The organism is Duganella caerulea (genome assembly GCF_040362985.1).
Classification (GTDB): Bacteria; Pseudomonadota; Gammaproteobacteria; order Burkholderiales; family Burkholderiaceae_D; genus Rugamonas; species Rugamonas vulcania.
In genome coordinates this window covers 171685-226953 of sequence record NZ_BPWJ01000009.1, presented here as the reverse complement: position 1 = coordinate 226953, position 55269 = coordinate 171685, and the positions used below count along the sequence as shown (strand labels likewise).

General features: G+C 60.5%; 63 protein-coding genes and 1 pseudogene (2 of these 64 cut by a window edge). 43 read left to right on the top strand and 21 right to left on the bottom strand.

The window, feature by feature from the left end:
* The 12 genes from ACUJB0_RS25220 to ACUJB0_RS25165 all read right to left on the bottom strand — a co-directional run.
* Positions 1-266 carry the 5' portion of a GspE/PulE family protein gene (locus ACUJB0_RS25220; protein WP_444847624.1) on the bottom strand. It extends 1375 nt beyond the left edge of the window, so the window shows 266 of its 1641 coding nt (coding positions 1-266); its start codon is at positions 264-266; the stop codon falls past the left edge of the window.
* Between the two features lie 11 nt (positions 267-277).
* On the bottom strand, positions 278-1462 hold the full coding sequence (locus ACUJB0_RS25215; protein WP_444847623.1) for a type II secretion system F family protein: 1185 nt from the start codon (positions 1460-1462) through the stop codon (positions 278-280).
* A gap of 3 nt (positions 1463-1465) precedes the next feature.
* A complete protein-coding gene (gene gspG, locus ACUJB0_RS25210; RefSeq protein WP_444847622.1) occupies positions 1466-1894 on the bottom strand; it encodes a type II secretion system major pseudopilin GspG in 429 nt (142 codons plus the stop codon).
* 8 nt (positions 1895-1902) lie between these two features.
* Positions 1903-2355, bottom strand: a complete 453-nt coding sequence (locus ACUJB0_RS25205; protein WP_444847621.1) for a type II secretion system protein — start codon at positions 2353-2355, stop codon at positions 1903-1905.
* A 1-nt stretch (position 2356) separates the two neighbouring features.
* A complete protein-coding gene (locus ACUJB0_RS25200) occupies positions 2357-2743 on the bottom strand; it encodes a type II secretion system protein (RefSeq protein ID WP_444847620.1) in 387 nt (128 codons plus the stop codon).
* A complete protein-coding gene (locus tag ACUJB0_RS25195) occupies positions 2730-3209 on the bottom strand; it encodes a type II secretion system protein (RefSeq protein ID WP_444847619.1) in 480 nt (159 codons plus the stop codon). The genes ACUJB0_RS25200 and ACUJB0_RS25195 overlap by 14 nt, the downstream gene beginning before the upstream one ends.
* Positions 3206-5497 (bottom strand): secretin GspD/PilQ domain-containing protein, encoded by a 2292-nt coding sequence (locus ACUJB0_RS25190; protein WP_444847618.1) that lies wholly within the window; start codon positions 5495-5497, stop codon positions 3206-3208. The genes ACUJB0_RS25195 and ACUJB0_RS25190 overlap by 4 nt, the downstream gene beginning before the upstream one ends.
* Entirely contained in the window at positions 5498-6022 is a 525-nt protein-coding gene (locus ACUJB0_RS25185) for a hypothetical protein (RefSeq protein ID WP_444847617.1), read from the bottom strand.
* Positions 6015-6569: a GspMb/PilO family protein gene (locus ACUJB0_RS25180; RefSeq protein WP_444847616.1), complete on the bottom strand. Its 555-nt coding sequence runs from the start codon at positions 6567-6569 to the stop codon at positions 6015-6017. Before ACUJB0_RS25180 ends, ACUJB0_RS25185 begins: the two co-directional genes overlap by 8 nt.
* Positions 6570-6778: 209 nt before the next feature.
* Positions 6779-6982 carry a helix-turn-helix transcriptional regulator gene (locus ACUJB0_RS25175; protein ID WP_444847615.1) on the bottom strand — a complete coding sequence of 68 codons (204 nt, stop codon included), beginning with the start codon at positions 6980-6982 and terminating at the stop codon, positions 6779-6781.
* 158 nt (positions 6983-7140) lie between these two features.
* Positions 7141-8259: a hypothetical protein gene (locus ACUJB0_RS25170; RefSeq protein ID WP_444847614.1), complete on the bottom strand. Its 1119-nt coding sequence runs from the start codon at positions 8257-8259 to the stop codon at positions 7141-7143.
* Positions 8260-8696: 437 nt separating this feature from the next.
* Positions 8697-9473, bottom strand: a complete 777-nt coding sequence (locus ACUJB0_RS25165) for a DUF1845 domain-containing protein (RefSeq protein WP_444847613.1) — start codon at positions 9471-9473, stop codon at positions 8697-8699.
* 508 nt (positions 9474-9981) lie between these two features.
* Here ACUJB0_RS25165 and ACUJB0_RS25160 point away from each other — a divergent pair.
* The 3 genes from ACUJB0_RS25160 to ACUJB0_RS25150 all read left to right on the top strand — a co-directional run bounded on the left by ACUJB0_RS25160 (position 9982) and on the right by ACUJB0_RS25150 (position 12739).
* Entirely contained in the window at positions 9982-10539 is a 558-nt protein-coding gene (locus ACUJB0_RS25160) for a hypothetical protein (protein ID WP_444847612.1), read from the top strand.
* A gap of 18 nt (positions 10540-10557) precedes the next feature.
* Positions 10558-11556 carry a DUF7146 domain-containing protein gene (locus tag ACUJB0_RS25155; protein ID WP_444847611.1) on the top strand — a complete coding sequence of 333 codons (999 nt, stop codon included), beginning with the start codon at positions 10558-10560 and terminating at the stop codon, positions 11554-11556.
* Positions 11557-11671: 115 nt separating this feature from the next.
* Complete coding sequence (locus tag ACUJB0_RS25150; RefSeq protein WP_444847610.1) at positions 11672-12739, top strand: DUF932 domain-containing protein; 1068 nt, start codon at positions 11672-11674, stop codon at positions 12737-12739.
* A gap of 50 nt (positions 12740-12789) precedes the next feature.
* On the opposite strand, the gene ACUJB0_RS25145 is transcribed toward ACUJB0_RS25150, so the two are convergent.
* The gene (locus ACUJB0_RS25145) at positions 12790-13491 is read right to left on the bottom strand and encodes a S24 family peptidase (RefSeq protein ID WP_444847609.1); all 702 of its coding nucleotides are present in this window, start codon (positions 13489-13491) and stop codon (positions 12790-12792) included.
* A 305-nt stretch (positions 13492-13796) separates the two neighbouring features.
* Here ACUJB0_RS25145 and ACUJB0_RS25140 point away from each other — a divergent pair, with 305 nt between their 5' ends.
* The 26 genes from ACUJB0_RS25140 to ACUJB0_RS25015 all read left to right on the top strand — a co-directional run bounded on the left by ACUJB0_RS25140 (position 13797) and on the right by ACUJB0_RS25015 (position 38378).
* Positions 13797-14135 (top strand): hypothetical protein, encoded by a 339-nt coding sequence (locus tag ACUJB0_RS25140; protein WP_444847608.1) that lies wholly within the window; start codon positions 13797-13799, stop codon positions 14133-14135.
* Between the two features lie 10 nt (positions 14136-14145).
* Positions 14146-14805, top strand: coding sequence for a FlhC family transcriptional regulator (locus tag ACUJB0_RS25135; RefSeq protein ID WP_444847607.1), 660 nt, complete (start codon positions 14146-14148; stop codon positions 14803-14805).
* A gap of 34 nt (positions 14806-14839) precedes the next feature.
* The gene (gene mobH, locus ACUJB0_RS25130) at positions 14840-16528 is read left to right on the top strand and encodes a MobH family relaxase (RefSeq protein ID WP_444847606.1); all 1689 of its coding nucleotides are present in this window, start codon (positions 14840-14842) and stop codon (positions 16526-16528) included.
* Between the two features lie 6 nt (positions 16529-16534).
* A complete protein-coding gene (traD, locus tag ACUJB0_RS25125) occupies positions 16535-18433 on the top strand; it encodes a conjugative transfer system coupling protein TraD (RefSeq protein ID WP_444847605.1) in 1899 nt (632 codons plus the stop codon).
* Positions 18430-19053, top strand: coding sequence for an IncC plasmid conjugative DNA transfer DtrJ family protein (locus ACUJB0_RS25120; RefSeq protein WP_444847604.1), 624 nt, complete (start codon positions 18430-18432; stop codon positions 19051-19053). The genes traD and ACUJB0_RS25120 overlap by 4 nt, the downstream gene beginning before the upstream one ends.
* Positions 19054-19169: 116 nt before the next feature.
* Positions 19170-19667, top strand: a complete 498-nt coding sequence (locus ACUJB0_RS25115; RefSeq protein WP_444847603.1) for a hypothetical protein — start codon at positions 19170-19172, stop codon at positions 19665-19667.
* A gap of 121 nt (positions 19668-19788) precedes the next feature.
* Entirely contained in the window at positions 19789-20322 is a 534-nt protein-coding gene (locus tag ACUJB0_RS25110) for a lytic transglycosylase domain-containing protein (RefSeq protein ID WP_444847602.1), read from the top strand.
* Complete coding sequence (locus ACUJB0_RS25105) at positions 20319-20975, top strand: OmpA family protein (protein ID WP_444847601.1); 657 nt, start codon at positions 20319-20321, stop codon at positions 20973-20975. Before ACUJB0_RS25110 ends, ACUJB0_RS25105 begins: the two co-directional genes overlap by 4 nt.
* 188 nt (positions 20976-21163) lie before the next feature.
* Positions 21164-21523, top strand: a complete 360-nt coding sequence (locus tag ACUJB0_RS25100; RefSeq protein WP_444847600.1) for a hypothetical protein — start codon at positions 21164-21166, stop codon at positions 21521-21523.
* Positions 21524-21544: 21 nt separating this feature from the next.
* Positions 21545-21847 (top strand): type IV conjugative transfer system protein TraL, encoded by a 303-nt coding sequence (gene traL / locus ACUJB0_RS25095; RefSeq protein WP_444847599.1) that lies wholly within the window; start codon positions 21545-21547, stop codon positions 21845-21847.
* Between the two features lie 13 nt (positions 21848-21860).
* Positions 21861-22466 carry a type IV conjugative transfer system protein TraE gene (gene traE, locus ACUJB0_RS25090; RefSeq protein ID WP_444847598.1) on the top strand — a complete coding sequence of 202 codons (606 nt, stop codon included), beginning with the start codon at positions 21861-21863 and terminating at the stop codon, positions 22464-22466.
* Complete coding sequence (locus tag ACUJB0_RS25085; RefSeq protein ID WP_444847597.1) at positions 22417-23220, top strand: type-F conjugative transfer system secretin TraK; 804 nt, start codon at positions 22417-22419, stop codon at positions 23218-23220. Before traE ends, ACUJB0_RS25085 begins: the two co-directional genes overlap by 50 nt.
* Complete coding sequence (locus ACUJB0_RS25080) at positions 23217-24545, top strand: TraB/TrbI/VirB10 family type IV secretion system protein (RefSeq protein ID WP_444847596.1); 1329 nt, start codon at positions 23217-23219, stop codon at positions 24543-24545. The genes ACUJB0_RS25085 and ACUJB0_RS25080 overlap by 4 nt, the downstream gene beginning before the upstream one ends.
* On the top strand, positions 24532-25296 hold the full coding sequence (locus ACUJB0_RS25075) for a DsbC family protein (RefSeq protein WP_444847595.1): 765 nt from the start codon (positions 24532-24534) through the stop codon (positions 25294-25296). Before ACUJB0_RS25080 ends, ACUJB0_RS25075 begins: the two co-directional genes overlap by 14 nt.
* 3 nt (positions 25297-25299) lie before the next feature.
* Positions 25300-25860, top strand: coding sequence for a TraV family lipoprotein (locus tag ACUJB0_RS25070; RefSeq protein ID WP_444847594.1), 561 nt, complete (start codon positions 25300-25302; stop codon positions 25858-25860).
* Between the two features lie 15 nt (positions 25861-25875).
* Positions 25876-28449: a type IV secretion system protein TraC gene (traC, locus tag ACUJB0_RS25065; RefSeq protein ID WP_444847593.1), complete on the top strand. Its 2574-nt coding sequence runs from the start codon at positions 25876-25878 to the stop codon at positions 28447-28449.
* Positions 28446-28799, top strand: coding sequence for a hypothetical protein (locus ACUJB0_RS25060; protein ID WP_444847592.1), 354 nt, complete (start codon positions 28446-28448; stop codon positions 28797-28799). The genes traC and ACUJB0_RS25060 overlap by 4 nt, the downstream gene beginning before the upstream one ends.
* Positions 28796-29317, top strand: coding sequence for a conjugative transfer signal peptidase TraF (traF, locus tag ACUJB0_RS25055; RefSeq protein WP_444847591.1), 522 nt, complete (start codon positions 28796-28798; stop codon positions 29315-29317). The genes ACUJB0_RS25060 and traF overlap by 4 nt, the downstream gene beginning before the upstream one ends.
* Before the next feature lie 26 nt (positions 29318-29343).
* Positions 29344-30000 (top strand): type-F conjugative transfer system protein TraW, encoded by a 657-nt coding sequence (gene traW / locus ACUJB0_RS25050; protein ID WP_444847590.1) that lies wholly within the window; start codon positions 29344-29346, stop codon positions 29998-30000.
* The gene (gene traU / locus ACUJB0_RS25045; protein WP_161085002.1) at positions 29997-31007 is read left to right on the top strand and encodes a conjugal transfer pilus assembly protein TraU; all 1011 of its coding nucleotides are present in this window, start codon (positions 29997-29999) and stop codon (positions 31005-31007) included. Before traW ends, traU begins: the two co-directional genes overlap by 4 nt.
* Complete coding sequence (gene trbC / locus ACUJB0_RS25040; protein ID WP_444847589.1) at positions 30994-31632, top strand: type-F conjugative transfer system pilin assembly protein TrbC; 639 nt, start codon at positions 30994-30996, stop codon at positions 31630-31632. The genes traU and trbC overlap by 14 nt, the downstream gene beginning before the upstream one ends.
* Position 31633: 1 nt before the next feature.
* The gene (gene traN / locus ACUJB0_RS25035; protein WP_444847588.1) at positions 31634-32944 is read left to right on the top strand and encodes a conjugal transfer protein TraN; all 1311 of its coding nucleotides are present in this window, start codon (positions 31634-31636) and stop codon (positions 32942-32944) included.
* A complete protein-coding gene (locus tag ACUJB0_RS25030) occupies positions 32938-33309 on the top strand; it encodes a hypothetical protein (RefSeq protein WP_444847587.1) in 372 nt (123 codons plus the stop codon). Before traN ends, ACUJB0_RS25030 begins: the two co-directional genes overlap by 7 nt.
* Entirely contained in the window at positions 33306-34100 is a 795-nt protein-coding gene (locus ACUJB0_RS25025; protein WP_444847586.1) for a conjugal transfer protein TraF, read from the top strand. The genes ACUJB0_RS25030 and ACUJB0_RS25025 overlap by 4 nt, the downstream gene beginning before the upstream one ends.
* A 9-nt stretch (positions 34101-34109) precedes the next feature.
* Positions 34110-35525: a conjugal transfer protein TraH gene (locus tag ACUJB0_RS25020; RefSeq protein WP_444847585.1), complete on the top strand. Its 1416-nt coding sequence runs from the start codon at positions 34110-34112 to the stop codon at positions 35523-35525.
* Positions 35526-35546: 21 nt separating this feature from the next.
* A complete protein-coding gene (locus ACUJB0_RS25015) occupies positions 35547-38378 on the top strand; it encodes a conjugal transfer protein TraG N-terminal domain-containing protein (RefSeq protein ID WP_444847584.1) in 2832 nt (943 codons plus the stop codon).
* 6 nt (positions 38379-38384) lie between these two features.
* Here the strand turns inward: ACUJB0_RS25015 and ACUJB0_RS25010 are convergent, their stop codons facing one another.
* The gene (locus ACUJB0_RS25010) at positions 38385-38666 is read right to left on the bottom strand and encodes a hypothetical protein (protein WP_444847583.1); all 282 of its coding nucleotides are present in this window, start codon (positions 38664-38666) and stop codon (positions 38385-38387) included.
* Between the two features lie 66 nt (positions 38667-38732).
* Between ACUJB0_RS25010 and ACUJB0_RS25005 the strand changes: the two genes are divergently transcribed.
* Both ACUJB0_RS25005 and ACUJB0_RS25000 read left to right on the top strand, forming a co-directional pair.
* Positions 38733-39317 (top strand): hypothetical protein, encoded by a 585-nt coding sequence (locus ACUJB0_RS25005; protein WP_444847582.1) that lies wholly within the window; start codon positions 38733-38735, stop codon positions 39315-39317.
* Positions 39318-39356: 39 nt separating this feature from the next.
* Positions 39357-40373, top strand: a complete 1017-nt coding sequence (locus tag ACUJB0_RS25000) for a S49 family peptidase (protein WP_444847581.1) — start codon at positions 39357-39359, stop codon at positions 40371-40373.
* 181 nt (positions 40374-40554) lie between these two features.
* Here ACUJB0_RS25000 and ACUJB0_RS24995 read toward each other — a convergent pair whose 3' ends face one another.
* Complete coding sequence (locus ACUJB0_RS24995) at positions 40555-41253, bottom strand: hypothetical protein (RefSeq protein WP_444847580.1); 699 nt, start codon at positions 41251-41253, stop codon at positions 40555-40557.
* Between the two features lie 128 nt (positions 41254-41381).
* Here ACUJB0_RS24995 and ACUJB0_RS24990 point away from each other — a divergent pair, with 128 nt between their 5' ends.
* Entirely contained in the window at positions 41382-42062 is a 681-nt protein-coding gene (locus ACUJB0_RS24990; RefSeq protein WP_444847579.1) for an SOS response-associated peptidase, read from the top strand.
* 11 nt (positions 42063-42073) lie between these two features.
* Positions 42074-42469, top strand: a complete 396-nt coding sequence (locus tag ACUJB0_RS24985) for a hypothetical protein (RefSeq protein ID WP_444847578.1) — start codon at positions 42074-42076, stop codon at positions 42467-42469.
* Here the strand turns inward: ACUJB0_RS24985 and ACUJB0_RS24980 are convergent.
* The 4 genes from ACUJB0_RS24980 to ACUJB0_RS24965 all read right to left on the bottom strand — a co-directional run bounded on the left by ACUJB0_RS24980 (position 42456) and on the right by ACUJB0_RS24965 (position 44842).
* Positions 42456-43064 (bottom strand): PD-(D/E)XK nuclease family protein, encoded by a 609-nt coding sequence (locus tag ACUJB0_RS24980; RefSeq protein ID WP_444847577.1) that lies wholly within the window; start codon positions 43062-43064, stop codon positions 42456-42458. The two genes, ACUJB0_RS24985 and ACUJB0_RS24980, sit on opposite strands and share 14 nt — an antisense overlap.
* Positions 43019-43423, bottom strand: coding sequence for a CFI-box-CTERM domain-containing protein (locus ACUJB0_RS24975; protein WP_444847699.1), 405 nt, complete (start codon positions 43421-43423; stop codon positions 43019-43021). Before ACUJB0_RS24975 ends, ACUJB0_RS24980 begins: the two co-directional genes overlap by 46 nt.
* A 70-nt stretch (positions 43424-43493) precedes the next feature.
* Positions 43494-43760, bottom strand: coding sequence for a hypothetical protein (locus ACUJB0_RS24970; RefSeq protein ID WP_444847576.1), 267 nt, complete (start codon positions 43758-43760; stop codon positions 43494-43496).
* Complete coding sequence (locus ACUJB0_RS24965; protein WP_444847575.1) at positions 43757-44842, bottom strand: PRTRC system protein D; 1086 nt, start codon at positions 44840-44842, stop codon at positions 43757-43759. The genes ACUJB0_RS24970 and ACUJB0_RS24965 overlap by 4 nt, the downstream gene beginning before the upstream one ends.
* A 1306-nt stretch (positions 44843-46148) precedes the next feature.
* On the opposite strand from ACUJB0_RS24965, the gene ACUJB0_RS24960 reads away from it, so the two are divergent.
* The 10 genes from ACUJB0_RS24960 (at position 46149) to ACUJB0_RS24915 (ending at position 53659) form a co-directional block, all read left to right on the top strand.
* Complete coding sequence (locus tag ACUJB0_RS24960) at positions 46149-47249, top strand: integrase domain-containing protein (RefSeq protein ID WP_444847574.1); 1101 nt, start codon at positions 46149-46151, stop codon at positions 47247-47249.
* A 1-nt stretch (position 47250) separates the two neighbouring features.
* Complete coding sequence (locus ACUJB0_RS24955) at positions 47251-47820, top strand: restriction endonuclease (RefSeq protein ID WP_444847573.1); 570 nt, start codon at positions 47251-47253, stop codon at positions 47818-47820.
* A gap of 484 nt (positions 47821-48304) precedes the next feature.
* Positions 48305-48592 (top strand): hypothetical protein, encoded by a 288-nt coding sequence (locus ACUJB0_RS24950; protein WP_444847572.1) that lies wholly within the window; start codon positions 48305-48307, stop codon positions 48590-48592.
* Positions 48589-48801 carry a hypothetical protein gene (locus ACUJB0_RS24945; RefSeq protein WP_444847571.1) on the top strand — a complete coding sequence of 71 codons (213 nt, stop codon included), beginning with the start codon at positions 48589-48591 and terminating at the stop codon, positions 48799-48801. The genes ACUJB0_RS24950 and ACUJB0_RS24945 overlap by 4 nt, the downstream gene beginning before the upstream one ends.
* 304 nt (positions 48802-49105) lie before the next feature.
* The gene (locus ACUJB0_RS24940; RefSeq protein WP_444847570.1) at positions 49106-49597 is read left to right on the top strand and encodes a hypothetical protein; all 492 of its coding nucleotides are present in this window, start codon (positions 49106-49108) and stop codon (positions 49595-49597) included.
* Between the two features lie 95 nt (positions 49598-49692).
* On the top strand, positions 49693-50025 hold the full coding sequence (locus ACUJB0_RS24935) for a hypothetical protein (RefSeq protein ID WP_444847569.1): 333 nt from the start codon (positions 49693-49695) through the stop codon (positions 50023-50025).
* Positions 50022-50357, top strand: coding sequence for a hypothetical protein (locus tag ACUJB0_RS24930; RefSeq protein WP_444847568.1), 336 nt, complete (start codon positions 50022-50024; stop codon positions 50355-50357). The genes ACUJB0_RS24935 and ACUJB0_RS24930 overlap by 4 nt, the downstream gene beginning before the upstream one ends.
* On the top strand, positions 50357-50710 hold the full coding sequence (locus tag ACUJB0_RS24925; protein ID WP_444847567.1) for a hypothetical protein: 354 nt from the start codon (positions 50357-50359) through the stop codon (positions 50708-50710). The genes ACUJB0_RS24930 and ACUJB0_RS24925 overlap by 1 nt, the downstream gene beginning before the upstream one ends.
* Before the next feature lie 316 nt (positions 50711-51026).
* Positions 51027-52295, top strand: coding sequence for a hypothetical protein (locus ACUJB0_RS24920; protein ID WP_444847566.1), 1269 nt, complete (start codon positions 51027-51029; stop codon positions 52293-52295).
* Positions 52296-52612: 317 nt separating this feature from the next.
* Positions 52613-53659 carry a hypothetical protein gene (locus ACUJB0_RS24915; protein WP_444847565.1) on the top strand — a complete coding sequence of 349 codons (1047 nt, stop codon included), beginning with the start codon at positions 52613-52615 and terminating at the stop codon, positions 53657-53659.
* Positions 53660-53678: 19 nt separating this feature from the next.
* Here the strand turns inward: ACUJB0_RS24915 and ACUJB0_RS24910 are convergent.
* Positions 53679-54045: pseudogene (locus tag ACUJB0_RS24910) on the bottom strand (PDDEXK nuclease domain-containing protein); the annotation flags it as partial.
* 224 nt (positions 54046-54269) lie between these two features.
* Positions 54270-55269 carry the 3' portion of a sbcc family protein gene (locus tag ACUJB0_RS24905; protein WP_444847564.1) on the bottom strand. Its footprint extends 1463 nt past the window's final position, so only the last 1000 of its 2463 coding nucleotides appear in the window; its start codon lies beyond the right edge, outside the window; its stop codon occupies positions 54270-54272.

The following is a 55269-nucleotide window of genomic DNA, read 5'->3' as shown; positions in this document are numbered from 1 at the left end:
TGCGGCAGGCCAAGCGCGGCGACCCGGCGGCCCTGCCCGTCCTCGCCTATCAAGGCGTGGCGCCGGACCATCTCGCCGTATTCGGCCACGGTGAACAGCGGTTGCAGTTGTTGCAGCGCGCCGTCGTCGAGCACCGGATAAGCCAGCAGCCGGGCCGCCTGCGCCAACGCGGCATCCACCGGCAAGTCGCACCGGGCCGCCAACCGCGCCAACCACAAGGCGGGCGCGGCACCATCCTGCGCAGCGGCAATCTGCTGCATGGTCATGTTGTGTATGCTCATACGATATTGGCCAAGTCAAAGATGGGGCTGTACAGCATTAACACGATCGCGCCGACCACCAAGCCGATGCCCAGCATCAGCACTGGCTCTATCAGCCGGCCGGCTGTGTCGATCCAGCGCGCCGTCTCCTGATCGTAGAAGTCGGCGATGCGTTCCATCATGTCATCCAGATTGCCGGACGACTCGCCGGCCACCAGCAGGCGTACCGCTACTTCTGTGCTCAAGCCGCATTCGCGCATGGCATGCGACATGGTCATGCCTTCGCTGACCAGGCGCGCGGCGTGGTCCACGTCGTCGTGCATCGCCGCCGGCAACGAGGCGCGCGTCATACGCATGGCGGCCAGCACGCTTAGGCCGCTGTGCAGCAGCATGGCCAGCGTACGGTACAAGCGGCCCAATTGCAGCACGCGTATGCGCTCACCTATCCACGGCGAGGCCACCAGGCGGCGATAGGCCGCGCGACGCATCGCCGGATGCAGCACGCCGATCGAAACGGCCAGGAGCATTGCGCCCACAGTCAACCAGGCCAGCAGCGTGTTATCGTTGACGAAAGCACCCCACCATTGCGCAAAACCAGCCTTGCCGTTGCGCATGGTGCCCGCATCCTCATACACGGAGGCAAAGCGCGGCAGCACATACAGCATCAGGAAAGTGATCACCAGCGCGCCCACGCCCAGCAAGATGGCCGGATACGTTGCGGCGGCCGTGAGTTTGCCGCGGATCTGGTCGACCTGCTGCTGGTATTGCATGTAGCGGTCGATCGACGCCCGCACCGTGCCGGTAGTTTCGCTGGAGCGCACCATGGCCACATACAACACGGGAAAGATTGACGGCAGACGGGCCATGGCATCGGACAACTGATTGCCCTGGCGTAGCTCGCGCAGCAGCACCTCGTACACCGCCTTGCTGCCGGGCTTGCGATCGTTCTGGCACAGCACATCGATCGCGTCTACCACGGTTTGCCCCGCCGCCAACAGCGAATGCATTTGCTGGTTAAATACCGATAAGTTGAATTCCCGGCGCGGCGTGCGCGCGGCCAGCAGCGTGCCGCCGGAGCGCAAGGCGATCACGCGGCCGCCGCGGCCGGCGATTAGCTGCCGTGCCTCGGCCTCGCCGGCCGCGTCGACCGTGACGTCTTCGATGGTGCGGCTGGCCGTCAGAATTTTTGCGTGGAATTGCACCGCTCAGTTCCAGCTGACGACATCGGCGTTCTCGTCCGCCCCACCCTGCTGGCCGTCGGCGCCATAGGACATGATGTCGTATTCGCGGCCAGCGTCGCCGGGCGAACGGTAAATATAGGCATGATTCCACGGATCGGCGGGGATGCCCTTCTTCAGATAGGCGCCGTGCCAGTTCGGCTCATTCGCCGGCTGGACAAACAGCGCCGCTAACCCCGCATCCGTGAGCGGATAGTGGCCGGTATCGATGCGAAACTGGTCCAGGCCTTTTTCGAAGGACTCGATCTGAGCCTTGGCGATTTGGGTCTTCGAACGGCCGATCTGACCGAAGTACTTCGGCGCCACGAACGCGGCTAACAAGCCGATGATGACGATCACGACCAGCAATTCCAACAATGTAAAGCCGCGCGCGGCGCGGATACGAACCTTGTGCATCCTGTCTCCTAATGAGGTTGATAAACGAATTGCCAATCGCTGTAATGCGCCGCGCCGGCGAAGCCGGCCAGGTCGGCGGAAAAGCCGTCCTGCTTCAACGGCTTGAGCGTCGAGCGTGAGCGCACGCCGATCACCCTGCCCGCCTCGTTATGCACCAACTCCCACTGCCCATCCTCTGTCATCGGGTCGCGGTACAACCTGCGCAGCGGGCGCCGCGGCACGGTGAACCGGCCGTCGTACAGCAGGTCGCTCAGCTGTTGCGGGTAGGTCTGAGCCGTACCGGGCGCATTGACGTAGTAATCGCGGATGGCGTCACGGTAGGCCAGACCCCGCCACAAAAGCTCGGCTTCCTTGTCGCGCCGTTCGGCCGTCAACGTCGTTTCTAACGCACGCACCGACACGATGGACAATATGGCGACCAGGAACATCACCACCACGTAGCTGAATCCCCGTTCGCGCATGTCACCAGTCCTTCAGCCATGTGCCGTCACGCGCCGTGTTCGGGGCGCCGCTGTGCACATCGGCCACGACGCCTTGCGCCGGGTCGGCGGCAACCACCGGTACCCAGCTCTTCGCGCTCTGCGTAAACGGGTCGACCGGTACCTTGCGCAAGTAGTGCTCCGTCACCAGTTCGTCCAGCGTTGCCGGATAGCGGTTACGGTCGGAATAAAACTTGTCGATGGAGTCGCGCATCAAATACAGATCTTCGCGCAGCACATCCTCCTTGGCCTTGTCCATATTGCCGAAGTAGCGCGGCGCAGCCAGCGCCACCAGCATGCCCAGAATGGCCAGCGTCACCAGCAGTTCGATCATCGTAAACCCCCGGCAGTGCCGTTCACCATTCCGCATAGGGCACCCCGTTCAAGCCGCTTTCATTCGACAGGGAATATACGTCAAACACGTCGACACCCGCCTGCGGCGCATCGGGGGGTGAGTCGTAACGGCGCTGCCCCCAGGTATCGGCCGCCGCCGCCTTGCGGTCGGCAAAAAACGGATCGCGCGGCAAGCGGCGCAGGAAATACTGCCTGGGCCCTGTCTTGTTCAGCGCGTCCGGCACTCCCGTCACTAGAGAGGTCAGCGACGGCGGATAGCCGGAGTCCCCCGTCTTCAGTTCGATATGGCCGCCCGCTGCGGCCAGTTTGTAGGCGTCGATACCGCGCCGGATGTCGCGCAGCGCCTGGCGCAGTTCGCGCTCCTTTTCGCGCCGCATGGTCGTCTGAACCACCGGTACCGCCACCGAGGCGAGGATGCCGATTATCGCGGCGGACGCCAGCAACTCGATCAGGCTGAAGCCCCCCGACTTTCGCAGGTTCATGGCGTGACCGTCATCTTGTGCGTGGCAGGCAACGCCGGCCGCCCCACCGATGTCTGCGCCCCGATCGGCATGAAAGCCATCACGCTGACCGCCGCATCCACCGCTGGACTGCGCGCTTTCAATTTCAGCGTCAGCAGCGGTTTGGCGCCGCTGGCGGCAGCCCCGCCGGCATCGAAGCCGAACGAAACGCGGCCGCTGGCTGCATCCACCGACTTGCTCATCGCCCCCTTTCCATCCTTGCTGAAGAAACCGGCATCATCGACGCTGACGAAGTCGAATTCCGCCGCGTTATAGCCCACTTGTGCGGAAGCGCCACGCAACGGGGCCGCGCTGTCGAGGTTCAGCGTCAGCTCCACCGTCTCACCATTTTTCACGCTCGCGGGGCCAACCCAGCCCAGCTGTGGCGCATTGGGTGCGGTGGCGGGCGTCCCACCGGCGGACGAGGCTGGCGCGTTCGACGCGGGTGCCGGGCCGGCGGACTGGCCCTTGTCGTCCAGCGAGCGCAACAACAACGGGCGATCGCGCAAGGTGGCCTCGGTACCGGACCAGAAACTCTCCGCCGCAGGGCCTTGGCGTTGGATATTGCGCACCAGGTGAGGCGTGATCGACAGCACGATCTCGGTTTTCTGGCGGCTGTCATTCTGGCTGCCAAACAAACGGCCCAGCACCGGGAAATCGCCGAGCAGCGGCACGCGGTTGCCGGACGAACGGTCCTCGTCGCTGATCAGCCCCGCCAGCACCTGTGTTTCACCATCCTTCAGGCGCAGCGCACTGGTAACGTTGCGCGTGCCGATCTGGTAGGCCTGCGAGCCGTTGTTGGTCTTGACCGACGAAACCAGGGAGCTGACTTCCAGGCTCAGCTTCAGACCGATCTCGTCGCGCAGATGGATGTCCGGCTCGACTTCCAGTTTCAACCCTACATCCAGATATTGAATATTTTCGGTGACGAATGTATTGGTGCTGGTGGTGGTGACCACTGGGACTTTATCGCCGATCATGATCTTGGCTTTTTCATGATCGCGCACCCGGATGCGGGGATTGGCCAACAAATTGGCGTCGCCATCGGTCTTTTGCAGGTTGATGGTGGCCGACGGCACGCTGATGCCCAATCTGTCCGAAGTCAGGTTGCGCAGATCGCTCAGCTTCATCGCCGAGGTGGAGGTGCCGCTGCCATTGCCGGGAATCGAAGTTGTCGTGCCCAGCGGCGTCAGCGTCAGCTGGCTGTTCCACTGTATCCCCGCATTGAGCAATCGTGAGCGGTTAATTTCCAGCACCTCGACCACCAGCATGACCTCCGGCTCCTCCAGATCCTGCAGGCGTATCAGTTTCTCGGCGAGCCCGATGGTTTCAGGCGTCTCCCGCAGGACCAGCATATTCGACCTGTCCTCGACATAGATATCCTTCAGTTTGAGTACCGTCTTCAGCATTGAGGCGGTTTGCTTGGCTTCGACATTGGCCAGATAGAATGCGCGCACCATCAAGTCCTGATACTCACGCTGCTTGGCCTGGGTGCTCGGATAAATCAGCACGCTGCTGGCATTCAGAATCTTCTTTTCCAACTGGCTGGTGGAGAGGATGACGTCAATGGCGTCGTCCAGCGACGTCTGTTTCAGAAATACCGTGGTGCGTTGCTCGGGCTTCACCTCGCGGTCGAAAATGAAATTGATGCCGGTGGTGCGTGACAGGGCGTCGAACACCATTTTGATGCTGGCGTCGCGGAATTCCAGGTTGACGGGCTTACGATAGATGGCGCCCAGTCGCGGCACGGTGACCACCTGCGCCGACTGCTGCGCCTCCAGTTCCGCCTTCAGCGCAAGTGCCGGTCCGTATCCAGGCACGCGCCGCAGGGCTGCGGCCGCGAGTTCGACCGCGCGGACGGCATCTCCTTCCTTGAGAGTTTTGCGCGCGGCGGCCAACTCGTCGTCGGCACGGTGCGTCTCTTCCAAGCGCGCCAGGCCGGCCTGAGCACGCTGATTGTCCGGATCGTATTGCAGGACAGTGCGATAGGCGGCGCCGGCCTTGACCGTCTCGCCCGCAGCCGCAGCTGTTGCGGCCGATGCTAGCAGTTTGTTACCGGCATCTTCGCGCGCGCGCAGCCAGTCACGGCGATAGGCCAAATCCCCCGGCGACAATTCCGCAGCTTTCGCCAATTCCGCCACTGCGGCTGTGTAATCCTGGCGCGCGAAAGCCTCCATACCATCATAATGATGGAGTTGCGCCGCGCAGCCGCCGAGCGCAGCCAGCAGCGTAACGGAGGCCAAACGGTAAAACCTGCCCTGCAATGTCATCTATTTGTCCTGTACGGGAAGGGGCAACAGTTGTCGCAGCCCCGAAGTAGTGTCTTCAAACTCCATCTGTGCTGCGCCGATAAGGACGACCTTATAGTGGCCATCCAGCAAATCCCCCTGCCGTGCCGGCACGAGTTGATCTCCTTGCCCCAAATAAATCACACGGTCGTCCCCATCGCTCATGCGCCCGAGGAAGCGGAAGGGCAGCGGCGCGGGGCCAGGCGGTGGGGTTGCCTCCGCCAGTATCACAGGCGCCACCGTCCTGGCCTGAGTCGACGGGGGAGGTAGTGGCGGCGCAGTCCATCCACGCGGTGCGAAAGGATTGTCTTCGGTGGCAAGCCAGTCCCGGGGCGGTTCAGCGCCATTGACCACTGGCTTGTTTTCTCTTTTTTCTTGCATGCTTAATGGCCGCTCTGGCGTGGCGCGCCGCGCCGGCGCCTCGTCCACCGGCAAGAAAATAGCGGTAATCGTAGCTGCCAGGGCTGAAAGCAGGACAGCCCAACGGACCTGCTGCGACTTATCCATTGTTCGTCTTACGGAAAAAAGCCGAGAAGGTCAATTGGCAAATCAACGTAACCGTCGCCACATCGTCACGACGGCAGCGCAGCGTATCCAGCGTCACATTGGGCTGCGCGCTGCTCAGTGCCGCAATGAATTTGCGCAATTCGGGGTAGCCAGCCTTGGTCTCCAAGGCGATTCGGTACCGTTGATACGGTTGGGCCGTGCTGCTTTCAAGCACGTACACCAGTTCATCGGCAGGAAGGCCGACATCCAAGGCGATGGAGTGGAATTCGGCGGTAAAAGTTGCACTATCGAAGACGGGAAGATTGGCCTCGACCACAACTGGCTGCGTTGCCAAGGGAGGCGCAACTCGCTCGCGGGATTTTAAGCCTTGAATTTCTCCTCGCGCAACGGAAATGCGCTCGGAATAATACCCCAAAGCCATTGCCGCAGCAGCCAGACAAGTGGTGGAGCAGAAAAGTACGGAAATCGCCGCTGGTTGCCATCGCCACAGTCGCAATAGATAAAAACCGCAGGCATCAAAAATCCAAAGGTGGTTGCGTGGAGCCACAATTATTGCTTAAAAATAAGTTTTCAGGAAGGCTTACATTATATTGAGTGGCTTGCCATGCAATCTAACCAATTGTCACGACTAATCCGCATAAATAGAATCGAAAATTAACGCAGGGCCTCTCGAATTCGACAGTTAATCAAGAAAGTGTCGTCAGCGCACGAGCGGCAACTTGAGGTTCCCTTTTGGAAGGCGGCTGCGGCCCTCGGTTACCTTGCCGCCATCCGTGCCCTGAGCCATGCCTCGATTTCGCAGCGCACCCATCCCGACGCTCGCGCCGAGAGCTTGACTTGCTTCGGGAACTCTCCCTTGCGGATCGCTTTGTAGATCGCGGCCCGCGACTTGCCGCAGACCGCCGTGACTTCGGGCAGTCGCATGATGCTGAGTTCCTGAACCGGTGATTGAACGTCCATTGCAACCTCATTACGAAAGAGTGATTGCCGCCGGTCCGGGGCGGAAAAAGACAGACCTGCAGGATGGCCGCGCCCTCCGTGAATCGGACAGGCTGCGAAGCTATGCTTCGCGGCCTGTCCGACCAACAATAGCGAACACCAGTCGCCATTCAAGTGCTTCACGCCGACGCGAATTCCGCACCCGTATCAGGAACCATGTCGACGGCACTTGCACCGACCAGTTTGAGCACGGCGCCGTCCTCGAGCCGCCAAACACCCGCCGATTCCAGTACCGCGTTCCACAACGCCGCTAGCGTGATGACCACCGAACGCCCTTCGCCGCACTGTCCCGCCTTGCCCGTGATGACGGCGGTTGAAACCGGGTCGGCCGCCACGACATATTCGGACATGAAATCAGAAACCGGGAGCCCGATCCATGCGCAGGGAACGAACCCCGGGGCCAGTGCAAGCACCGCTTGGCGCAGTGCGGGCAGCGCCTCAAATAGGCCCGCCGAGAATGCAGTCCTGGCCGGCAGAGACTCGATGACTTCCTGCCCTGCGAGGTCGTACCGAACCTGAAGGTCACGCAGACGGCATCCTTCGACAAACACCAGTTCCGCCAAGATCAGTTGCATGAAGACGTCGGGCGCCGCAGCGAGGGCTTGGTAACGCGAACGCACGTAGGCCTCACGCACGCGGTGCTCCACCCAGGGCCAATATTCGCTGACATGCACCGGTCCTGTTTTCGGACGCCAAACCGAACGCGGATGCAGGGGATGCTCCTCTGTATCGTTTATGTTGTTGGCAACCACAAAACGGGGCGCCCATTCCCAGTTGATCGATTCCGTCACGGCGGCATGGCATAACGTCATCGTTGGCTCTTCCGCCTTCATCGAGCGAATGGTCGTCCACACGTCCAGCGGCGCTTGTCCTTCGGTGAAGTGCTCGAGAAGCGCCTCGGCCAAATGGCTGCGACAGACTTCGTACGTGGAAACGCCGCCATTCGTCAAACAATGGCTGACGTACCAAGCGCCAAACGGCTCGCAGACATTCTGCTCGACGGTGCCGCGCGGCCGACAACGCAAGCCATCGGCGGCGAGGATGGCTCTTTCCAGGCGTACCGCGAGGAGCACCAGCCTGGCCACATCGTCAACCAGTCTGCGCTCGTGCGGGCTATCGGCCACGAGCGCGGGGAAGTCGGGACATGCACGCATGCCCTTGTCGATAAACGCAGAAAACACCGCCATCGACATGAAAAACTCATCCGGGTCCGCCGGAATAGGGAAAATGGTAGTCATTTCGATCTCCTTAAAAAATGGTGGCTGCCGTTCGCTGCGCCGGGCAGGAGCGGCACACGCGTGCATCCTCCTAGCGGGCCAACGCCGAGAAGGCATATGGCCAGCTTGACGAACGCAGTGCGCGGAAACAGGGCCTATTCGGCCCGAGAGGAAAGAATGCTGGCTTGAGAACTAAATCGCCGGTATGCCAGCTACCGTGGGAATGCGCTTTCAACTCGCGGCGCATGCGACCGCGACGTGAAAGCACAAACACGAGGAGAACTCACGTGCGCAAGGTGCCGCACGATGCGGCTCCAGAATCGAAGGCTTGCCAAAAACCGCAGGGCCAGCTGCTGCTCAGTACAATCTAATACCTGCTTGTGCGATGACCAAACACCGAACGCTCGCCACCGGATGGGTTTTTACGCCAAAGCCACCGGCCGCGAACACCACCGTTTCTAAGCTCCGGCTAAAACCACGACGTCAGCGACTGTAGGCACGTCCGGTTCGACGACAGACAGTGGCGACCTGCCCGCGTGCGGTAACGTCGGGTCGCGCGCCGGCGCTGGCGCCCCATCTCCACGATCATCGGCCAAGGCATCCATAGTTTCTGTCTTGCGTGGCGTGGCGTTGATGCGCTTGTGCAGAGCAAACCTTGCCTCGCGGATGCTGCTGCCGATGGCGCGGACCGTGCGCTTCGCTCTGGCCTTGCGGGCGGTCATTTCCCCGTTGGGCATCGCCTCGTCGATCACCAGCGTTTCGAGAATCTGCATCAGCTGATCGACCTTGCCGATCAATTCAAGATAGTGACGGCCAAGCTTTGAGTGCACACGCGCGTCGATGACCAGGGGCGCGATATCGTAAGTGGCGAGATCGACGATGCCATTGCGTTGGCACAGCTGCTCGGCGTGTACCAGCGCCTCGTCGAGCACATTCCCGCTCTTCTCGATCATCTCATCGAGCTTGGCCACCACCTGCTCCACTTCACCGGCTGGCAGATTGATCGGCGCGATCACCACGATGAAATGCATGTTCAGCGCAGCCGAATTGAAAAACCGTAGAAAGAGCCGCTTGGCTTCCGGGCTGTGCAGCGTGGTGCGGATCTTTCGACTTGCCGACTCGACACGCCGGAAGTCCGCCTTGACCTCCCGCGCGAGCAACCTGACGTTGGTTTCGCCGTTGTCGTCATGAGTAGTGGAGAGACCGCTCTCCGGGGCGTTGCTGTGGTCAGTCATGTCATCCTCTCGCATGGTCGGCACTCCCCTCATATCTTCCAGCGGATCGCGCGCCAAGGCGACCTGAAATGAAGGGTGCCACGCTGCCTCATTTCCCATCAGCGCGCCACAACCCGGTCGAGCCCATGCGCGAGGGGAAGATGTTCGGAAAGCACAGTGAGCTCAGATATGGCGGACTGTAAAACCGGGCATTGACAATCTGCGTTTGCGCGTCTACTTTGATACCAGCAGCAGCTCGCCCTGCACGAATCGGCAAGCCCTTGATCCTCAACATCCGCGCAGCGACGCCAACGCATCGCTTCCCTGTCGTCCGCACGTGAGAATTTTCCTGCGGCGCGTTTTCCACGCGCCGCAAGAAGCATTTTCACGACGGTAGCTGGCAATCCGTCTTCCCGGCACGCCCGGGCACCAAGCCAGCCAATTCAACCCCGCCTTCGCGGTTTCACTTCAACCCTGCTTGGGACACGGCCCAGGTGGGCTGTCGTTCCGCCATTCGTGGGAGATCAACATGGAAACAAGTAGCTCATGGCATGAAGAATTTCAGAAAGAAGCGGCAGATCGCAATTGGCTGATGCCACTCGACGGCGATCGATGCGCCGCACATGCGGCGGATGTCCTCGGAAAACTGGGACCAGCCCAATTTGCGTCCGACTGGTCGGAAGAGGAGATTGTCCGGCTGCACTGGCGCCTGCTGGAACGGATCAAGCTGCTGCGCGATGTGAAAACGCCGCTGGAAGAAAAAATCGAAGTGCTGCGCTGGCTGTTTACCGACACGGAAAGGGACCTTCAGCCATTTTCGTTTGTCAGTTGCGTGCGCGTGGTGGGACTCAGCCCTCTGTCGCCGCTGTCATGCTATGTCGGGGTAGCCGACGCGGACCAAGTGCGGGACTGGATCCGGTGCCGCCTGAAGTGTTGGCTTCTCGAATCACTTACTGCCTATCCGATGTGGGTGCGTGAAGCCATCGTCGAGCAACCGGAGTGGATCGCGCTGCGGTTGGAGCGAAATCCCCAGTGGCTCAACGAGCAGATCCGGCGAAACCGCGCTGAGGGCGACCTGTTCGCGTAACGGCCATGGAGAACTACCATGGACCGAGACGAATACGAAAGTCGCTTCCGCGCAATGCGGGAACGCGCCCACGGCCGATGGAGCGAGATTTTGCGCCAGTCCGGTGTCGACAGCAATATCCTGAACCGTCGGAACCAGCCCTGCCCGATCAACGGCTGCGGCGGCACCGACCGATTCCAGTACACCGACAAATTCGGAGAGGGAAACTACATCTGTCGCCATTGCGGTGCCGGTGGCGGCTTCAAGCTGCTGCGGGCGGTGACCGGTTGGAATGCCGGCGATGCCCTGCGCCATATCGAGTGTTGCCTCGGCACGCTAAAGCCGCGACGCCCTGATCAACGGGCGCCGCAACTGAACCGGATGCGCGCACTTGCGAGTCGCATCTGGTCGGAGGCGTTGCCGATTGCGCCCCATGACAACGCGCATCGCTATCTGGCCGGACGCAAGCTTGACCTGGAGACCTATCCGGAGACGCTCAGGTGTCATCCCGCGCTGGGCTACTACGAGTCGACCGGCAATGGACGCTCGCGTCGCGTATGCGCCTATCCGGCGCTGCTGGCGAGGATCGATGACCAGGCGGGAGAACTGGTTTCCCTCCATCGCACATACCTTGACCATGGCGCGAAAGCTCCTGTGCCTGATCCGAAAAAAACGCTGTCGGGAGGCATCAATGGTGCCGCCATCCGGTTGGCGCCGGCGGCCGAGACGCTGAACGTGTGCGAAGGGTTGGAAAACGCCTTGGCCATTTTCAAGCGCGGCGAACGGGAGGCAGTGTGGTCCGGCATTTCAGCCGGCAATCTGCAACGGCTCTGGATCCCTCCGTGCGTGCGCGCCCTGCGCATCTACGCCGACAACGATGCCGACGGCGATTTCGCCGGCCAGGTCGCCGCCTTCGCGCTGGCCCGCGCTTCGCGCAGACGCGGCATGGACGTCAAGGTGTTCGTACCGAACAAAGCCGGCAGCGACTGGGCCGATGTCTGGTTTGCCCGCTCCGACCACCTGATCCGGGTGGCATGAACCCATTTTGTATCACGCCAGCCGCCAGGTCACAGGCGACTGGCGTCCGACCGCCGGTCCCAATCATGCAAGCCCGGACCGGCATTTCCATGTTTATTGACACTAGGAGAATGTGATGAAATCAGGACGCAACCTGCGTGACCTGGCGATCGAACTACGCCGCCAGATGCACGCCAAACAAGACCTGCTCGCACCGTCAAAGCTGCTACTGTGCGAAACGGCAGAAAGCGGCGCATGCGCTTTAACGCTTGCGATCGAAGGCGAACGCCGCTCCTACCGGGTGCGCGAGATTGCCCTCCACCAGATGGCCGAGAAACTGAAGATCCCGTTCGGCTACTTCGAACGGATGCGCAAGGAGCAGCCCGGTCTTTTCGACAGCAATGTCAACACCTGGCTGCAGGTGAACGGCGCGGAGAACCGTTTGATTCGAACGCTTGACGGCCGCGTGCGCGCATTCCTTTCCGACCGCTACCGGCGCCTGGACAACTACGATGTCGCGGAATTCGTGCTGCCCATTCTTGAGCGTCTGCCCGGCGCAGAGTTGGTGTCAGCCGAGCTCACCGAATCCCGCATGTATCTCAAGTATGTAAGCCGCCAGGTGCGCCGCGAAATCGCACCCGGCGACGTGGTGTGCGCCGGCGTTGTGGTCAGCAATTCGGAAGTCGGATGGGGCCACCTGACCGTTGAGCCCTTGCTGTTCCGGCTGGTATGCAGCAACGGCTTGATTGCCAACGAGCTTGTTCTGCGCAAGAAACACCTCGGGCGCACGCTCCAGATCCAGGATGAAGCCGTTGAACTGTATAAAGAAGACACCCTGCAAGCCGACGACAAGGCGATCCTGCTGAAAGTCCGCGACATGGTAGAGGCGGCAGTGTCCGAGGTGACGTTCCGGCTGATCACGGAGAAACTTCAACGGACGCTGGGCATCAAGCTCACAGGAGACCCCGTCAAGTCCGTGGAGGTGCTGACCAACCGGTTTGCATTGTCCGAGGATGAACGGTCCGGGGTGCTGCGCGGTCTGATCGAAGGCAGCGATTTGTCCGGATACGGCCTGGTGAACGCCGTGACAGGGTATTCGCAGCACGTTCAGGACTACGACCGCGCAACGGAACTGGAAGGCATCGGCGGAAAATTGCTGGCGCTGAGCACGCATGAATGGAGGGAGATCGCAGAACCGGCATAGCGCCAACCCTATCGCGCACAGAGTTTCTGTGCGCGATAGGGCGCGCCCTGCTAGAAGCGTTTGAGATCGAACGCCATGCAAACCTTGCCGAGGATCTGCAGCGCAGGTCCGGCCGCTGCAGCAGTATCCAAGATGCTCTCCCGATAGCGCTCATTGGCACAACGCAGCGAGAATGTTTGATCCGCCCTCATTTCAAGCAGGCGGACCATCGAAGTGCCTTGTAGCGTCAGAAAGTAGATGCCGTTCCCCATGAATTGCGAGACATTCGAATCTACCAGGAAAGGCATGCCGTCGCCGATCAACGGTGCCATGTCGTCGCCCTGCATCAGGTAGACGTCGTACCCCTGCGCCAGCCTGTCCATGTGAAAATCAAGTTGCCCCATCCAGTTCGCCGACGGCGCACTGGGCAACCAGCGGCGCAACGCCGGCTTGACACGCTCGCGTGGAAACGGGCGTCGCGCGCGAACCAGACCCAGTATCCAGTTGGCGTCGATCTCCAGTCTCAGACAGAGAATCGCCAGCGAGCGCAGATCCGGAAGGCCGGGCGACTTCTGCGACAGCCAGCGCATCACGGATTGCGGCGCGCGGCCGGTCTCCGCGCTGAGGAAGCGCACACGCCCTCCGGCAGGGATGCCGCTGCTGTCGAGTTCGGCGAGCAAGCGCTCCCGCAGTCCCGGCTTGAGGTCAGGTTCGCCATCGTCAACGATGGTCGCGTTGCTGGCCTCTCGTCCCATCTGGTCTTGCTGGCCCATCTCCTGTCCTCCGCCGATCCGATCACACAACAAGTGCTAATCCGTGGTCACCGAGATTGCAGCATTCTCGCCCCTTTGTCTGCAAGATATACACGAAGCCGCAGTACAAATAAATTCAACAATTCGCAAAGCTGTTAGCAATTGCTGTTGACGGGTTCTGACGCCATGACATAGGCTAACTTAACGCACCAAACGACGTAAGCACCACGATCAAAGCATACGCGCTCAATGCGTTACCCGCCACACCAGTTCCACCGCGCAGTTCACTTACCCGGCGTGACCGGCAGGAATTTCAGGAGCAATACATGGATAAACTCGTACACTTTTCCGACGTGCAGTATGTGAATTTCAATTTGCTGATGGCGATACACGCCAATGTGCAGCGCGACCCCATCGCTGCGGCGTACCAGTTTCACCTTTCCCCTCAGCAGCTCGACAAGCTCGCCGTCGTTTCTTTGGGCGAACTGGAGTCACTGGCCGCCAGCATGCGCAATGAATGTCTGTTCGCGCCACGGGCCAATCTGGAGCAACTGCTCGAAGCGCCGCCGGGACTGACGATCGCGCTCTCTGCGGTCAGCAGCGCCCCCCAGGACAAAGGGAGCAATACATTGGTAGAGCGGCGCGCATGTCGGGCCGCGCAATAGGAGTACAGTCATGGCCCGCGCCTACATCGAGCGGCATATCCACACGCTGACCCTGGCGCATGCTTGCTTCCAACTCGGCGCCAGAATGCGAACCACCTCCCACATCACCGGCATGTCGCACGCAGAACTGTGCAAATTTTATCTGCCCGGCGAGAACGCATTTCACGCTGGGCGGCTACCGGCCTCGCCGGATTGGCTGATGGCGAAGACAAACTGCCTCGACCGCGCCGAGCTCTCGGTGTTCGCCGCCATCCTCCAGCGCGTCCTGGCACAGGGCATCGCTCCTGGCGACGCGCTGATTGGCGCCTACAGGCTCTATGCGGGCAGTTGCGCCGTCCAGCCACGCGTGTCGTTCGACCGGGCATTCGATGTGGCCTGTCACCTGAAGGGCATCTGGACGCACCGGACCGCCAGTATCGCACTGTACGCGTGTCCCCGCTGCGGCTCATACAATCTGTCGAGCATAGGCGACGAGAAACTGCTCAATCGCGGATGTGTTTTTTGCCGGTTACTAGCGCGTTACGAAAAGGACCCACGGGTCCGCGCGGGCTTTCCCAAGCGGCGCAGGCCCGGGTCGTCTTCGCGCGCCGGCGGACTTCCCCGCATGCTCGCTGGCGCGTACGGAAGCGAATCCACGACCGCGATATCGAGTCTGCGGCCGGAGATTTGACAGGCACAATCGACGAGACAATTCGGAGACCACGATGCATTTCTCATTCCTTCGCAGGGTGGCCAAGGACGGTGACCAAGGCCAACCGATGAGCGCCCCTGGGCGCACATCGGCTGGCATGGCGGCACCGCCAAGCGACAAGGAAGGTGCCCCGTTCTATCCCCAGTCGCGTGCAGACCTGCTGGAAGCGGGCGAGGAGATCATCAGACGCATCCGGCTGTGTTACGGACGGGAGCCGCAGCAGTTTGAACGGGATATCACGGCCATCGTCGAGCGTTATGCGGACTTCGTCAACGCCCTGCCAGCGACGGCCAGCAATTACTACAGCTATTCCGGCGGCCTGTTCCGGCTCGGACTGGATACCGCCTTCTTTGCGCTGCAGGCGACCGATGCGCAGATCTTCGAAGGAAGGGGATCCATCACACGGCGGCGCCACCTTGAGCCGCGATGGCGCCATGCCACCTTCATCGCCGGTCTCTGTACAGCGCTGCAGCCGGCACTCAACGCCATCACGGTGACGGCACAGAATGGCGATTACTGGCCCAGCTATTTACAGCCGCTGTCGACGTGGCTGCAACGCCGCCCCGGCGACCAGTTCCATCTAATCTGGCGCACGCCTTCGACCATGGACGGGCTACAGAACCTGTATGCCTTGCCTCACATTATTCCGCCATCGACGATGGAATACCTGGCAGAACGCAACGACGTGATCCTGCCCAACATGCTGGCTACGCTGGCGCGCTTGCCGATCTCGACGCCGCCCGCGACCATGGCCGCGCTGGTGCGGCGTGCAGCCGCGCTCGCGATCGCGAAGGATCTGCGACGCATGGCGTCGGTCCAGGGCTACATATTGCAGGGGGACCATCTCGGCCGGCTCTTGATTGATATCATGCATGATCTGGTGCACACCATCGCCAGCTGGATCCCCAATTCCGAGAAGTCGCGGGTATGGCATGGGCAGGATGGCACCTTCGTAATCTGGCCGGGCGGCTATCAGGACATCGCCACGCATGCGGATCACGAACGCCTCCAGGGCCTGCCACAAGAGGCGGAGAGCGCGGCCTCGGCGCTGGAACATGCCGGCATGATCACGCGGGGTCCGGAAGGCCCGCTATGGTCGCTACAGCCGCCCGGTACAAAAGCGGCGGTGAGCGGCGTCAAACTCGCCGTCCCGGAACTGGTGCTCGGCATCCAACTGGCCACTTGCACGCCGTTGCCACCTCTGTGTGTCCTGCCCCATCCCACAAATAAACCGGAGCCAAGATCTGCGCCCGCTACCCCGCCTGCACCGCAGGGGACGACGACTGCTCCCTCGCAGTTGGAATTGCGCCTCACCGAACAGCTGCCGGCCCAACCCTGCGCAACGCCTCCGGACACGCCGGATGTCCAATCAACGATCGCGCCATCGTTGGTCAATTGCGTGCGCCTACCGGCCGATGTCGCAGACGCATTGCGGCGTGCAATCGCCGGTCTTTCCGAGCAACCAAGCGCCGTCTGCGCCCAACTACTCAAGGAGGGCGTTCTGGTACCGCTGCAAGTGTTCACGTCCGCCGGCCTCGACACCAAGATGGTGGTCCGGCGCCTGCGCGATGTGGGCATGCTGGTCATCGGCACATCAGGAAGCGCTATCCGGACGACCAAGATCGACGGCGTCGCCGTGCAGGGGCTGCTACTGAAACGCCAGCACGTCAGCGGCCTACCGTCGGCCGATCGCCCCCGGTAGTTCACCATGCTCGCCCGTACCTATGAGACGCCATGGCGTACCGCATACGAGCTCTATGCATGTGGCGGTTGGCTCACCAGCGCATGCGCGGTGTTGGCCGCAACGCCGGCGCACATACCGTCTGCGCTGGGCGCCGTGTCCACAGCGGCGATGGCGATGTTGGCGACCTGGCGCTTTTCCCAGAGCTTGGCCATCCTCGAACGCCGAGCGGCGCTCTCTGGGCGCGCCATGGCGCGCATCAAACTGCGCAAATTTGACACGTTGACCGCCGCACCGGATCGGGTCTTCATCGGCTACGGCTTCGAATGGCGTCCGGAACACTCTCAGCGCCTGTACGAACTGTGCAAGGTCGACTACCGGCAATATCGGGTCGCTCCGGCGCTCGTTCGGTTGTTGGGCTACGAACTGAATCATCAGCCGGACGATGAGATCGGCATGCCCTATATCCACGGCGTGGAACCGATTGAACGGCCTATGTACCGGCCGCTGCAGAACCTGGAGGGCGGCACCTTGGTGGCCGGCACCACGCAAGCGGGCAAAGGCGTAATGTTGAGCTGGTTGATCACGCAGGCGGTCAAGCGTGGCGACGTGGTGATCATTCTCGATCCAAAGAATTCAAAGCGCCTGCGGCGGATCGTTGAACGCGCCTGCAAGGAGTATCGAGGCGACGACACTTTTCTCTGGTTCCATCCTGCATTCCCGGAAGCGGGCGTACGCATCGATTTCACTTTTAACTGGCAAAAGCCAACCGAGATCGCGTCGCGCATCCAGGCGATCCTACCGCCCGACACGGCGGGCGCCTTTTCCGCCTTTGGCTGGGACGCCATCAACGTGGTGGTGCAAGGCCTGGTGGACCTGGAGGAAAGACCCAACCTGCTCAAGCTCACCCGCTATATCGAGGGCGGCATCGAACCGGTGCTGGAGGAGACGCTGCGCCGCCTGATGATCCACTTGCACGGGCCGAACTGGCGCCAGATGGCGGACTTCAAGCAACTACTTGAGAAGGCGTCCAAAGGCCATTACAGAGCTCCATCGCAGGTGGCCACGCTCGAATTGCTGGGATTGGTTGAATTCTACGAGCGCCACGTCCCAGTGGCCCGGCGAGAGAAGGTGATCGATTCCCAGTTGCGGGTGTTCCGGCACAACCGCGAACACTATCAAAAAATTACCGCCAACCTGTTGCCGATCTTGTCGATGCTGACGTCCGGGGACCTCGGGCGCACGCTGTCGCCCGATCCGCTGGATGCGGACGACCAGCGCCCGATCATGAATTTCGAGAAAATCGAGCGCGCCGGTCATGTGCTCTACATGTGCCTGGACTCCCTGCCCGATTCCGCAGTGGCGTCAGCCATCGGTGCCCTGGCCTTGGCCGACTTGGCTGCGCGGGCCGGCATGCTGTACAACCTGGGCCATTACCGCCGGGTTGCCCTGTTCGTCGACGAAGTATCCAATGTCATCAATACGCCGCTGATCGAGATCCTTAACAAGGGCGCCGAGGGCGGCATCTTTACCACCGTCGCCCTGCAGACGCTGGCCGACCTGGCGCAGCGTCTCGGGAGCGAAAACGCGGCGCGCATGGCGCTCGGGAACCTAAACAATGTCTTCGCGTTTCGCACCAAGGACCGGCTGACCCAGGACTTCATTGTCGAGACCTTCGGCAAGACCGGCATCCATAGCCTGCGGATCGGCCATACCGACGCCGCCGACGCCCATGTCGGTGATTTCACAGCGACCACCTCCGCCCAGATTTCCGAGACGCTCGAGGAGCGCATCCCCTCGGACATACTAGGGAAACTGCCTAATCTGCAGTATTTCGCTTCCGTGTCCGGCGGACGCCTGATGAAAGGCCGTCTGACGCTGCTCGACACGGAACAAGGCACTGTCCCCGGCGAGCGTGCGGCATGATTCGCTATCTCGCCATCCTGTTGGCGGCCAGCCTGGCATGCCTGGTTCTCTGGCTGCCGGCAGAACACTCCGCGACGCAGTTTTATCAGGCGGCACGCAGCGATCACGCCGCCTGTAGCGCGCTATGGGGCGCCTCCTACGCAACCACGGCCCTCAGTTCAGCCCTCGCTGCGGCGGCCATGAAACGTCCCGCTTCCACGCCGTCCGTCTCTGCGCCTGGTCCAACCGGACCGGCAGAGCGCCGTCTCGCCGGCCAAATGCAGGACATCGCGAGCCGTTTCTATGGCATGCCCTATATGCGATCCGTGGAAGCGATGACCACCCTGGCCTGCTACCGTCTCGCCACGATGCTTTACCTCGCGCCGGGCTTGGCTCTGCTACTCATCCCCGCACTGCTGGACGCCGCGATGCGCCGCATCATCCGCACGCATGAATTCCGCCGTCATGATCCCGAGCGCTACGCCTTCGGCATAGCCGGCGCGATGCTAGCGTCCGGTGCGCTGCTGGCCACCTGCACCTTGCCAGTGCCCATGCCGCCGCAACTTCCCGCCACCGCGATGCTTCTGGCCATCTATTGTCTCCACGTGGCGGTGGCAAATTTCCACCATAGCGGCAACTGACGGTTTCGGCGCTAATCGGAAATGAGGCCGGTTTTGACAGGGTATTTCGGGCCGCGTTTCGCAGCGCCGACGAATAACATGAATCCCATGACTAAACCGCGAACCACCCGACCAACATGGATACCAATCGCCAACCGCCGCAATTCGGAGCCGCACAGACCGTCCGCTCCGGCGCAGGTCAGCCTGCGCAAGCATTCAGCCCCACCGTGACGACGCTGGTGTGGATGAATGAATTCGACCGCATCGAGCGCCTGTACCACGATGCGGCCAATCAAGCACCAAGATTCCGGACTCCCGACCTGATCAGCGCCTGCGTAACGCTCGTCTTCTCCGACGAGGGGGCGGCCGACAAGGTTTTCCGCCACATCCACACGTGCCTGTTGCTGCAGGACCTGAATACGCCGCGCCATGCGGCTGCCATCTGGCGCCCACAGTATGAGCTGTTGCTTGCATTGCAGCGTTCATCGCGCAATCGCCACCCGAACCCACACTTTAATCTCGACCATTTTACGACCGCCTGCGTGCACCTGGCATTGGCGCACGAGAATGCCAAATGCCAGGTGTTCGCCCATGCGCGACAGAACACCGCGCGGCGTGCTGGCCCGATCACGTAAAAGGCATGCCGCCGGCCGGCGCCGACCAGAACATACCGTTCATGCGATGGCCCACCCGACTCACCCACACCCCGCCACGGCGGGTCAACGGCACCTGTGCCGCAAGTTAAGGTAGAACGCCATGCGCCTACTGTTCGCCCTCTTTCTGATCGTGTCATCGCCGGCCACGCTGGCCTCGGATGCCTGCTGGCAGCAGGCCGCGCTCGAGAGCGGCACGACGATTGAACTGCTCCAGGCCATCGCATGGACCGAATCATCGATGCAGTCACATGCCGTCAACGTGGCACACGAACGTGTCACTGGCACCCGTGACGTCGGTCTGGTGGGCGTCAATACCGCTCCTGGGGTACTGCTGCGGCTCGGCCTGTCCGAAGCCGATCTGCTGGACCCATGCACTAACTTGCGCGCCGGGGCGCGCATCCTGAGGGAGAAGTTTGACCGCTATGGGGTGACGTGGGAAGCCGTCGGCGCGTACAACGCGTCGTGCACGCGCCTGAAGGGACCGGCATGCCAGGCTGCGCGTACTGCCTACGCCTGGCGCGTGTACCGGGCGATGCACGGCCGTCGGCGCGTCAGCGAACAGGGACGCGGCAGCCGACTGCGCCCGGACGGCGTCCCTTTCGAACCAATAACCCAGTTCGTGAGCCTGCAATGAGCCAGTCCCATTTTCTTCCCATATTCGCGTCGCTGTGTTTGATCGCCACGACGGCGTGCACAACTGCGACACGCCAGGATGCACCGTCCGCTCCCGCGCACCGCACCGCGCAGGAACGCTATACGGTAACGCAGCTCGGCTTTGGCGAAACCGCACATTTCGGCCTTTGCCTGCCGCCGGCATGTCCACAGGCCACGCCCAAGCATGCGGCCTCCTCGGACGCGGCAAAGCAGGATAACGCCGACGCTGCCATTGCGCGCAGAGATCACGCCGACAATACGATTCAGCCACATGGTGCTGCCCCGGTCACGGCACTCAGTGTCTACTTCGAAGCGGGCCGGTCGCTCCTCGACGCCGCGTCGCGCCGCGCCATCGATGCCCTCGTGGCCGGCCTGTCCGTGCGCAGCCTGAAAATAGCAGCCCGCACCGATTCGACCGGCACGCCAGCACAAAATGATCGCGTGGCGCGTGACCGGGCGACGGCGGTTGCGCGCTACTTACGGACGCAGCTGGGACTATCGGGTGTGCCGGTCGACGTCGATGCCAGGCCATTGTGCTGCTATGTCGCGACCAATGCCGACGCCGACGGCCGGCGCCTGAACCGGCGTGTGGATATCGCATTGGTTGGTGCACACCGCACGGGGGCACCATGACGGCCGCACTCCTTCCCCTCTCCAACGCAGCGCTGCCCTGTGCGCAGGCGCACTTTCGCCACAGCTCGCGTGCCACGCGCGTCGCGCTGCGTGATCTCGAACGCGCACGGGGTCCTCCTCGGGAGCAACCCAGCACAGCGTCTCCGCTCTCCCGTCTTTCGTCATTGTCGTCCCAACAGGAGTTTTTCATGAGCACATTGAATGTCGTCACACCCGGCCAGCCAGCTCGGGCCAGGCCCGCATCCCGCCGGCAGCCCGCCGCAGGCATCATCCTGGCCGTTTTGTCGGTCGTCGTCGTCGGCCCGACGCTTGCCATCGACCTGGAGAAATTCTCGGGCATCACCGGGCCGTTGCTGTCCGCCCTGACCCAATTGTCTTCCCTAACACCTGGCCTCAAGGGCATCATCGGCTTCATCTCGTTCTGTGTCGCCTTTATTTCCCTTGCCGCGCTGCGCAATATGGGGCCAATTCTCTTCTTTATCGGCGTCATGATATTCGGCGCCGTTGGCCTGCTGGTCGGCGGCGCAATCATGGGCGTGGTCATCTAGCGCTACGAGAAAGGGACAGCCATGAACTTCGACGACACCTATATTCCGCGCCGCCTCGACGACCAGTGGAAGATCGGGCTGTGGGACATCGACGTGGCTGCTCCCGTATTATTTTTTTCCTATCTCGGCTGGATCGCCGGCACCCGGCTGGCCTTTTGCCTTTGTCTGGCCTGCGGCATCTATCTGAGCCGCAAACTGAGCAAGCTGAAGGCGGACAAGCACGAAGCCTTCGCGCTGCATTGGATGCACTGGATGCTGCCGGCCTTCCCGTTGACGTTTCTGCGCGAGACCCCGCCGCCCCGCATACAGCGGATGGTCGGTTAAATGGAGCGGCATCATGCTAAACGACGACTACGAGGCAACACTCACGGATCTGCGGCGCGCCATCCTCGGCCGGTCGATAATCATCGGCACGCTCGCCGTCGCGCTGCTGGTGCTGGCGACATGCCTGTACAGAATCATCGGCACCGAACGAATCATCGTGACGCCCCCCAGTGTCAACGCCACGTTCTGGTGCCAGGGCGACCAGTGCGGTAGCGCCTACCTTGAACAAATGGGCGGCTACGTCGCCTGGCTGATCCTGGATGTGGCACCGACGTCCATTGAGTGGAAAAAAAGCGCGTTGCTCGGCTTCGTCGCCGCCAACACCGTGGGCGCGCTGAAGGAGCGACAGGAACTGGAGGCTGACCGTCTTAAACGCCTGAACGCGAGCACCTACTTCCTGCTCCAGCAACTGACGCCCGATGAGGAAAAGCAGACCGTCAGGATGGTCGGCCTGCTGCATACGCAAATCAATGGCCATGACACGCCGCCGGTAACCAAAACATACGAGGCCGCCTTCGTCCACACGGGCGGCAAGACACATTTGGCTGGTTTTACGGAGATCAAACAAAATGGACAAGCAAGCTTGGCAGGCGGGGTTGCTGCTGCTGGCGGCCGCTAGCATCGATTGCCGCGCCGCGCAGCCTCAGCGCAAGGAGGTGCGCGACGGTCTGACCGTCGAAGCCATCGTGTCGGAGCGGGAGGCGACGCGCATACGCGTCGAGGATGGCATGATCACGGGAGTGGTGGGCAAGATCCAATCATCCACCGGCTGCATGGGCCCTGACGGCCCGATGCCGGCACCCCAGCCTGCGATACAGCCACTCAGTCCGACCGCCGAGGCATCGATCACTTGCGACCTTTCCAAGGGCGAGATATACCTGAGTCCTCTCGGCCAGGGAAAAAAACCGATTAACCTTTTCATCTCGACCGGCCGTGCCACCTATACGCTGGTACTACACAAGGACGACCGGCCTTCCGAGACCATCGTCCTGTTCGACCCATCGGCGCCGAGGATCGACGGCCACAAGGGCGACGCGCGGCCGAGGCAGGCCGGGCACGTGAAAGGCATCAAGACGATGCTGAAAGCCATGCTGGCAAGCCGCACGCCGGACGACCTACTGGCCGAGGATGTCGACGTCCCCCTGCGCCTATGGCAGGAGGCTTCGCTGAGGCTGGTGCGCACCTATCGAGGCCGAGGCTTCGTTGGCGAACGCTACCATTTGACCAATACCAGCGGCGTTCCCATGACGCTAACGGAGCAGGAATTCGACCGCGACGGTGAAGGCGTGGTTGCCGTCGCCATTGATCAGCTCAATTTACGCCCGGGCGACGCCACCTGGGTGTATGTCATTCGCCGCGGAGGACAGCCATGAACGCGCTGTCCCGCCTGCGTCTGGCGTACGACACCATGCCGCACCGTCGCCGGCAGTATCTGAACCTGGGCGCTGTGCTGGTCGCAGGCAGTGGCGCCCTCTGGTTCGTGTTCTCGCTGGGCCAGACCCAGCCCGTCGCCGAACGGGCGAGCAAGGCCGGCAAGTCGGCGCCGATCAACCTCGGCATCCAGGTGCCGGGAGAGGTCGATCCTCGCGAGGCATGGCTCGGCACAGCCGGCAGGGAGGTCGCGCAACTGAAAGCGGACGTCGAATCTCAGCAGCGCAAGGAGACGGAACGCCGGGCCACCGAAGACGCATTGATGCGCCGCCTCGCCGAGCTGGAACAACGCGGCGCCGCCGGTGCCGCTCAGCCGGCGCCCCAACCGGCAATAATTTCGACACCGCCCCAGCCAACGGGGCCGGTCGTGGCGGCATCCAGCCAGTCCGGCGGCTACCCACCCGCCTCGCCCATGGCGATGCCATCCGCCTCCGCGGCGGCGGCTGGAGAAGACATGCGCGGGCCGGCAGCCGGCGCCGAGGCTCCGATCGTGCGGATCAGCTTGGCCCCCGGCAACGGCAAACCTGCTCCGCGCGCAGCGTCGCCCGAGCCACCTGCCGCCATCCCGCGCGACGATAAGGAAGCCGCCGCGACCAGCTACCTGCCGGTCAGCTTCACCTCCGGCCTGCTGCTGGGTGGAATCGACGCACCGACCGGGGGGCAGGCGCAAAGCAATCCTCTACCGATCCTGGTGCGCTTAACCGACAACGCCGTGCTGCCGAACCGCTACCGGGCCGAAGTCAAGGATTGCTTTGTCGTGGCGGCGGGCTGGGGCGACATCAGCTCGGAGCGCGTCTACGCGCGCACGGCCACACTCTCATGCGTGCGGCACGACGGCACCACGCTTGAAATGCCGATCCAGGGGAATCTGTACGGGGAAGACGGCAAGCTGGGCCTGCGTGGCCGTCTGGTCACCAAACAGGGCCAGTTGCTGGCCAACGCGCTGCGCGCCGGCATCGTCAGCGGCATCGGACAGGGTTTCGCACAAGGTGGGACGACTTTTACCAACTCGCCCTTCGGTACCCTTGCCACCAGTTCCGGCGGCACCGGCGAGCAAGTCCGGCGCGGCGTGGCCGGTGGCGTCGGCCGGGCGCTGGACAACCTGGCCAACTACTACATCCGGCTCGCCGAACAGACATTTCCGGTCGTCGAGGTCGACGCAGGGAGGATGGTGGAGGTCGCCATCACCAAGGGCAGCAGCATGCCCATGGCGGGCGGACGTGTCGATACACCGGACAAGGATGAGGGATATCATGATGAAGACTAGCGTTGTGCCGCCAATGTTGGCGCTCGCCCTCGTACTGCCCGTCTGCCACGGCGCACAGCAGGATACGTTGCTATCCACGCTGAAACACGTTTACCCGAACACCACGTTCGACGCCGTGCGGCGCTCGGAGATACCTGGCCTCTACGAGGTCCGGATGGGCAGCAACGTCGCCTACGTCTCCGCATCGCGGCCACGTTACTTCCTGTTCGGCCACCTGTATGACGCCAGCGCCGGCAAGGACTTGACGGAGTCCCGCCGCGCGACGCCCAGCATCCCCGCCCCGCACTCCGGCGTCCCGCAAACTACCGACACGGCCACGTTGCCGCTGGCCGACGCCATCAAATCCACCAGCGGCACGGGCGAGAAGATACTGGTGGTGTTCACCGATCCGGCCTGCCCCTATTGTCAGCGCCTCGACGCCGAACTGGCCAAGCTGCCCGACACCACGGTCTACAACTTCATGCTGCCCTTCCTGGGCGAGGCGTTGCCGCAGGCAGTGTGGTGCGCGTCGGATCGCCAGCTCGCTTGGCAGGCCGCGTTGCGCGGGCAGTTGTCAGCCGGCGGCACAGCGCCATGCGCGAATCCGATCGCGCGCAACAGGGCGCTGGCGACGCGCCTTGGCGTCGTGGGGACACCCACCCTGATCTTTCCATCGGGAGAACGACTGGAGGGCTTCGCGACGGCGGACGACATTGCGCCGCATTTCGCTACACATGCCATCGCCACCGCAACCGCAACCGGAAAGGAATAAAACATGAACACGCGCTGCCCATCCGCCATTTTTTTCGCGCTGCTTGCCGGCTGTGGCGACATGTCCGGCCTCGGGGGAAGCACTCAGTTCGCGTGCAAAGCGCCGGTGGGCGTGCATTGCGAATCGCTGTCGGCGACGTACTACAACTCGCTGGCCGACAACCTGCCCGCGCAGCGCCCCGTTCCGCCGCCTGTCGGCAGGCCCGGGGCCGGGACTGGTAGTCCGGCCGCCGCCGCGCTTCGCACGGCGGCGCCGCCGAACACGGGCTACGCCCCGACAGCATTGCGCGCTCCCGGCCGGGAGATGCGCGTCTGGATCAAGGCCTGGCAGGACGACGACAAGGACCTGGTCGACCAGTCGTATGTCTACCTGGTGGTCAGCGAAGGTGAATGGCGTGTGGCCCATGTGCAGCGGCAAGAGCGCAATGCGTTTGCCCGGCTGGCCGAGCCGCAATCTCCAAAACAGCCGAATGGCGATCCAACGGCCCAGGAAAATCCAGCCATACCTGCCGTAGCCCCCTCCCCGGCGCTGGTCAACCGGCCGGCCGATCCATCCGACAAATAGCGAAGGTTGAGGACCATGTTCGATTTCCTGCACAGGCCATTACACAACATACCCCAGGCCGCACAGGCTCTGCGTGCCTGCGTGGGGCTCCCTCCGGCCGATGATGCCGCCCCAGATCGATTCGCGACCTGGCTGCCCTATCTTGCGTTCATGGAGAACGAAGAGCTGTTCAGGTTAAAGGGAAAACGGCTGGGCTTTGCGCTTGAGGCGTTGCCACAATCCGGCGCGGACCAGTCAATGGTCGAGGTGCTGGGCAGCCTGTACGCAAACTGCAAGCCGGGTACCGGCATCCAGTTCCATCTCTTTGCATCGCCGCACGTCAGCGAACAGTTGCTGGAGTACGCCAACCTGCGGCCGGAGGATGCGGATCAGTTCGCGAAATCACGCGAGGCCGGGCGGCCGGTGCGCAATGAGAACCTGCACCGGCGCCTAGTCCGCCATCGCTTTGCCCACATGCAGAAAGGCGCCCAGCAATCGCTCACCAGCGGCTACCACTGCGGCGTGCGAGACTTCCGTCTGCTCATCAGCGTCAACGCGGCCGGTACGCCAGACGACCGCGCACTGTGCGACGACCTGCTTTTCGTGCGCGACGCGATGTCGGCAACGCTCAAGGCCGCGTCTATGCCCAACCGAGTCTGCAACGCCGACGACTTGATCAACTGGTGCGCCACGCTCACCAACCCGGACCGGATTTTCCAACGCCGCGCAGAACTACAATGCCACGACGAGGGCCGCGAGATCCGGGACCAGATTGTGGACTTCGACACCGTGCAAGACCCGCTTCCCGACCGACTGCGCTTTTCCAAGCCGGGTGGCGGCGAAACCATGGACGCCTGTTTTTTCTCAGTAAAGTCCTATCCCAAGAGCTTTCCGTTGTGGCGCATGGGATCGCTGATCGGCGATCTGATGCAGCCCGCCCTGCAGTTCGATTGTCCGTTCCTGATCACGCTGGGTGTGCATGTCCTCGACGCTAATACCGTGCGCACCGCGATCACGGGCAACCATGTGCGCGCGACCCAGAATGCCGAAAGCAAGCTCGCCAAGATCATGCCCGACGCCGAGCGCAAGCGGCAGGACTGGAGCGCGGCCGCCGACGCCAGCGACGAGGGTGGCACACTGGTCTCTATGTACCATCAGCTTGCGCTGTTCGCCCGCCCACAACACATGACCTCGGCCAGCGAAACAGCCAAGGCGATCTGGCGCGCCCGTGGCTTTACGCTCAACGGCGATGTCTATATGCACCGCCAGGCGTTGCTGGCCAGCCTGCCCATGACGCTCTCCCCAGCTTTTCATGGCGACCTCAAGAGAATGCGGCGCGTGTCACGCAAGCTTCTGCCCAACGCCATCCATCTCGCCCCACTGATCGCAGAATGGCGAGGGACAGCCACTCCCGTATTGATCGGCACCGGCCGCCGCGGGCAACTGGTGACGCTCGACCTCTACGACAATGAGCAGGGCAACTTCAATGCCGCCATTGCAGGCACCTCGGGTTCCGGAAAGTCCACCCTGCTGCAGGAAATGGCGGCTGCGTACCTTTCCATCGGCGCCAACGTGAACGTCCTCGACTTGGGACGCTCCTTCGAAAAGCTCTGTAGGAAATCGAATGGTTCTTTCATCGATTTTGGGCCGGATTCGGCACCCAACCTCAACCCCTTTACACGCGTACTCGACATTCATGAGGACATGGACATGCTGGTGCCGGCTATCGCCAAAATGTGCTCGCGAACCCGCTCTCTGGACGAGGTCCAGTATAAGGCCATTTCCAAGACCATCTTGACGTTGTGGTCACAATATGGCCAGGACATGACGATCACCGCCATCCGCGACAGGCTCGTCTCCGGCACCATTTCCGACCTAGGGCTCAAACACGACCAGCGGCTACGGGATCTGGCCGTGATGCTGAACCCCTTCGCGCGCGGAGGGCAATACGAGCGCTTCTTCGAAGGCCGTAACAATATCGACTTCGACAACCCGCTGGTGGTCTTCGAAACCGAATGGCTCAAGCGCAAGCCTGACCTGCAGGTCGTCGCGACCATCCTGCTGCTTTACCAGATCACGGGACAGATGTTCCTGACGCGCCACTTCAAGAAACTCCTGATTGTGGATGAACTCAAACAGCAACTGGCCGACACCGGCCAGGACGACCCTATCCTCGCCGCCGTGCTGGAGGAAACGTCGCGGCGCGCCCGCAAGCACGGTGGCGGGCTGCTGACCGGGACCCAGGATGGCGACGACTACTATAGTTCGATCCAGATGGAGGCCGCGTTCAAATGCGCCGACTGGATATTCCTACTCCGGCAAAAACCCGAATCGATCAACCTGCTCGCCGAGAAGAAGCGTCTCTTCATTGACGAAGCCAAGAAGCGCTTGCTCAACTCGTTGCACAAGCAAGACGGCGTCTATTCGGAGATGTACGTGTCGTCGCCGGTCGGCGAAGGCATCATGCGGCTGGTGCTCGATCCCGCCACGCACCTGCTCTACTCGAACAAACTGGAAGACAACAAACCGATCGACGCACTGCGCGAACAGGGGTTGTCCATCGACGAGGCGATTGCGCGGGTGCTCGAACAACGGGGAATACTGGCATGAAAGCACTCGCGCTCAACGCCCTACTGGCGACCATCGTCTGTATCGCGGGTCTGGCCGCCTACGACTGGATAATCGCGCGCCCGTACCGCACGGTAGGGGTGGTCGATTCGGTCGCCGTATTCCACCTCGAAGAAGAGCGTCTGGCAAGCCAGATGGCCAGGGACATGTCGGCCGAGCAGCGCGACCGGTTGGCCTCACAGGCACGGGCGTTCGCGCGTGAGTTCCCCCGCGCGCTAGAGCAAGTCGCCATCAACTGCGGCTGCCTCGTCGTCGAGCGCAGCGCCGTCATCGGCACGCCTCCCCACATGGTGGACCTGACACCCGAACTCAAACGGAGAATGCAATTATGATCGCGTCCTACTTCGCGCATCTGCGCCAGACATGGTATGTCTATTTGATCCTGGCGGCTATCTGGATAGCCGCGCTCGTGCGGGTCCTGGTCGATCCGACCCCATGGCTGCCCATACTCTTCAACGTAACACCTAGTCTTCCCTACAAGGTGGTCGCCATCGATTACGGCGCGAAGGATCCGCACCGCGGAGACTACATCGTCTATGCCTTTGAAGGAGACGCGGTGCGCTACTTCCCCGGCCTGCGCCGCCAGCCACTGTTCAAACAGGTCACGGGCGTTGCGGGCGATGTCGTCACGGTGTCGGAGCGCCACGTGTATATCAATGGCAGGGACGTCGGCTATGCGAAGACCCATACCGTCACACGCCTGCCGCTGCAGCCGATCGCCCCGACGGTGATCCCGCCCGGCTACTTCTATGTCGCGGGCCAGAGTCCCGACAGCTTCGACTCGCGTTACGCGATCAGCGGCCTGGTGGCGCGGCGCCAGATCGTCGGCCGCGTGACCCCTATACTGTGAGGTGCGTCATGCCTGTGCCGACACCTATGACCATGTTTTCCCCAGCGGCAGCGCGCAGCCACTTCCGCACCGCCATGTGCTGGGTGCTTGCCGCCGCGCCGGCATTGTGTCTGGGCGCCGACATCGGCAACCTGGGGCCGACGTATCCCGTCCAGGAACAGAACCTGCTGGCGATGATTGAACAACGCCTGCTCGCGCGCGCCGAATCCGGCGAGATGTCGCGACTGATGGAACAGGCGGCGGCGACGGCGCGTGCCACCGTCGCCTCGCCTACTCCGGTGGCAGGCCTGGCCGCCTGCTCCAAGGCGCGCAGCTTCTACTTCGACCCGTCGATGATGCTGGCGGAGAACGTCTTCGATGGGACAGGCCGCTTGATGTTCGCGGCGGGAACCCGCAAAAATCCGCTGGACGTCATCACCCTGTCCCGCGCACTGTTATTTTTTGATGCCCGCGACGCGCGGCAGCGCGGCCAGGCGCAACGCATGCTGCGCGAGCATGGTCCGCGCTTGAAGCTGATTCTAACCGGCGGGTCCTACCTCGATCTGATGCGCCAATGGCGCATGCCGATCTATTACGATCAGCAGGGACTGCTGACACGCCGCCTCGGCATCCGGCAAGTTCCGGCCCTGGTGACGCAGGAAGGCCTGCGACTTCGCATCGATGAAATGGAGGTGTCACCATGAAAACGATGGCGGCATTACTGGCCTGGTACGCGCTCATCGCGATGCCTGCGGCGGCAGATCCAGCCAAGTTGCCAACGACCTGCGTCGGCAAGTTCGCCAATCCGGTCACGGACATCTGCTGGAGTTGCATCCTGCCGATTTCTCTCGGTGCGGTCACTACGGCCAATCTGGGCGGGCAGGAAGACACGGACAACCCGTCGGACCCGGTCTGCAGTTGCGGCGTCAATCCGGTGATCGGCCTGTCCATCGGTTTCTGGGAACCGGCACGCCACGTCGAGGTGGTGCGCAAACCCTTTTGCCTGGTGTCGCTCGGGGGATTGGACCTCGATCCGGGCATCGGCGCGCCGGAGGCGGCGCGCACGCCGGAAGCAAGCGGAGACGCCAGTGGCTTTTACCAGGCGCACTTTTACGTCAACCCGGTGATGTACTGGCTCAAGGTGGTCGCCGACTTCCCTTGCCTCGAACGCGGCAGCTTTGACCTGGCCTACCTGACGGAGGTCGATCCCCTCTGGAACGACGACGAGCTGACGCTGATCCTGAACCCGGAAGCGGTCCTATTCGCCAATCCGGTGGCCCTGGCTGCATGCGCGGCCGATTGCGTGGCGGCGACCATTGGATTCCCAAGGCCGGAACTATTCTGGTGTGCCGGGTGCCAGGGAGCATTGCTGCCACTGGACGGCAATACCCGCGTGCACATGGGTGGCGTGCGCACCGCCGAATTGATGGCCCAGCGCCTCACCGCGAAGATGCACCGGGAGCTGCTGGCGTGGGGCTGGCACGGGAAGAAGGGGCTGTGCGGTCCGTATTTCCTGCCGGTGATGGACAAGACCGCCTACAAGACACAGTTGACCTACCCCATACCCAGCACAGACAAGACGGCCGGCAAATGCTGCCAACCGTTTGGCCGGACGACAACGCTTTGGGGCGCCGGCAAGGAATATCCCGTCCAAGGCGAGGATTTCGCCTTCATGCTCTTTCGGAAAAGGAACTGCTGTGTGGGCTACTAAACGCCGCGCGCGCCGGGCGCGCAACCTGCTTGTGTTGGGACTTGCCGCGCTCTGCGCGCAATGCGGCCTGCGCTGTGCGTGCGCACAAACCGCGACGGCCGGAACGCCCAGGCTGGACAGACTGCCCATTCCCGCCACCAGCAGCCCGGCCGATATCGCCGCCATCGCCGGTGGCTACGAGGCCCGGATCAAGGCGCGCGGCACCGGCAATCAGCCCTCCAGCCGCCTGTTGATCATGGTGAGTTTCTCGATGCCGCGTGCGTCCCTCACCCGGCTCGCGGACCAGGCCAAGCGCTGTGGCGGCGTGCTGGTATTGAACGGGCTGAAGGATGGCTCCCTACCGGCGACGGCGCAGGCCATCCACCAGACATTCGGCCAGCCAGGGGCGCCGCTGCAGATCGATCCCCGCCTCTTCTCGCGCTACGCGGTCAATGTCGTGCCGACCTTCATACTAAGGGCAAGCGATGGCGACGAGCAGCCCTGCCTCATTGGTGCCTGTCCTGCCGCCGGCTACGCCAAGGCAAGCGGGGACGTCTCGCTGGACTACGCGCTGGAGCAAATCGCCAACGCGCAACCGGTGTGGCGCCCAGCTGCCCGCTCCATCCTGCGCCTGCTGGAGAAATGACATGCGCCGCCTGATCGTCCTCGTCAGTGTGGCCGCCCTGGTGTCGGGCCAATGTGCAACGGCGGCCGGACAAGTCGATGACCTAGCCGCAGCCCGGGCTGCAAACGCCTATGCGCACGGCCAAGTGAACGCAACCAACGCCAGCGCGGCGGTACCCGGCTATACCGACAAGCCGCCCCAGGCGGCGTACTACGGCGGCTCCGACCTAAAGGCCTTGGCCGAAACACGGCGCCTGCAGTGCGCTCTGCTGCCGAACGACCCCGTCTGCCAAGCACAAGTCGCGGCCAATGCGGTGGCGAATGGTCCACGCCCGACAATAGCGGCCTCTGATCCACTGGTCGCGTCGGCGGCGGCGATCGCTCGCAATCCGTTTGGCGTCGCCAGCAACCTGGCGGACTTCTACAGCGGATGCTCAACGGCCGGCGTGTGCAGTCCCGGCGTCTTCTGTCTCGGCGAGCGCTGCTTCGACACCACGAACAAGAACGATCCGGACTTCGCGCAAGCCATGACGTACATGGAAGCGGCGCGCGAGGCCGGCGTCTATCTCGATCCGGCAACCATACGGGTCTTTTCCGGCGAGGACAACCGCTGCAGGAATCGGACCTTAAAGAACTGCTGCTATGCCGACGGTGCCGGCGCGGGCTTTACCAACCAGTCGCTGTTCGGCGCCGGCTCGCGCCTTGTATATGACGTCCTCATGAACGCCGACAACAGAAGCTTCATCAAGCAGGGACTCGGTGCCCTGTACACCAGCGCCGGCTTCTCCGGCAGCTTCACCAGTTATGGCGTCACGGTCGCCGTCAACGGCACGGCGCTGCCGGCCGGTTCGGTGACGCTCTTTAGCAGCGACAGCATCGCCATCGCGGTCGATCCCTACACACTCGCGATCGCGGTGATCATCTACGTCGTCCTGTCGATGATGTCGTGCAGCCCGGAGGAAGGCAAGCTAGCCATGAAGGAAGGCGCAAAGCTGTGCCATCCGATAGGCACCTGGTGCTCCAACTGCATCCGCATCCTTGGGAAATGCGTGACCTGCATCGAGCACACCACCTCCAAATGCTGTTTCAATTCGGAGCTGGCGCGCCTGGTCAATGAACAGGGCCGTGCGCAACTGGGCATCGGCTGGGGCGAAGCAGAGCGGCCGCAATGCCAAGGCTTCACCGTGGCCCAACTTCAGGAGCTCGACTTCTCGAGGATGGACCTGACCGAGTTCTACGCCTCTATCGTACCCGCGCTGCCGGATCTCGCCGCGCTGCGCGCCTCGAACAGCGTGCGTGCAGGTGCTTGCTATTTCGGAGGCGGAAAATGCTGATCATTGCATTCGCTGCCCTGCTCCAGGCCACCGGCGATTCCACCGTGCCGCGCAAAGCCGTCGTCAATCCACGCGAATTGATGATCGAAGCCATCGACGCGCCGGACGGTAGCGCCCACGGCATGCTGACAGGTGAAATGGCCGACGCGCTCAAACGCGGCTGCGGCACAACCGCTCCCCTGCGCATCGACGTCACGACGTTGAAGCGCTATCGGCAGGAAGGCTGTCGGCGGCTGAATGTGGCATTTTCACAGGACGACGTGCGCTCGCCGGGCGCGCCGGGCGGCGGTCCGCGTCGCATCGATTTCGGCATCGACTATTGCCGCGATGGCCGTCCTCCATCTTCCCGTGCGGAGGCCGAATGATGAAGCGCATCCTTGCCCTGCCCGTGCTCCTGGTCTGTCTTGTTCCTGCCAGTGGCCAGCAGCTTACCCATCTTCCGGCGGACGATCCACGCCGGGGCTGGCATTTCTATGACGACGCGCCCGTGCCGGCGCCATCTCCATCGCGAACGGCCACCGGCATCAAAGACGAGCAGCCGGAGATCATCCGCTACAAGGCGCTGCAGAAGGCCGTGGAAGAAGCCCGCATCGTCGCCATCATGGCGCCGACGGTCGATAACGTCCACGCCTATCTGCAACTTGAGGCGCGCATCCTGAGCGACGCGTCGCGTTTCTCGGATGTCGCGAAACGCGTGGCATGGATGTCGCCGGAGCTCGATCCCAGCGCGCAGGCCAGGCCTTCGGCGACCTTTGCGGTAGACATCTATGAACGTCAGCAGATGGCGGAACGGCGCACACAGCTCGCTGTCCTGGCGCGTGAACACATCGTGCTGTTCTTCTTCCGCAGCGACTGCCCATATTGCCATGCCTTCGCCCCGGTCCTGAAGGCATTCGAACAGCGGTATGGTTTGCAGGTGTCCGCCATCAGCACCGACGGCGGCACGCTGCCGGAATTCCCTTCCCCGCGTGGCGACAACGGCATCGCGCTAGCACTCAAGGTCCAGCAGGTACCCGCGCTGTTTCTGGCCCATCCATCGAGCGGCCGGATCGTTCCGCTTGGCTTCGGCGTCATGTCGGAAAACGAGCTGATCGAACGCGTCATCACCACCGCCACGCCGCAGCCTGTCTCGGCGCTTACCGCCGCTAACAAATAGGAGGCCAACATGTCGCCCAGACCGATCCCCATCACTTGGGCCCTTGCCGCTCTGGCGCTCTGTTCGCCATTGCGCGCAGAGGACTTGAACGCGGAAACCCAAAAGATGTTCAAGGACCTCTCGATGATAGGTAACTACACCAAGCCCGGGGCATTCCGAGGCCAGGTGTTCAATACTTACAGCGGGGGCAATCTCATGCTGCGCGCACCCAACAAGACCTATCAGTTGATCGCCATTGACCTGCCCGAAGCGCATGGCGGCTGCGCAGGCATCGACGCCTTCGGCGGCGCCTTTTCGCACATTTCCTCGTCCCAGCTCAAGGACATGCTCAAGAACATTACCTCCGCCCTGCCCGGTATCGCGTTCCAGTTGGCGCTCGACACGGTGTCGCCACTGCTGGGCAGCATCAGTTCCCGCTTCCATCAACTGGCGGAGATGGTGAACGGACAGAACAAGAACTCCTGTTCAATCGCGACCGCCCTCGTGCGAAATGCCGCAGAAGCGACCAACCTGAGCACCAACAAGGCGTGCCAGGACATCGCTGTCAGCTTGGGCATCGCATCGGATTACGCCGATGCCGAGCAGCGATGCAAGACAGACAAGCCGTCCATCCTGGACTCGGGCAGGAAGTCCGATGATCCCGGCATCAAGAACAAGGTCCCTTTCACCGGAAACCTCACGTGGCAGGCGCTCAAGCTGGCTGGCACCAAACTTGATGACAACGAGCGTGAACTGATCATGAGTATGGTCGGCACCGTCATCTTTGCCAACGGCAGGGACCCGGATCCGATACCGCCCACGCTGACCTCAATTTCCAATCTGCTGTATGGACAGGCCGACGCTGGTGGAGGCCAGGTCACGCAGCAAGTCCTCAAATGCAACAACTACGACACTTGCGATGCCGTCACGGTAGACGACGGCTACAAACACACGCCATTCACCACCCGCGTCGAAACGCTGATGCGCTCGATCTCCGACAAGATCCTGAGCAGAAGTCCGATCGCGAACGACTCCGCAGAGGTGGGCTTCGTCAATCAGACCACCGAACCGGTCTACCGCATGTTGTCGGTCGCCTCCATCAGCAACTCAAAGAATCTGGCGGAGGACCTGATCGGCCGATACCGCGAAGTGATCGCCGCCGACTACGCCTACGTCTTCTTGGACAAGAACCTGCGGGTAGGGCTGAATGCGCTCGACAAGGATTTCTTACTCGACCAAAAGCAAGAATCGAAAGCGCGTGACCTACGCGACAGAACGACAAGCTTGCTAGCACAGTTGTCCCGAGAAAAGTCGCTCTACTACCAAAAAGTAGCGTCCATGACAGCGATTTCGACACAGATTGAGCAAATGGAACGTCAGCTGCGTACAGGCATGCCCCAGCACGTCCTTGACATGCTGGGACGTAAGACTGCCTGGCTTCGCTAGCCGAAGGCATCGGAGGCGACGATGTGGGAAATCTATGCATACCAGGACGCCGACACATTGGCGGGGGTGTTTAACGCGATTGCGGCGATCGCCGGCGCGCAGGATTTCAAGGGCGCTATCGCGATGGTCGCATTCTACGGTTTCGTCACAGCTTTTACGGCCTATGCTTTCGCCCCGCAAAAGCTGATTGGCTGGCAATGGCTGGCGTCGGTTACCCTGGTGCTGTCGATCCTTTTTGTCCCACGTGTACAAGTCGAAATCATCGACAAGACTGGCGGCGGCGCGGAACGCTTCGTCGACAATGTACCGTTGGGATTGGCGGTACTGGCCTCACCCACGAGCACTGTCGGCCACGTGACCGCCAGCCTGTTCGAAACAGCCTTCCAGGCCATTCCCGGCCCGGCAGGGCTTCCGCCTGAACTCGCCTACCAAAAAAGCGGCCTTATGTTCGGAAACCGGTTGATCCGGAAAACGAGCCGTGTTGTCTTCACGGAGCCGCGATTCCGTACCGACCTGATTAACTTCATTGCAAACTGCACCATGTACGATCTCGCCGACGGAACCGTTGCCCCGGCTGACTTCGCTAATTCCGGTAATGTGTGGCCGCTGATGGCAACCCCCAACCCTGCACGCTTTAGCACAATCACCGACGCGTCGGGAGAGACGCAAGTTATGCCGTGTCCGGCAATATATACAGCATTGGACAAGCTTATGCCGACACAAGTCAAGCGTATCCACGACAGCCTTGCCCTCGAGTTGAACCCAACCCTGCCAACGTCTGTGGTGGCGTCGGTACTGGTTGGTCAAATCGAGCAGACCTATATCAAGACCCAGATTGCCGACGCTGCCGCAACCGCCGCCGATATCGTCAGACAAAACGCGATGATCAATGCGATCAACGACACCAGCATGCTGATCGGCCAGAAGATCAACGATGCCCCCGCCATGATGCTCGCGGTGGGCCGGGCACAAGCGGTCGCGCAAACCAATGCATCCTGGATCAATTCGGGAAAAGTCGCCGAGGAAGGACTTCCGGTTATACGAAACGTCATCGAAGCGCTCGTCTACGCGCTCTTTCCCGTTTGGGTATTGCTTGTCCTGCTTACGAGTGGAAAAGAGACCATGATGTCGATAAAAAACTACTCCGCCGTCCTGATTTTCATCCAACTCTGGCCTGTACTTTATGCCATTCTGAATTATCTGGCGACTATTTACGCAGCCAAGGAACTGGCAGCAGCGGCAGACGTCGGTGGCGGACTCAAGGCATTGTCGCTGAGTACGTCCAATTCAATCTACTCGAACGCTATCTCTTCGGAAGCAGTTGTCGGCTATCTCACCGCGAGCATACCGTTCATCGCCTGGTTCGCCATGAAACGCATGGAAAACTTCGGCACCGCAGTGCTGTCCGGTTGGTCGACGTTGCAATCAACGCTGACAGCCGACTCGAACGCGGCCGCCGTCGGGAACACCGGCATGGGCAATGTCACGATGGATCAAATGACACTCACGCCGTCCCGTTCTTCGCCGTATTTCCGCGCCCGCCAGGACGATTCCACCGGAAACATCCTGACCACAAATGCTAGTTCTGGCCTCACAGCCATCAAAGCGTTGATGAACGAAGGGCCGGCATCACGACAAATCGTCGTCGGCCTGACGAAGAGTGAAGTGACAGAGGCGCAACGCTCGGTCGCCGCTGCAAAAGCCGAAGCACGTACTTCGTCACACGAATACGCCTCGGCGGTAGCAGACGTGATCTCTTCTGCACGGGCATTTGGAAAAGGGGATACACAGTCTGAGGGGGCGGCTCGATCAGAAAGTAGTACAACCGGGCAACGCGCTAGCGAATTGAAGCAGATTGCTGCAAACGTAAGCCGACAGACGGGAGCATCGATCCGACAAGTCACAGAGGTCGCGCTCGGCGGCTCGTTGAAGGCTGATACAAGCACGCCAATCGGAGCACAAGGAGCACTTAAAGCGCAGACAGGTACATCAGGGACACTGGACCAACTGGATCAAAAGGTTAGAACCTCCCTCTCCAGCGAAGACAGCAGCAAGTTCAGGGACTTCGCTGAATCGATCTCCAAAGACTCACGCGCCCTTTCGAACGTATTCTCAGAAACGCGCGAGGGGGAGGAACATAGTAAGAGGATCACAGCCACGGCCGCAAGAATGGCTCGGGCAGAAGAAAATTTGCGTTCTGAGGAAGCTTACTCCGAACGCATCGCATCAATGTTCTCGAGAGGCGAAAGCATCTCACTGGACATGGCCAAGGATCCGAATCACGCGACCTTCTTTGCAGACCTCCTGCGAACGCAGAAGCTTGGAAGCGGAGCCATGCTTCGGCGTCTGGAGAGCTACCTTGGCAACGAGGCCCTGCCGCCAATGCGCGTTGCGTCAGAAAGCTTGCCTAACACGTTTGAAAGCGTGCGCTCTCAATATCATTCGGAGCCAACTGGACTCGGAAATGCGCTTCCCAATATCGATGCGGGCACAACGCCCCCATCGAAGTCCCATACGAATCCTTTAGGCTCGCCGGCAAAGAATATACAACTTGGAACCGAGAATGCGGAAAGGCTGGATTCAGTCGGCAGGAAATTGCATAACCACAAGGATGGCATCGAGAGGTCGGGTGTAAACATCGATGGCGATGTCACCAAAAAAATTCTGGAATTCGAAGATTCGAACGGAATCGAAATCGGAAAAGACGGGCAACCTCATCCGGGGAAAGGAAATTCTCTGGTCGGAAAGGTGTACAGCAGTATGGAAAATTCAAGAGATCCCGTTTCCGACACTGTCGGCGACGGTATAAGGGCATTGGCTAAAAAACTCCGACCTGAAAAAAAACCAAAGTAAGGCGCACTACCAAGGCTTACCGTCATCCATGAAAATCCGCTCAATTCGAAAGGCGTCCTGATCGTACTCATCCCGATGCAACTGATATCGACGGAGACTAGATGGTGTACTGCGCTCGCGCCAGGCAGCGCAAAAATCGAATATGGCATAGGCAACGAACATGCAAGCACAACCAAGTACAGCACCGATGAACTGCGTGAACCAATCATCGTTGAATACAAAGGCAATACCAGCTATTCCGCCTGCGGTCATAGCCATCAACACCCTACGTGCACGCGTACGTTCCATGACTCCCCCGGATTTGCCCCTCATGATACCCCTTGCCACACCCAGTTTCAACTTATGGAGTTCAACATGAAACGTATCATTCTTGCAGCCGTAAGCGCGATCTTTTTACTTACACAAAATGCTTCCGCCGTGTCGTTGAACGGACGAACGAATGACGATTCTGTATGTGACTTGTCGCCATATACAACTTCCCGGCTGGGCCAGCTTACATTCGTTCCGGCGCGAACTCCCAACATAGAGGCAATATACGCAAGGCTTGCAATGCGCTTCATCGTCAGCTCGTGTCACCTTGGGCAAACGGTTATTTTGCACTCGGACGACGGCAGTCGATTTGAGGATCAATATTTTACGGATGTTGCAACTAGACTCTGTGGTGCGGCAAATATCGTCCGGGAGCCTTTTCCCACTGCCGAACAGCCGCATGCTTTCAGGGTCAAATGTCAAATAATTCAATTGAAAACGGCCGAAGCTTGGCTGCGCGCAGCGGAGACTAGCGAAAGCACAGAAGCGATGATCAATAAAGGCGTGGCTATATCCGCAAAGAGTGACCAAGTACCTGTCGACCAGGTACCTGCTGCTCGTCGGCAGGAGTGCAAGCATGGACTCACGTTCGGTGCGCTAACTGGCCTCAGCGGAGGATGCCGAAACTAGCTAAGACCGTATTCCTGAAAGCAATGACGCGGAGGTATTATGACAAATCGCAACTATTCTGGACATCTGCGTTCGTCAGTCGGCGTGCGAGTTCAATCAGATGCATCGCTGTTGGTAAAGCTCGTGGACGAAATTGCAGCACAGCGCAAGATTCAGGAACAGCATCTCGCGATCACAGTTCGACGCGAAAAGCATGAACGTCGATGGCGGATCGCCGGGCGGGCAATATTGATTGGCACGCCTACTCTCCTCGCTCTGCTAGCTTATGCCAGTTCCATTGGCCTGCAGCTTGGCCCGATAGGCGAAGTCGTTGGCGTCGTTCACATTGATGGTGAAATCTCCGCGACATCAGCCGCTTCCGCCGACCGGATTATTCCTGTGCTGAAGGACGCATTCGAAAGCGCCAATGTCAAACAAGTCGTCCTGGCAATCGATAGCCCTGGCGGCGCTCCAGTCGAGGCGGAACGGATCAGCCAGGCAATTTCAGCGCTCAAGAAGAGATACCCCAAGCAGGTCGTCGCTGCGATCAGCAACATCGGCGCTTCCGCAGCCTACTTGATCGCATTGCACACCGACGTCATCATGGCAGGAAAATACAGCCTGGTCGGCTCAGTCGGCGCCGTTATCTCCCCTTGGCAAGTCAACCAGGCGATGGACAAGCTGGGCGTCAGTCAGCGGATCTACGCCTCCGGCAGACTCAAGGCATTCTTGAACCCATTCATACCGGTCTCGCCGGAGGCGGAAAGCAAGGCGCAGGAACTCGTCGATCGCGCGGGCGGCGCCTTTCTCGCGGAGTTGGTGCAAGCGAGAGGCAGCAAACTCAAGCAAGGCATCGATTACGCCACAGGAGAGGTCTGGAGCGGCACCGAAGCCAAAGAACTTGGGCTGATCGACGCTGTCGGCACCGTCGACGACCTGACAACGGCAAGGGGCACGAAGGCATACAATTTTGGTCCCCATGCTTTTAGTGGCGGCCTATGGGGCCGTGCGTTTGCCCAGGCATTTTCCGAATACTCTTTCGCAAGTTCGGAACGCCGCCCCCTTCAACTGCGCTAGGTTGACGCGATAACTTTCGCTGTAGCTGTAGCTGCCGTCCCGGCGCTGCGCGCTGGCGCAGGCCGGCGCTTGGCCGTCGACGCTCTTCGCCAGCGTATGGACCTCATGGCAGAATTGCGCGGGATGCTGTTGCGAGTCATTGTCAGGGCGCCATCGAGGCCCGGCCGGGGCAGGCCACCACCTAATGGAAGGGGCCAAGCATACGCACCTGCGACCTGGTCAATTCCGGCAACTCAATATCGAATTCGCAGAGCCACCCGTCGCATTCCACCTGTTCTGGTCTCTCGCCATGGGCGGACACCACGCGGAGGCCGCTGAGCTCGAACCGTTCTTCCGCCATCCACTCAAGCCGGCAGTCGAACAAATGGCGAGCCGTATTGCCGCAATCTGAAGCCTGATAACGGTCCAACTGCGCACGTAACGTGTGACGGCCGAGCACTGTTTCAAAGTGTTCAGCCACCGCCAACTGGCCACCTGATTTGCCTGTCTCGCGCAAGATCCGTCGTGGCCGAAGCACACCACCTTGGTGGGTGTTGGTTACCTTAAACCCGATCGCATAAGCTGGTGAACTGAGCTTGCATATCCAGGACTGCAATACGGCCCGGATGCCATGCGCACCCGCGACCTGCTCCACTCCGCTGAGCACAAACTGCCAGTTTCGGAACCATACCAACTTCGGCGACAGCAACTCTGCGACAGCCTGCCGCTCCCCGACCGGAACCAGCCGCGCGACCTTCATGGGCCGACGCTTGCCCTGATCGGTCACCTCGACAACCAGCAATTCGTACGGCGCCGCGTCTTGGCTGAATTCGTGGCCAAACTGTATGGGCTGGACAAGCAATGCCCCCTCCACCCTTCTTCGTGCGACCCATGCGCGCATTTCGTTTCTCAAAAATAGTACTGTACGTTTAAACAGTATAATATCTGATCTTGAAAAGCGCTATGATTGATATTTCCCGTCACCGGTTGCCTACTATGTGCGTCAATTTCCGACCGCCGGGCCCAGACATGCTCGAAGCCGTCATGGGCGTCATCATCGACTTGCACGATACCGGGTTTTGGCAGGACAACACGTTCAAGGACTATGCCGCGCCTATCGTACGGCGCGGCGCCGACGGAGCGCGTGAAGGAATACTCGCCGGCTACGGCATGGTGCCCCAGGTCCGCATTCCGAACGGGGTCAAGAAGTTCGATACCATGAACGCACGCTCCGAAACCCTGGCCGAACGTCGTTCGTTCTCCCGCGCCTGGAAACAGCAACAGCTTTGCCTGGTGCCGGTGATCTCCTTCGACGAGCCCTGCTACGAAACCGGCAAGGCGGAATGGTGGAGCATCGCCATGGCGGACAAGGCGATGTTTGCCGTCGCGGGACTGTGGCGCGAATGGGATGGCGACGCCGGACCGGAGACATCGTTCACCCAACTGACCATCAATGCCGATGACCACCCTCTGATGAAGCGCTTTCACAAGCCAGGTGATGAGAAACGATCGCTGGTGATCGTGCCTCGGTCAGAATGGGACGACTGGCTGGACTGCAAGAATCCCGACTACGCCCGCACGTTCCTCCGCCACTACCCGGCCGAGCTGATGACATCCTGGCCTTCGCCCCGGACGCCGCGCGTGACGAAACCGAAGGCCGCACCAGCAGCCGATGTGCCGCCAGCGGTCAACTTGGATTTTGGATTTTGATCGAGAGCTGAATGGAAGCGACACGACCGGAACAAGGCAATATCGTCCAGTCGCGCGGCCAACGCCGCAGCATGTACGGTTGTCCGGTCTCATCATCAACGCGGCGCAAACCCTGCACCGGACAATGCACGCGCCACCAAGTCCATGCCGTGTATCATCAGGTAAGCTTTATCGATGCGTTCCTCATGGGGCAAATGGGCCTCTGTCAAGTCGTAACAAGCCTGAAAGCCAAGGCGCTTCGCGAACTGCGCCAGTTCTCTGGCGGTGCGCCGATCCATCGTCAAAACCAGTTCGATCTCATTCATGGCAACACCTTCCGTAGCATGTCGAAAATTGCCGAATATTTGATAACCGGCGGCTCGCTGGACCTAAACCCGTCGGCGGCTGACCGTACTAATCTGGAGTAGAGCGAATCAACGGATAGACCTTCGCTCCACTCTCTCCCTTGCATTCGTTGCGGTATTCGCACGCGATGCAGCGCGCCCTCAGGCACGTTTCCTCAGGCCGTTCGACGCCGGCCAGAATCGCATCTCGCCGGCGCATCAGATTGATGACACGGTCTTCGGCAAGCAGTTTTACGCGCATGGCGGTGCGCCGGCCAGTGACCGGGTGTTCGACCACCACGACACCCACGATGCTGACATGCATACCTGTTGCCGCGTGGACCGCGAGGCGTTGTGCGGACAACTCGATCACGTCGGTCGCGTAAATCTTGGCATGGCCTCGTCTCTTGAGTTCTACCAAGTGCAATTGATCTTCTGCCCAATATGCGCGGTCGACTCGCGCGACAACTGGTGCGTGGGAAGGTCCAGAGAACATCTGCTCCGAAAACATGAGTTTCGCTGTCACAAATTCCTTTGGCAGCCACTGTTCTTCCCGCAGCATCGCACGGTATATGCGTAGTACCACGGCGCAAAAGACAATCAGCACGACGAAGGTGGACACACAAGCGACAATCATGACCCAGTTCCAGGCAAAGAGGAATACCGGACGAATAGCCATTTCAGCAGTACCGCCGCTGGCCGCAGGAGTAAGCGCGCACAAGCGCGCGAGCGTCTGTGCCCACAGAGCCAACGGGCTATCGCTGGGGAGTGGCGGTAGTACATGCCGATAAAGGCACGACCGGCGGGATAGGGGCGCAAGATCCGATCCCGGCACATGCGAAGTGTGATGGTCTCCCATGCAGACTCTCCAAACAGCTCCGTGGCGATGAAGCACCAGGGCTTGGCCTCGCTAGATCCGACGCCTGGAGCGAGCACCGACGCTTCGAGATGGAACGCCTCATGTGCGGCGACGCCATCACGCCGGGCTTGAGCGCGAGCGGACGATACTCTTCTCCCGATACGATGCTCGAACAACATCTTCTTCTCACAATATCCCATCGCGGCAAGCTCCGACGCCGATGTTGATTTTCTTCTTTTCACGATGACCTCATTCAGATAAGGGCTCGGAGAACAACTCCAATGACGCCTTGGCCCGGTCCTCCGACATCCCGGACTCGCTGGCACGGTGACCTTCCTCAAACGTGTGTGGCGCAGGTTGCGCAACCGGCGCACCTTGGGCCAGCAGGCCGTCGTATGCAAGCATTCTTAGTCGGTTCACACGCCGTGGCCCCTTCGGAAATTGAACAAGCTCGTCGTACAGACGTGGGTTGTCTTCCCGTGCCAGCACGAGGCTGATGCGCATGCCGTTACTCATGGCGCCTCCGTCGAGATCGGCCGGGACACCGTTCCACCGTCAGCGGCGGTTGACCAGAGGGCCCTGGCCAAGTCAGCGCCGGCGTGCTGGAATCCACGTACGTTGGCAAAAACAGGATCTTTAAGCTCCTGGATCGTGTGACGCGGGAACGCGGCCTTCAAGGCAGGCTTGAAGAAGAATGCGCCACCGCCCACCAGCAGGATGTTTTTGATATCGCCGGCGTCGCCGACGTAGCGCATCATTTCGGCAACCGCCTGTTCAGGGATCTTGCGCGCGAGTGGCAGATGCTGCTCGATGTCATATTCCTGCTGGAAGACGACGGGCCTCTTCCGCGTGCGCAGCGCACGGTCTATTGCATCATAGTCCCGGAACTGAGAGCTGGTTGAACGCCCTATACCGTCCGCGATACTTTGCAACACATCAAACATGCCGCGGTTGACGGAACTGCTTCGCTTTTCGATTTGCTGCATTCCCTGCGTCACCAGCCAGTCGTAGGTCCGGCGCCCAGGATCGACGATCAGACTGCGCTCCTTGCGAACCTCCGCCAGCCGATTGTGCTGAAGTCCATACGACATCAACGCGCCGACCGGTTGCGGCACCGCCCTCACCTTGCCGATAGAGACCTTGCGACCGGAACCAAGCCGATGTTCACCTTCAATACGTCGCTCGAGCGAGGTGACGACCTTGCGCAACTTGAACGTCGCCACAGGCAAGCCGACGACAAGGAGATCGATCGACGGTACGTCCATGTAGTGCACCGCGCCTAGCAACAAGGCCAGGTACTCATCGCTTTCACAATAGCGATCGTGCTGCAAGACGTTCGCATTGAAAACGTCGGCGGCCAGGTTCGCGTCGGGTCCGACCTCGTATATCAGTTCGCCGACCGGGATTCCAACCGTCTTCCTTTTGGTCCCCCATCCCTCCTGTTCGTGCGCGACCTCCGTGGGATGGGCCTCGGCCGGAAACATTTCGCACTTCAGTTCCTCGTTCTTCGTGGACGCGATGAACTTTACATTCCCACGCCCCACGTCGACAGCTCGTACAATTCGTTCCACATCAATCTCCTTGAGTAGCTTTTCCACACACGATACGCCGTCAGCCTGCGATGACAAATACGAAATCGGGTGTGAAAAGCGGTGCCATTTGCGTTCAGCTTCAAGTCCACAGCAGCCCAACCACATTTCCGCTCGATTCAAAAACAGAGGTCGGTGCAAGGTCGACGCCAACGCGTCTGCGCATCGCCTCCATATCAACTCGGTGCGCGATGTCTGATCCCAGGTAGCGTCGCAGGGACGGCCAAGATCAACGTCGCCACAAACAGAGGTATCACGAAGGCCATGGCTGTCAAGGGCGTAATACTTCCTTCGGCCGTTTACAAAATAAACGAGCCATCAACCACAAATATTCGACACGTCAAACTGGCAGCCCCCTTCCACGTATTGCACGCGGGTTCCGGCCGCATCAACAGCCGTGAACTGTCACCTTGATCTTTCCGGTCGCTGAGGCTATGCTGTAAGCGCTGTCTGGGTGCCGTATCCCGGGACATCGTGTCCCCAACCGGCCGTCGCAGTCGTCACCTGCCCACCGAATTGGTTCGCAATCTATGCGAACACGCCGTATCAACGGCGAGGTATGTCAGGCATGCATTACCCTTCGAGGGATGCATGCCGTTCAAGGCGTCCTTTACCCGCGCCTATCGGCTCGCTGCGGTCTGATCGCAGCAGATGCCCACTCCGTTCAGGATTCAACCCTGAACTTTCCCGTTGCAGCCAGACTGCGGCGGGCCCTGTCGCGCAGCGGCCAGACCGCGCGCGCGCCGTCTTCACGGCGTACGTGTTTCTACATTCGATCATCCTTCACCCTCGCGCCCATCGCGCATGCGATGGCTTCGTGCCGCGTCGCCTATCGGCTTCGAGCACGTTGCTTGGCTTGGGAACGCACGGCGGCCTGGTGGCAGGGCCGGGGATAACGGCGGGAAGGGGCGCACACATCAAATCCCAGGTATGGGTCCGGCATGTCCGGGGTCTTTGCGGCACGGACCGCACTGCCCGCTCGCGAAGCGGGGATCTGCCAATCGGAAGAAATTTCGTCGGCACTTCACTGGAGCATTTTTACGATTGCCGTTCGCTTTGGCAGCGATAGCCCTATCCGCAGCACGGTGCCCCAGGCAGCGCCGGTAGCGTAGTAAAGCCTGATGCCGCGCGCTTCCGGCGACCAGCGCACGGCGCGACATTACGGTTCGCCATCGGACCCGTGTTACGGACGGCGGCACGGCGATCGACATCGAGGTCATCATGAAAAAGCAAACTTTAGTTCGACGGGCTCGCACTGCGCGCAACATGACCGATGCGGCACACCGTCGCGCACGGGTGGTTCGGGAGGAACACCATGGCAAACAATAGCGACTGGAAGATCCAACTTGACGCGGTGATCGCCGCGCACAATACTCGCCACGCGGTGCGGAATAAACTGGTTTCGCATAGCACCATGGACGCGCGGAAGAAAGGGTTGTTCCGCGCATTTCGCACGCTACGTGCGCTCGGCTTCCAGCCCGCGCCAGCAAACCTAAGCGGGGCGCACATCGATGTCTTGATGCGATACTGGACGGCTGATCCGCAGCTGCAGACATGCCTGGGCGACGCATCCGCCAAACTGCAACTTCGTACCCACCCTTACAGTGCCGCCTACATCCAGCAACAGCTATCCTTCCTGCGGGTGTACGCATCCTGGATCGGCAAGCCTGGCCTGGTCCGGGACGCCGAACGCTACACGTCCCATCCGCAATTGGTGCGCCGCACGTACTGCGCGCAGCTCGACAAAGGATGGACTGGCAACGGCATTGATGTCGACGCGTCGATCCGCGCCGTCGCGAAGATCGACCTATATGTCGCGGCGCAACTGCGCATGGCGATGGCGTTCGGCCTCCGTAGGAAGGAGGCGGTCATGTTTCGCCCGCACGTGGCGGAGGTGCCTGATTTCGCGTTGCCCTCGAGTTGCGCGGCGATCAGTCGGTATGTCAGCTTCCTGCGGATCAAGCGTGGCACCAAGGGCGGCAGGCTACGCTTCGCGGCGATCCGCACCCAGGCGCAGCGCGACGCCCTGGCCTGCGCCAAGGAGATCGCCCGTTTCCCGCACTCCGACTTGGGCCGGCCAGGCTTGACGCTTAAGCAGTCGCTCGACCTGTTCTCCAACGTCGTGCGCATGGCGGGACTAACCAAGAAGACCCTGGGGGTCACGCCGCATGGCCTGCGCCATGAGTTCGCGGGAGACCTGTACTTCGATATCGCCAGCGTGCAGCCGCCGGTGCGAGGAAACGATCCGTGCGCCGACCCGGACACCATGCGCGCGGCCTATCACGAGGTCGCCCGTCAACTTGGACACAACCGACCGCAGATCAGCAATGCGTATCTGGGTTCGCCATGCCTGCACGTCACCGAGCAACGTAGCGACGATGAACCCTGCGCCATCAGCACGTGCGGAGAGCCGTAATATGTGGCGTCTGATTAATCTGATTCACGCGGCATCGAGGGTATTCAATTGGTTTCGGCTACGCGGTCTGCCCGAACACCAGCGACGCGTGCGCCAAGCTCGCCGCGTGCTGACGAAGCTTCGGACGATACGAGGAGTAGCGGCCGAGGCGCGATTGTTTGCCTATTTGCGCAAAATCGATCCACTCGTGTTCGAGGAGCTTGTCCTGTGTGCCTTTGAGGAGGCGGGCGCATTCGTGGTCCGCAACTTGCGCTATTCCGGCGATGGCGGCATCGACGGCCGCGTATGGATACCGGGTGGCGGCTGGCATGCCCTTCAGGCGAAGCGGTATGGCGCGCACATCAACCACGGTCATATCACCGCGTTTGGCGCCGCGTTGGCCAGAAGCGGCCACCACCGGGGCTGTTTCGTGCACTGTGGCCGCACGGGTGCGGCCGCCCATCACCACCTGAGAGACCGGCGCATCATCCTGATCAGCGGAGATCGCCTTCTGGCACTGGTCTGCTCACGGCGGCTTCCACCGCCGCACAGCAATGACAACGGCTCCGCTGCCCCGCCGGCTCGGAAGTGATGTTCTTTCGGAGGCAAATGGAAGGCCTCGCCGCTTTGAAAGTGCCAGACGATTCTTCACAGCTATCTCGTACAAATAAATTTAAATGTTTGGTCCGATCGCGCCGCGCAGCCTTGAATCTTCGTGCCCGAGGTGCCACACTGATCCTGCTATCCGTGGGAATCGCTCTCACATCGCCCCTGTCCTTGCTCATCGCGAACAAGCCAGGGCCTGACATCTGCCAAGGTGTCAGGCGCCGCGGACGTCACCCGCCCTCTGGTCTCGGTTGAATCTCAACCGAAGTCGCCTCTGGCGACATCTCTACCGTGACGCGTCAAACGTCACATGTCACCGGAACGCAGTTGTTCCGACGAGGTCGCGGCGTTTCAATCGCCGGCGACTGGTCAGGCCCAGGTTCTTCGGAACTTCGGGCCTGTTTTTTTACGCCCATGGGTCACGCGGTGAACGTTCTTTGCGCATGCCCAGCCTGGATGGAGAAAACATCATGAACGAAATCAATCAAAGCCCTCGACGTGCGGAATGCTGCGTGCTGCTCGGTGGGACAGGAAGGTCGTCGGCAGCACATGAAATCAACGGACACACGTTAGCCGGTTTCGCGGCGTCCACCACCAGCCTGACGGCGCGTCGCTTGGCCAATGCCAACGACGGTACCTCCGACCGGAAACCCGCGCTTCTGCTACCGCCCTGGCAAGTAGCCGCACGAGGACATCCCGAGTTCAACTGGCTTTGCGGAAGTGGGGCAACGGCACTTTATCGATTGGAGCCAAAATGAACGAGAGCAATTCGCGATCTACTCCTGCATCAGCTGCCCCCATGGCGAACGAGACGTACATCGCCGATTGCATCCGGTGCAGCTGCGAGCAGGCCGTCTACCGGCTTTGGCAATCGCTACAGTGCGGCAGCCTGTTCGAGCACTGGAGTATCCAGTGCCCGGAATGCGGCTTCAAGGACGAAGATGACAAACCCTTGGGAGAAAACTGATGACAACCGTATACGGACCGGGCGTTGAACCGGGCGGTATGGAGCTCGACAATGAAACATTGATCGACGCCTGCAAGGAATGTGGCGGGCCAATCTGCCAATACCGATTTTGGGAAACCCTTGACGGCGGCTGTATCAACCGACACTGGAGCGTCTACTGCCCAGACTGTGGGTTTGAAGACAGCGATCCATATGCCGACCCGCTATAGGTGGAACTGGTCGCTGACTAATATTTTTCGTAACCCTGTGGGACCATGCCAGTCCCACGGGACAGCTTGGCCTCACGCTAACAATGGAGGTCATCATGGAGCAACAACGTCCGTATTTCCGCCGCATGCCTGCGGCCGAGGAGGAAGAAAAAGTCTGGGTCTCGTTCTACCGGAACGCAAACGACCCTGATCTCGCGGCCGAACTCATTGCCCACATGGACAAGGATGTCGACAGCCGCACGCGATATCCCGGGCTTTACCTGCGTTGCAAGCAGTCCATGCGACGGCAGCGGCAGCGCGTGGCGCGCGCCAAACGCATCGCGAGCGCCGTGCGCGTCATCCTGCGGTTCGCCGTACTGATGCCCGCAGGCGCGGTGGCTTCGATCATGCGCAGCATACGCGCCCTGGCGCGGTTCAGCGGCGACGTCGCGCTCGATGTGTGCGATGGCGGCACCACTCCCACGCGACCGATCAAGGCACCAGCGAAACGTGCTTCCTCGGCGAGCAAGCGGTCTGGCCCGCCCGACGCAAGCGCAGCGGCGGTCGGACCGGTTGTCACGCCCGACCACATCGGCAAATCGGCCTGAAGCAAAGGGGCAAGCAGCCCCTGTTGTCCCCGGGGCGCGCTTGCCTGTCGCGCCCCTACCTTCCCTGATCAACGATTGCACGAGGAGGAAATATCATGCGTAGCACTATTTCAAGCAATGGGTACGAGGCCGCCGCCGTGCCCGACCATCCGGTGGCAGACCGGGGCGACCCTGCGCTGTGCTTGGAGGAGTTGCCGCCAGGCCGTCGCTTCGCCGCACGGGACGGTTGTCGCTTCATCCGCACCAACCTGATCTGTTTTGGCTTCTGCGATCTGGCCACCGGCCAACTCTGCTCCGCCCGCGATATCTGCGCCAGGCATGGCGGTGCCCAGGTGGGCCATGTCAAGGCATGCAAGGGCCCGCGCCAGGCAGGTCAGAAGAAGCCGGGTGTCGTAGCGTGCGACAGCAATGATCGGAGGCCGTCATGAACGCTTGCGACCCGCTCGGCGCACTACACATGCGGCTGCTCTGGATTTTCGCCATGCATGTGCAACAGCGCGAACCGGATCTGGCCGCCGCCATCCGCACCGATCTGATGATGAACGCGTATCGCGACGGCGCGCTGGCGCACAGGCTGGACCATCATGTCCCGCCGCTGTCCATTGCGGACAACACGGCGTTGGCACACGAATGGACTTGCGGCCACGACGACGCGGCGCGCGGGGCGCATGTCGTGGCCAGCGACTTCGCCTCGCCGCGTGCGGGCATCGACGCCGTCCTGCGGCGCGTCCACTTAACCTACATTGATGGAGGAGTATGATGAGTCAGCACCACTTCCGCACGATGCACTCTGGACAGCCTGTCTCGGTCCTGCTCGGATGGGACCGGCCGATCGGGCACTATTTCATGGTGATCGAATACTTTGGCCCTCATCCCCTCGCGGCAGCGTTGATGGACGCAGGCGACGGCCAGGACGACGAACCGTTCCTGTACTCGAACCTGGACGAACCCAACCCGTTCGAACTGACGCTTGCCGACTTCAGGGCCAAGCTCATTGAACTGGGGATCCATGTCCCGGAATCCATGTTCGAACAGGTTGAGATAGACAGGGTAAAACTGACCGGCAATCGCCAGGTCTGGTACGGGGCCGACGGTGCGTTCCATGAAGAGTGAAGCGGCAGCACGATACGCCCCCGGTTCGGCCGGGGACGTTTTCCTGACACCTGTTTTGGCAAAGCGCCACTAGGATCGCTTGTTTACCCAGACACCAATTAAAGAATGCTTTAATATGAATGCGCGTATTAAAGGAATCTTTAAAAATGTCTCGTACGACTGGCGCCATTATCACAACCACGACACTCGGCGATAGCGAACCTGGCGCAGCGCGGTCTGCGGAGCGGAGACGCCAACTTACTTCCGTTTTATTTTGATAAAATGACCGTTTCCAGCCATAGAAAATATCACTACTGAGAAAGGTGATTCGGGAGGCATGAGCAGATTCAAGGATTTCATGAATAGTGATGCTGGCGCCCGTGCCCGCTATCAGAAGCGCAAGCAGCAGCGCGTACATATTTACATTGACGATATCGAGCCGCAGTCAAAGAAAATGCCTGAAGCTGATCGGGATAAATTTCAAGAAGCGGTAGCTGAAAATCTTACTTTGGTGAAACGATCAACATTCACAAGTGATGTCGCTCTGAAAATTGATCTTTCAACAACAAGCAAGACCGCGCCGCAAGCGCACACAATCGCCAAGAACCTGTTGGATCTTCTCGGTGTACGGCGTTCGCATGTAAAATGGCCGCGCCGACACCTCTTGTATAAGGATGATCGGCAAATTCAGGCACTCTCTATTTCTTGTCGCCACGGAGAAAGTTCTCCTGCTATTAGCATCAAAGCACGGCCATTCAGGGCAATGCTCGATGATCTTGAACTTGCAGCCGAAGCAAGCCGCTCCATCGAAATGAGCAGCGATTACCTCTATGAGCGGAGCCGTGAGACCGACTGGATCAAGACATTCCGTGATCTCATAGACAACGAGACAAATTATCGTCGGAGTCTCGGTGACATTGGATACGATGATTATCGGAAGATGGTGCGATGGTACGCGCAGCGGGCCTTGCTCAAGAGTAGTGGCGTCACTATCCCCGTTCTGAACTGGATGTACGGCCGCCCGAAAGGCATCCCTACGGTCTTTGAGAAAGAAAGATGGGCAAGCCTCGTAAGCGCATCCAAGCTCCGCCTCCAGTTTGGTGAACTACCGATTACTAGAGATAGTTCGGATGTATTCAAGCAGAAGGTCTCGAATCAAATTGCTGAATTCAAGACTCGCTGGGACTGGCTTATCAATCCCCTTGTCGTTTCGGTAGCTCTTGAAGTCATCATTAGACCAAACCCGGCGACACCGCCTGCCGTGCTTCATGACTTGGATAATATTGTCCGGGACTATCTTCTTCCTGGTATCGTTCCTAAATTCGGCACGGTATCCGATCATCGCTGGACAATTGATTTCGGCGAATTGCAGAAGACAAACCCCGAGATTGCAAAATCTTGGGGGCCAAATCCCACACCACCTTCGGGAACAAAGTCAGGCGTCACACGATACGAAGCGTGGCGGCTTCCTGCTGTTGCGGGTGAAGCGGGGTTCGTCAGCGTAGCCCTCATTGCAGATGTGGACGCGAACGGCGATCACATGGATGAGATTGACAAGAACATCAAAGCATGGGCATCTCCTAACGGTCGCAAGTACCTATACTAAAAAGGCTCCCACGCCCAATCGCGGGAGCGCCGAATGTGGCACCCCAGGCTCGAAGGCACCAGCAGCGGGCGTAGCGAAAAAAGCGCGTCGCCCCGGAGGTCGGCGCGCGTGCAAGGTGACGCCGCGATCTGCCGCTAAAAATGGGGGGGGAATACCGGTTGGACAGCTATGCCAGCCCAGTCCCGTCAGGGATGAGCGAATAGCAAACCTAAAACAGTGCGGTCCGCGAAGCGAAGACGTGTGACGGTTTGATATGAGTAGTATCGTTCTTCTGATAGATTGAACAAAAAAATTTACAATAATTTAATGAAAATATCATGCAGAGATCAATTGATGTGACATTTCACTATTGCTGCATTTATGCTGCCAAAGGCATTCTCGATCCGAATCCGGAGTTGGATTCGCTATTGCTTCAAGACGGGAGTGTTGTGATTCGACTTCTCGGATCAAATGCTTATGAAAGACTAGTTCAGAGGATTATTTCACCGCTGGGCGAGAAAGGGATTGGTGCTCTTGATGTCAAGAGCAGAGATAAACTTGAATCTCGTCAAAAGAGCTTGATCCTTCAAGCTCTGCATCATCCCGTGATTCATGTCGAATCAAGTTTGCCTTTCGACATTATCAAAGGTTATCAAGAAGAAAACTCCGAGTTGCCGGCTTACGTCAAAGCCCCGTTAAAACTAAATGCGGAACGTGCTTTTAAATCTGTTTCTGTGGCAATGACATTCTCCAGAGGAAATCTTCTCTCGAAAAATTATGATTTCATCTATGAGCAATACTACATTACTGACGATCATTCCACGATAATCAGTAGGCCCCATCCTGCCTCTATCTCCGAGGGAGACTTAATGGCGGAATTAGGCATGGAAGAGGTGCAAGTTGCAGAAAAATTGGCATTCATCCTCTATCACGACAAAGAAATAAATACGATAATTGATATCTATTCAGAGTCTCTTACGCCAGACAAGAGCGGCCATCTCCACGCTTTTATTGCCGCATGGACGGCGCTTGAGATGTTTGTCGTAAAACAGTTTAAAGAAATACAATTAAGCATAACCATAAATATCAACGGCGCTACAGCGCATAAGGATTTTTCAAGTCGTATGCTTACCGTTATGACCGACAAGTATCGCTTAGTAGATAAGTTCGCGGCTTTATCAAGCTATTATGGGGACGAAGATGCTGACAAGGATATAGAAAAACTCAAGGGCATAAAAAAGACTAGAGATGATTTCTTCCACGCAATGAAGGGAGAGGTAAGTGAATTGCCATTGAACCAGACTAGGCAATTGATTTCGAAGTACCTTCAAATCTATCTTGAAAGAAAACAGGAAGGATTGGTTTTTCAAAAATCTGCTAGATAGCACAGTGCAGCATAAGTAGTCATAGGACAAAGCCAGACGCCAGCGACCCGACAGCGGCGCGTCGAGTCGCACAGATGCTGCTGTCAGGTTTCTCGCTAAGCCGCCGCTGCTCAGTCTGTAACCGCGCCCGTTCGTCACCTGCTGCAACTTCTCGCCCAGCACCGCACGCAGCGGCAAACTGGTCAGGTATTCAGCGACGTGAATGCCCGACTTGTCCAACTCCAGCAGTTCGATCTGCTAGCGCTTCTTGCCGGTGCAAAGGATGATCCCAGTGGTGGGGCTTCTTCCGACTCACGCTCGTGCTTGTCCAGCCTGCGCAAGTAAAGGTCCATCTGCCCCTTGTGCGCGGCCTTGAACTCACTGATCTTCAACTCCACCGCCACTACCCCTTCAAACGGAGTTATGCAATGGCCACCGTCATCGGTGTGTCCGAGTGGTGAGTACCGGTTGAAAATTGCTGTCTCTTGTGACCGTATTAGAGTGACGGCGCCCGCAGGTGCATGTCCCGCCTTCCAATCACAACACCCTAGATCTTTCTAGTGTTGAGAAAAACGAAACGGACTAACTATATTGGGGCGGCTGCTTCCGGTCGTCAGCCAGACACTCTTTGTCAGATCAGATCGGAGCTAGCACAACTAAACAGATCCGCAAGCATCAAGTCCAGGTCAATGACCGCATCGGCCATGGCTGTCATCTCGGGCGTCTGCGAAATGAAGTACTCTCGCTCGTATCCCCCAACACTCAACACCTGCCGCTTCATGCGCATGAACATGCGTTTGCGCTCCGTGTCCAGTGGGCCGTCGGACTCATCGGTGAAGAGCGTCTCATAGTGTCGCCCAGAGCATTGGCCGAGATAGAGCGCGATGGCGCGCGTCAGGCAATCGTTGATCCACACGCGCTCTCCCCCGCTCATCTGGGTCACCGGTTTGGTTTGTGCGGCTTCGGCGTCGTGCACCACGATGTCGAAGCCCTCGCGCGCTTCACCCTTGGCGGTTTCTACCTGCGTCCGGATGGACAATGTGAAGCGCGGTCCATAGCAGGCCACCAGCAGGTCGTTCGCAAGGCTCGACAGCTCAGGCCCGGCGTCGTCGATCATCAATGCAATCAGGCCGTCGTTGCCCATGCACTTGGCGAACATGGTCCAGGTGGACAGTTCGGTCTCGATCGCGCTGCACCTCGTCTGCAGGGCTGCGCACCGCTCGCGCTGCTTGTCCGCCGCCTCCAGCGCCTCTTCGGCGGCGGCGCGCTGGCGCAACAGCGGTCCCAGAGCCGCCTCATCCGCCTGCGATTGAACCTGCGCCACGCGCAGCGCTTCCGCGGCCGCCGCGATACGCGCCTCGTCAAACTCAGGTGGCAAGTGGGCAAGCCGCTGCCGCAAGCTCGCGCACGCCGCGCCTTGCTCGGCTTGATGCCGCACCGCCCGTGCATCGATCTGCGCGATGGCCGCCTCGACCGCCGTTGTTTCCGCCAGTTGCTGGCGCTCGCTCGTCCGCGCCGATTGTTCCAGGCGCTCCAGCCGCTCGTCGCAATCCTGGATGGTCGCCTCCGCCTGGGCAAGCTCCCGGCTGCGCGCCGCCAGCGCCGTGGCGCCTTCGGCACGCCGCCGCGAC

Bases quoted from the DNA above. Each gene is read 5' to 3' on its own strand.
- gspG (WP_444847622.1), bottom strand. From the start codon at position 1,894: ATGCACAAGGTTCGTATCCGCGCCGCGCGCGGCTTTACATTGTTGGAA.
- ACUJB0_RS25205 (WP_444847621.1), bottom strand. From the start codon at position 2,355: ATGCGCGAACGGGGATTCAGCTACGTGGTGGTGATGTTCCTGGTCGCC.
- ACUJB0_RS25200 (WP_444847620.1), bottom strand. From the start codon at position 2,743: ATGCGGAATGGTGAACGGCACTGCCGGGGGTTTACGATGATCGAACTG.
- ACUJB0_RS25195 (WP_444847619.1), bottom strand. From the start codon at position 3,209: ATGAACCTGCGAAAGTCGGGGGGCTTCAGCCTGATCGAGTTGCTGGCG.
- ACUJB0_RS25190 (WP_444847618.1), bottom strand. From the start codon at position 5,497: ATGACATTGCAGGGCAGGTTTTACCGTTTGGCCTCCGTTACGCTGCTG.
- ACUJB0_RS25185 (WP_444847617.1), bottom strand. From the start codon at position 6,022: ATGGATAAGTCGCAGCAGGTCCGTTGGGCTGTCCTGCTTTCAGCCCTG.
- ACUJB0_RS25175 (WP_444847615.1), bottom strand. From the start codon at position 6,982: ATGGACGTTCAATCACCGGTTCAGGAACTCAGCATCATGCGACTGCCC.
- ACUJB0_RS25170 (WP_444847614.1), bottom strand. From the start codon at position 8,259: ATGACTACCATTTTCCCTATTCCGGCGGACCCGGATGAGTTTTTCATG.
- ACUJB0_RS25165 (WP_444847613.1), bottom strand. From the start codon at position 9,473: ATGACTGACCACAGCAACGCCCCGGAGAGCGGTCTCTCCACTACTCAT.
- ACUJB0_RS25160 (WP_444847612.1), top strand. From the start codon at position 9,982: ATGGAAACAAGTAGCTCATGGCATGAAGAATTTCAGAAAGAAGCGGCA.
- ACUJB0_RS25155 (WP_444847611.1), top strand. From the start codon at position 10,558: ATGGACCGAGACGAATACGAAAGTCGCTTCCGCGCAATGCGGGAACGC.
- ACUJB0_RS25150 (WP_444847610.1), top strand. From the start codon at position 11,672: ATGAAATCAGGACGCAACCTGCGTGACCTGGCGATCGAACTACGCCGC.
- ACUJB0_RS25145 (WP_444847609.1), bottom strand. From the start codon at position 13,491: ATGGGCCAGCAAGACCAGATGGGACGAGAGGCCAGCAACGCGACCATC.
- ACUJB0_RS25140 (WP_444847608.1), top strand. From the start codon at position 13,797: ATGGATAAACTCGTACACTTTTCCGACGTGCAGTATGTGAATTTCAAT.
- ACUJB0_RS25135 (WP_444847607.1), top strand. From the start codon at position 14,146: ATGGCCCGCGCCTACATCGAGCGGCATATCCACACGCTGACCCTGGCG.
- mobH (WP_444847606.1), top strand. From the start codon at position 14,840: ATGCATTTCTCATTCCTTCGCAGGGTGGCCAAGGACGGTGACCAAGGC.
- traD (WP_444847605.1), top strand. From the start codon at position 16,535: ATGCTCGCCCGTACCTATGAGACGCCATGGCGTACCGCATACGAGCTC.
- ACUJB0_RS25120 (WP_444847604.1), top strand. From the start codon at position 18,430: ATGATTCGCTATCTCGCCATCCTGTTGGCGGCCAGCCTGGCATGCCTG.
- ACUJB0_RS25115 (WP_444847603.1), top strand. From the start codon at position 19,170: ATGGATACCAATCGCCAACCGCCGCAATTCGGAGCCGCACAGACCGTC.
- ACUJB0_RS25110 (WP_444847602.1), top strand. From the start codon at position 19,789: ATGCGCCTACTGTTCGCCCTCTTTCTGATCGTGTCATCGCCGGCCACG.
- ACUJB0_RS25105 (WP_444847601.1), top strand. From the start codon at position 20,319: ATGAGCCAGTCCCATTTTCTTCCCATATTCGCGTCGCTGTGTTTGATC.
- ACUJB0_RS25100 (WP_444847600.1), top strand. From the start codon at position 21,164: ATGAGCACATTGAATGTCGTCACACCCGGCCAGCCAGCTCGGGCCAGG.
- traL (WP_444847599.1), top strand. From the start codon at position 21,545: ATGAACTTCGACGACACCTATATTCCGCGCCGCCTCGACGACCAGTGG.
- traE (WP_444847598.1), top strand. From the start codon at position 21,861: ATGCTAAACGACGACTACGAGGCAACACTCACGGATCTGCGGCGCGCC.
- ACUJB0_RS25085 (WP_444847597.1), top strand. From the start codon at position 22,417: ATGGACAAGCAAGCTTGGCAGGCGGGGTTGCTGCTGCTGGCGGCCGCT.
- ACUJB0_RS25080 (WP_444847596.1), top strand. From the start codon at position 23,217: ATGAACGCGCTGTCCCGCCTGCGTCTGGCGTACGACACCATGCCGCAC.
- ACUJB0_RS25075 (WP_444847595.1), top strand. From the start codon at position 24,532: ATGATGAAGACTAGCGTTGTGCCGCCAATGTTGGCGCTCGCCCTCGTA.
- ACUJB0_RS25070 (WP_444847594.1), top strand. From the start codon at position 25,300: ATGAACACGCGCTGCCCATCCGCCATTTTTTTCGCGCTGCTTGCCGGC.
- traC (WP_444847593.1), top strand. From the start codon at position 25,876: ATGTTCGATTTCCTGCACAGGCCATTACACAACATACCCCAGGCCGCA.
- ACUJB0_RS25060 (WP_444847592.1), top strand. From the start codon at position 28,446: ATGAAAGCACTCGCGCTCAACGCCCTACTGGCGACCATCGTCTGTATC.
- traF (WP_444847591.1), top strand. From the start codon at position 28,796: ATGATCGCGTCCTACTTCGCGCATCTGCGCCAGACATGGTATGTCTAT.
- traW (WP_444847590.1), top strand. From the start codon at position 29,344: ATGACCATGTTTTCCCCAGCGGCAGCGCGCAGCCACTTCCGCACCGCC.
- traU (WP_161085002.1), top strand. From the start codon at position 29,997: ATGAAAACGATGGCGGCATTACTGGCCTGGTACGCGCTCATCGCGATG.
- traN (WP_444847588.1), top strand. From the start codon at position 31,634: ATGCGCCGCCTGATCGTCCTCGTCAGTGTGGCCGCCCTGGTGTCGGGC.
- ACUJB0_RS25030 (WP_444847587.1), top strand. From the start codon at position 32,938: ATGCTGATCATTGCATTCGCTGCCCTGCTCCAGGCCACCGGCGATTCC.
- ACUJB0_RS25025 (WP_444847586.1), top strand. From the start codon at position 33,306: ATGATGAAGCGCATCCTTGCCCTGCCCGTGCTCCTGGTCTGTCTTGTT.
- ACUJB0_RS25020 (WP_444847585.1), top strand. From the start codon at position 34,110: ATGTCGCCCAGACCGATCCCCATCACTTGGGCCCTTGCCGCTCTGGCG.
- ACUJB0_RS25015 (WP_444847584.1), top strand. From the start codon at position 35,547: ATGTGGGAAATCTATGCATACCAGGACGCCGACACATTGGCGGGGGTG.
- ACUJB0_RS25010 (WP_444847583.1), bottom strand. From the start codon at position 38,666: ATGGAACGTACGCGTGCACGTAGGGTGTTGATGGCTATGACCGCAGGC.
- ACUJB0_RS25005 (WP_444847582.1), top strand. From the start codon at position 38,733: ATGAAACGTATCATTCTTGCAGCCGTAAGCGCGATCTTTTTACTTACA.
- ACUJB0_RS25000 (WP_444847581.1), top strand. From the start codon at position 39,357: ATGACAAATCGCAACTATTCTGGACATCTGCGTTCGTCAGTCGGCGTG.
- ACUJB0_RS24995 (WP_444847580.1), bottom strand. From the start codon at position 41,253: ATGCGCGCATGGGTCGCACGAAGAAGGGTGGAGGGGGCATTGCTTGTC.
- ACUJB0_RS24990 (WP_444847579.1), top strand. From the start codon at position 41,382: ATGCTCGAAGCCGTCATGGGCGTCATCATCGACTTGCACGATACCGGG.
- ACUJB0_RS24985 (WP_444847578.1), top strand. From the start codon at position 42,074: ATGGAAGCGACACGACCGGAACAAGGCAATATCGTCCAGTCGCGCGGC.
- ACUJB0_RS24980 (WP_444847577.1), bottom strand. From the start codon at position 43,064: ATGGCTATTCGTCCGGTATTCCTCTTTGCCTGGAACTGGGTCATGATT.
- ACUJB0_RS24975 (WP_444847699.1), bottom strand. From the start codon at position 43,423: ATGTTGTTCGAGCATCGTATCGGGAGAAGAGTATCGTCCGCTCGCGCT.
- ACUJB0_RS24970 (WP_444847576.1), bottom strand. From the start codon at position 43,760: ATGAGTAACGGCATGCGCATCAGCCTCGTGCTGGCACGGGAAGACAAC.
- ACUJB0_RS24960 (WP_444847574.1), top strand. From the start codon at position 46,149: ATGGCAAACAATAGCGACTGGAAGATCCAACTTGACGCGGTGATCGCC.
- ACUJB0_RS24955 (WP_444847573.1), top strand. From the start codon at position 47,251: ATGTGGCGTCTGATTAATCTGATTCACGCGGCATCGAGGGTATTCAAT.
- ACUJB0_RS24950 (WP_444847572.1), top strand. From the start codon at position 48,305: ATGAACGAAATCAATCAAAGCCCTCGACGTGCGGAATGCTGCGTGCTG.
- ACUJB0_RS24945 (WP_444847571.1), top strand. From the start codon at position 48,589: ATGAACGAGAGCAATTCGCGATCTACTCCTGCATCAGCTGCCCCCATG.
- ACUJB0_RS24940 (WP_444847570.1), top strand. From the start codon at position 49,106: ATGGAGCAACAACGTCCGTATTTCCGCCGCATGCCTGCGGCCGAGGAG.
- ACUJB0_RS24935 (WP_444847569.1), top strand. From the start codon at position 49,693: ATGCGTAGCACTATTTCAAGCAATGGGTACGAGGCCGCCGCCGTGCCC.
- ACUJB0_RS24930 (WP_444847568.1), top strand. From the start codon at position 50,022: ATGAACGCTTGCGACCCGCTCGGCGCACTACACATGCGGCTGCTCTGG.
- ACUJB0_RS24925 (WP_444847567.1), top strand. From the start codon at position 50,357: ATGAGTCAGCACCACTTCCGCACGATGCACTCTGGACAGCCTGTCTCG.
- ACUJB0_RS24920 (WP_444847566.1), top strand. From the start codon at position 51,027: ATGAGCAGATTCAAGGATTTCATGAATAGTGATGCTGGCGCCCGTGCC.
- ACUJB0_RS24915 (WP_444847565.1), top strand. From the start codon at position 52,613: ATGCAGAGATCAATTGATGTGACATTTCACTATTGCTGCATTTATGCT.